At 71.9% G+C, this 57,671-nt stretch carries 49 protein-coding genes and 1 tRNA gene (1 of these 50 running past the window's edge); 34 read left to right on the forward strand and 16 right to left on the reverse strand.

Going from position 1 to position 57,671, the window contains the following annotated elements; translation table 11 throughout:
- Together ACZ7OY_RS36380 and ACZ7OY_RS36385 are read left to right on the forward strand one after the other, a co-directional pair.
- Positions 1-713, forward strand: a 713-nt coding sequence (locus ACZ7OY_RS36380; protein WP_472249847.1) for an acyl-CoA dehydrogenase family protein, incomplete at its 5' end; no start/stop codon positions are given.
- Positions 714-825: 112 nt separating this feature from the next.
- On the forward strand, positions 826-2,061 hold the full coding sequence (locus ACZ7OY_RS36385) for a 4-hydroxybenzoate 3-monooxygenase (RefSeq protein ID WP_472249848.1): 1,236 nt from the start codon (positions 826-828) through the stop codon (positions 2,059-2,061).
- Between the two features lie 89 nt (positions 2,062-2,150).
- Here ACZ7OY_RS36385 and ACZ7OY_RS36390 read toward each other — a convergent pair whose 3' ends face one another.
- Positions 2,151-3,230: a tyrosine-protein phosphatase gene (locus ACZ7OY_RS36390; protein ID WP_472249849.1), complete on the reverse strand. Its 1,080-nt coding sequence runs from the start codon at positions 3,228-3,230 to the stop codon at positions 2,151-2,153.
- 269 nt (positions 3,231-3,499) lie between these two features.
- Here ACZ7OY_RS36390 and ACZ7OY_RS36395 point away from each other — a divergent pair, with 269 nt between their 5' ends.
- Positions 3,500-4,780, forward strand: coding sequence for a PP2C family protein-serine/threonine phosphatase (locus ACZ7OY_RS36395; protein WP_472249850.1), 1,281 nt, complete (start codon positions 3,500-3,502; stop codon positions 4,778-4,780).
- Between the two features lie 59 nt (positions 4,781-4,839).
- Here the strand turns inward: ACZ7OY_RS36395 and ACZ7OY_RS36400 are convergent, their stop codons facing one another.
- On the reverse strand, positions 4,840-5,421 hold the full coding sequence (locus ACZ7OY_RS36400) for a hypothetical protein (RefSeq protein WP_472249851.1): 582 nt from the start codon (positions 5,419-5,421) through the stop codon (positions 4,840-4,842).
- 189 nt (positions 5,422-5,610) lie between these two features.
- On the opposite strand from ACZ7OY_RS36400, the gene ACZ7OY_RS36405 reads away from it, so the two are divergent.
- The 4 genes from ACZ7OY_RS36405 to ACZ7OY_RS36420 all read left to right on the forward strand — a co-directional run bounded on the left by ACZ7OY_RS36405 (position 5,611) and on the right by ACZ7OY_RS36420 (position 11,469).
- A complete protein-coding gene (locus ACZ7OY_RS36405; RefSeq protein WP_472249852.1) occupies positions 5,611-8,613 on the forward strand; it encodes a carbohydrate binding domain-containing protein in 3,003 nt (1,000 codons plus the stop codon).
- Between the two features lie 262 nt (positions 8,614-8,875).
- A complete protein-coding gene (locus tag ACZ7OY_RS36410) occupies positions 8,876-9,889 on the forward strand; it encodes an ArsR/SmtB family transcription factor (protein WP_472249853.1) in 1,014 nt (337 codons plus the stop codon).
- A 229-nt stretch (positions 9,890-10,118) separates the two neighbouring features.
- Positions 10,119-10,535, forward strand: a complete 417-nt coding sequence (locus ACZ7OY_RS36415; protein WP_472249854.1) for a hypothetical protein — start codon at positions 10,119-10,121, stop codon at positions 10,533-10,535.
- A gap of 73 nt (positions 10,536-10,608) precedes the next feature.
- On the forward strand, positions 10,609-11,469 hold the full coding sequence (locus ACZ7OY_RS36420; RefSeq protein WP_472249976.1) for a hypothetical protein: 861 nt from the start codon (positions 10,609-10,611) through the stop codon (positions 11,467-11,469).
- Between the two features lie 7 nt (positions 11,470-11,476).
- On the opposite strand, the gene ACZ7OY_RS36425 is transcribed toward ACZ7OY_RS36420, so the two are convergent.
- Positions 11,477-11,836 carry a cupin domain-containing protein gene (locus tag ACZ7OY_RS36425; protein ID WP_472249855.1) on the reverse strand — a complete coding sequence of 120 codons (360 nt, stop codon included), beginning with the start codon at positions 11,834-11,836 and terminating at the stop codon, positions 11,477-11,479.
- 213 nt (positions 11,837-12,049) lie between these two features.
- On the opposite strand from ACZ7OY_RS36425, the gene ACZ7OY_RS36430 reads away from it, so the two are divergent.
- The 6 genes from ACZ7OY_RS36430 (at position 12,050) to ACZ7OY_RS36455 (ending at position 18,459) form a co-directional block, all read left to right on the forward strand.
- Positions 12,050-13,396: an extracellular solute-binding protein gene (locus tag ACZ7OY_RS36430; RefSeq protein WP_472249856.1), complete on the forward strand. Its 1,347-nt coding sequence runs from the start codon at positions 12,050-12,052 to the stop codon at positions 13,394-13,396.
- The gene (locus ACZ7OY_RS36435; protein ID WP_472249857.1) at positions 13,396-14,352 is read left to right on the forward strand and encodes a carbohydrate ABC transporter permease; all 957 of its coding nucleotides are present in this window, start codon (positions 13,396-13,398) and stop codon (positions 14,350-14,352) included. The genes ACZ7OY_RS36430 and ACZ7OY_RS36435 overlap by 1 nt, the downstream gene beginning before the upstream one ends.
- Positions 14,349-15,212, forward strand: a complete 864-nt coding sequence (locus tag ACZ7OY_RS36440) for a carbohydrate ABC transporter permease (protein WP_472249858.1) — start codon at positions 14,349-14,351, stop codon at positions 15,210-15,212. The genes ACZ7OY_RS36435 and ACZ7OY_RS36440 overlap by 4 nt, the downstream gene beginning before the upstream one ends.
- 21 nt (positions 15,213-15,233) lie before the next feature.
- A complete protein-coding gene (locus ACZ7OY_RS36445) occupies positions 15,234-16,199 on the forward strand; it encodes an arabinan endo-1,5-alpha-L-arabinosidase (protein WP_472249859.1) in 966 nt (321 codons plus the stop codon).
- A 51-nt stretch (positions 16,200-16,250) separates the two neighbouring features.
- The gene (gene arfA, locus ACZ7OY_RS36450; RefSeq protein ID WP_472249977.1) at positions 16,251-17,765 is read left to right on the forward strand and encodes an arabinosylfuranosidase ArfA; all 1,515 of its coding nucleotides are present in this window, start codon (positions 16,251-16,253) and stop codon (positions 17,763-17,765) included.
- An 82-nt stretch (positions 17,766-17,847) separates the two neighbouring features.
- Complete coding sequence (locus ACZ7OY_RS36455; protein WP_472249860.1) at positions 17,848-18,459, forward strand: DinB family protein; 612 nt, start codon at positions 17,848-17,850, stop codon at positions 18,457-18,459.
- A gap of 21 nt (positions 18,460-18,480) precedes the next feature.
- Here the strand turns inward: ACZ7OY_RS36455 and ACZ7OY_RS36460 are convergent, their stop codons facing one another.
- Positions 18,481-19,917, reverse strand: a complete 1,437-nt coding sequence (locus ACZ7OY_RS36460; RefSeq protein ID WP_472249861.1) for a PucR family transcriptional regulator — start codon at positions 19,915-19,917, stop codon at positions 18,481-18,483.
- Positions 19,918-20,052: 135 nt separating this feature from the next.
- Between ACZ7OY_RS36460 and speB the strand changes: the two genes are divergently transcribed.
- The 13 genes from speB to ACZ7OY_RS36525 all read left to right on the forward strand — a co-directional run bounded on the left by speB (position 20,053) and on the right by ACZ7OY_RS36525 (position 35,596).
- Entirely contained in the window at positions 20,053-21,018 is a 966-nt protein-coding gene (gene speB / locus ACZ7OY_RS36465; RefSeq protein WP_472249862.1) for an agmatinase, read from the forward strand.
- The gene (locus ACZ7OY_RS36470) at positions 21,015-22,556 is read left to right on the forward strand and encodes a purine-cytosine permease family protein (RefSeq protein WP_384727626.1); all 1,542 of its coding nucleotides are present in this window, start codon (positions 21,015-21,017) and stop codon (positions 22,554-22,556) included. The genes speB and ACZ7OY_RS36470 overlap by 4 nt, the downstream gene beginning before the upstream one ends.
- Positions 22,557-22,828: 272 nt before the next feature.
- On the forward strand, positions 22,829-23,221 hold the full coding sequence (locus tag ACZ7OY_RS36475; protein WP_472249863.1) for a YybH family protein: 393 nt from the start codon (positions 22,829-22,831) through the stop codon (positions 23,219-23,221).
- 197 nt (positions 23,222-23,418) lie between these two features.
- Positions 23,419-24,867, forward strand: coding sequence for a gamma-aminobutyraldehyde dehydrogenase (locus ACZ7OY_RS36480; protein ID WP_472249864.1), 1,449 nt, complete (start codon positions 23,419-23,421; stop codon positions 24,865-24,867).
- Positions 24,868-25,246: 379 nt separating this feature from the next.
- Positions 25,247-27,160 (forward strand): glycoside hydrolase family 5 protein, encoded by a 1,914-nt coding sequence (locus tag ACZ7OY_RS36485; protein WP_472249865.1) that lies wholly within the window; start codon positions 25,247-25,249, stop codon positions 27,158-27,160.
- Positions 27,161-27,264: 104 nt separating this feature from the next.
- Positions 27,265-28,122, forward strand: coding sequence for a class I SAM-dependent methyltransferase (locus ACZ7OY_RS36490; protein ID WP_472249866.1), 858 nt, complete (start codon positions 27,265-27,267; stop codon positions 28,120-28,122).
- Positions 28,119-29,558 (forward strand): MFS transporter, encoded by a 1,440-nt coding sequence (locus ACZ7OY_RS36495; protein WP_472249867.1) that lies wholly within the window; start codon positions 28,119-28,121, stop codon positions 29,556-29,558. Before ACZ7OY_RS36490 ends, ACZ7OY_RS36495 begins: the two co-directional genes overlap by 4 nt.
- Before the next feature lie 27 nt (positions 29,559-29,585).
- Positions 29,586-32,432: a SpoIIE family protein phosphatase gene (locus ACZ7OY_RS36500; protein ID WP_472249868.1), complete on the forward strand. Its 2,847-nt coding sequence runs from the start codon at positions 29,586-29,588 to the stop codon at positions 32,430-32,432.
- Positions 32,433-32,680: 248 nt separating this feature from the next.
- Positions 32,681-33,412: a DUF4232 domain-containing protein gene (locus ACZ7OY_RS36505; protein ID WP_472249869.1), complete on the forward strand. Its 732-nt coding sequence runs from the start codon at positions 32,681-32,683 to the stop codon at positions 33,410-33,412.
- Positions 33,413-33,503: 91 nt separating this feature from the next.
- Entirely contained in the window at positions 33,504-34,133 is a 630-nt protein-coding gene (locus ACZ7OY_RS36510; protein WP_472249870.1) for a glyoxalase, read from the forward strand.
- A gap of 251 nt (positions 34,134-34,384) precedes the next feature.
- Positions 34,385-34,777, forward strand: a complete 393-nt coding sequence (gene gcvH / locus ACZ7OY_RS36515) for a glycine cleavage system protein GcvH (protein ID WP_472249871.1) — start codon at positions 34,385-34,387, stop codon at positions 34,775-34,777.
- 92 nt (positions 34,778-34,869) lie between these two features.
- Positions 34,870-34,946 (forward strand) — tRNA-Met (locus ACZ7OY_RS36520).
- A 155-nt stretch (positions 34,947-35,101) separates the two neighbouring features.
- Positions 35,102-35,596, forward strand: coding sequence for a GNAT family N-acetyltransferase (locus ACZ7OY_RS36525; protein ID WP_472249872.1), 495 nt, complete (start codon positions 35,102-35,104; stop codon positions 35,594-35,596).
- 72 nt (positions 35,597-35,668) lie between these two features.
- Here ACZ7OY_RS36525 and ACZ7OY_RS36530 read toward each other — a convergent pair whose 3' ends face one another.
- From ACZ7OY_RS36530 to ACZ7OY_RS36550, 5 genes are all read right to left on the reverse strand, one after another.
- Positions 35,669-36,466: an SAM-dependent methyltransferase gene (locus ACZ7OY_RS36530; protein WP_472249873.1), complete on the reverse strand. Its 798-nt coding sequence runs from the start codon at positions 36,464-36,466 to the stop codon at positions 35,669-35,671.
- A 140-nt stretch (positions 36,467-36,606) separates the two neighbouring features.
- The gene (locus tag ACZ7OY_RS36535; RefSeq protein ID WP_472249874.1) at positions 36,607-38,916 is read right to left on the reverse strand and encodes an FUSC family protein; all 2,310 of its coding nucleotides are present in this window, start codon (positions 38,914-38,916) and stop codon (positions 36,607-36,609) included.
- Positions 38,917-39,087: 171 nt separating this feature from the next.
- Positions 39,088-40,263 (reverse strand): RNA polymerase sigma factor, encoded by a 1,176-nt coding sequence (locus ACZ7OY_RS36540; RefSeq protein ID WP_472249875.1) that lies wholly within the window; start codon positions 40,261-40,263, stop codon positions 39,088-39,090.
- Entirely contained in the window at positions 40,256-40,678 is a 423-nt protein-coding gene (locus tag ACZ7OY_RS36545) for a YciI family protein (protein WP_472249876.1), read from the reverse strand. The genes ACZ7OY_RS36540 and ACZ7OY_RS36545 overlap by 8 nt, the downstream gene beginning before the upstream one ends.
- 169 nt (positions 40,679-40,847) lie before the next feature.
- On the reverse strand, positions 40,848-43,214 hold the full coding sequence (locus ACZ7OY_RS36550; RefSeq protein WP_472249877.1) for a GH92 family glycosyl hydrolase: 2,367 nt from the start codon (positions 43,212-43,214) through the stop codon (positions 40,848-40,850).
- A gap of 350 nt (positions 43,215-43,564) precedes the next feature.
- Here ACZ7OY_RS36550 and ACZ7OY_RS36555 point away from each other — a divergent pair, with 350 nt between their 5' ends.
- A complete protein-coding gene (locus ACZ7OY_RS36555; RefSeq protein WP_472249878.1) occupies positions 43,565-44,746 on the forward strand; it encodes a DNA gyrase subunit B in 1,182 nt (393 codons plus the stop codon).
- A 183-nt stretch (positions 44,747-44,929) separates the two neighbouring features.
- On the forward strand, positions 44,930-46,402 hold the full coding sequence (locus tag ACZ7OY_RS36560; protein ID WP_472249879.1) for an MFS transporter: 1,473 nt from the start codon (positions 44,930-44,932) through the stop codon (positions 46,400-46,402).
- A 79-nt stretch (positions 46,403-46,481) separates the two neighbouring features.
- Here the strand turns inward: ACZ7OY_RS36560 and ACZ7OY_RS36565 are convergent, their stop codons facing one another.
- The 3 genes from ACZ7OY_RS36565 to ACZ7OY_RS36575 all read right to left on the reverse strand — a co-directional run bounded on the left by ACZ7OY_RS36565 (position 46,482) and on the right by ACZ7OY_RS36575 (position 48,007).
- On the reverse strand, positions 46,482-46,742 hold the full coding sequence (locus ACZ7OY_RS36565; RefSeq protein WP_472249880.1) for a hypothetical protein: 261 nt from the start codon (positions 46,740-46,742) through the stop codon (positions 46,482-46,484).
- Positions 46,739-47,374, reverse strand: a complete 636-nt coding sequence (locus ACZ7OY_RS36570; protein ID WP_472249881.1) for a nucleotide-binding protein — start codon at positions 47,372-47,374, stop codon at positions 46,739-46,741. Before ACZ7OY_RS36570 ends, ACZ7OY_RS36565 begins: the two co-directional genes overlap by 4 nt.
- Before the next feature lie 177 nt (positions 47,375-47,551).
- Positions 47,552-48,007: a MarR family winged helix-turn-helix transcriptional regulator gene (locus ACZ7OY_RS36575; RefSeq protein WP_472249882.1), complete on the reverse strand. Its 456-nt coding sequence runs from the start codon at positions 48,005-48,007 to the stop codon at positions 47,552-47,554.
- Between the two features lie 106 nt (positions 48,008-48,113).
- Here ACZ7OY_RS36575 and ACZ7OY_RS36580 point away from each other — a divergent pair, with 106 nt between their 5' ends.
- Positions 48,114-49,085 carry a quinone oxidoreductase family protein gene (locus ACZ7OY_RS36580; RefSeq protein ID WP_472249883.1) on the forward strand — a complete coding sequence of 324 codons (972 nt, stop codon included), beginning with the start codon at positions 48,114-48,116 and terminating at the stop codon, positions 49,083-49,085.
- 211 nt (positions 49,086-49,296) lie between these two features.
- The gene (locus ACZ7OY_RS36585) at positions 49,297-49,908 is read left to right on the forward strand and encodes a hypothetical protein (RefSeq protein WP_472249884.1); all 612 of its coding nucleotides are present in this window, start codon (positions 49,297-49,299) and stop codon (positions 49,906-49,908) included.
- A gap of 70 nt (positions 49,909-49,978) precedes the next feature.
- Here ACZ7OY_RS36585 and ACZ7OY_RS36590 read toward each other — a convergent pair whose 3' ends face one another.
- On the reverse strand, positions 49,979-50,278 hold the full coding sequence (locus ACZ7OY_RS36590; RefSeq protein WP_472249885.1) for a hypothetical protein: 300 nt from the start codon (positions 50,276-50,278) through the stop codon (positions 49,979-49,981).
- A 227-nt stretch (positions 50,279-50,505) separates the two neighbouring features.
- Between ACZ7OY_RS36590 and ACZ7OY_RS36595 the strand changes: the two genes are divergently transcribed.
- Positions 50,506-51,447 (forward strand): DUF6924 domain-containing protein, encoded by a 942-nt coding sequence (locus ACZ7OY_RS36595; RefSeq protein WP_472249886.1) that lies wholly within the window; start codon positions 50,506-50,508, stop codon positions 51,445-51,447.
- A gap of 87 nt (positions 51,448-51,534) precedes the next feature.
- Here the strand turns inward: ACZ7OY_RS36595 and ACZ7OY_RS36600 are convergent, their stop codons facing one another.
- The gene (locus tag ACZ7OY_RS36600; RefSeq protein WP_472249887.1) at positions 51,535-52,323 is read right to left on the reverse strand and encodes a TetR/AcrR family transcriptional regulator; all 789 of its coding nucleotides are present in this window, start codon (positions 52,321-52,323) and stop codon (positions 51,535-51,537) included.
- 274 nt (positions 52,324-52,597) lie between these two features.
- Here ACZ7OY_RS36600 and ACZ7OY_RS36605 point away from each other — a divergent pair, with 274 nt between their 5' ends.
- Positions 52,598-54,310 (forward strand): MFS transporter, encoded by a 1,713-nt coding sequence (locus ACZ7OY_RS36605; RefSeq protein ID WP_472249888.1) that lies wholly within the window; start codon positions 52,598-52,600, stop codon positions 54,308-54,310.
- 193 nt (positions 54,311-54,503) lie between these two features.
- Positions 54,504-55,076 carry a MarR family winged helix-turn-helix transcriptional regulator gene (locus ACZ7OY_RS36610; RefSeq protein WP_384736400.1) on the forward strand — a complete coding sequence of 191 codons (573 nt, stop codon included), beginning with the start codon at positions 54,504-54,506 and terminating at the stop codon, positions 55,074-55,076.
- Between the two features lie 92 nt (positions 55,077-55,168).
- On the opposite strand, the gene ACZ7OY_RS36615 is transcribed toward ACZ7OY_RS36610, so the two are convergent.
- Positions 55,169-55,882, reverse strand: coding sequence for a gamma-glutamyl-gamma-aminobutyrate hydrolase family protein (locus ACZ7OY_RS36615; protein WP_472249889.1), 714 nt, complete (start codon positions 55,880-55,882; stop codon positions 55,169-55,171).
- The gene (locus ACZ7OY_RS36620; protein ID WP_472249890.1) at positions 55,879-57,369 is read right to left on the reverse strand and encodes an aldehyde dehydrogenase; all 1,491 of its coding nucleotides are present in this window, start codon (positions 57,367-57,369) and stop codon (positions 55,879-55,881) included. Before ACZ7OY_RS36620 ends, ACZ7OY_RS36615 begins: the two co-directional genes overlap by 4 nt.
- 129 nt (positions 57,370-57,498) lie before the next feature.
- Between ACZ7OY_RS36620 and ACZ7OY_RS36625 the strand changes: the two genes are divergently transcribed.
- Positions 57,499-57,671, forward strand: partial view of a type 1 glutamine amidotransferase gene (locus ACZ7OY_RS36625; RefSeq protein WP_472249891.1) — the 5' portion only. Its footprint extends 538 nt past the window's final position; only the first 173 of its 711 coding nucleotides appear in the window; its start codon is at positions 57,499-57,501; the stop codon falls past the right edge of the window.

Below are 57,671 nucleotides of genomic sequence, written 5' to 3' on the forward strand. Positions count from 1 at the left end.
GCGACGGCGACTCCTGGGTCCTCAACGGCGTCAAGCGCTGGATCACCAACGCGGGCGTCTCCGAGTACTACACGGTCATGGCGGTCACCGACCCGACGAAGCGCTCCAAGGGCATCAGCGCGTTCGTGGTGGAGAAGTCCGACGAGGGTGTCTCCTTCGGCGCGCCGGAGAAGAAGCTCGGCATCAAGGGCTCGCCGACCCGTGAGGTCTACCTCGACAACGTGCGCATCCCCGCGGACCGCATGATCGGCGAGGAGGGCACGGGCTTCGCCACCGCGATGAAGACGCTGGACCACACCCGTATCACCATCGCCGCGCAGGCCCTCGGTGTCGCCCAGGGCGCCCTGGACTACGCCAAGGGCTACGTCCGCGAGCGCAAGCAGTTCGGCAAGCCGATCGCGGACTTCCAGGGCATCCAGTTCATGCTCGCCGACATGGCGATGAAGATCGAGGCCGCCCGCCAGCTGACCTACGCGGCCGCCGCGAAGTCGGAGCGCGGCGACAAGGACCTCACCTTCCAGGGCGCGGCCGCCAAGTGCTTCGCCTCGGACGTGGCGATGGAGGTCACCACGGACGCCGTGCAGCTGCTGGGCGGTTATGGCTACACCCGTGACTACCCGGTCGAGCGCATGATGCGCGACGCCAAGATCACCCAGATCTACGAGGGCACCAACCAGGTCCAGCGCATCGTCATGGCACGCAACCTCCCGTAAGAACCCGGCCACTCCCGGTTCACCGTCGCCCTCCGCCCGTTCCCGCGGAGGGCGACGTTCGCCCTTTCCGGGCCGCGACGCACGGGCCTAGGCTGCCCTCGGAGGTGGTCAAGTGGCCGTGAAAGAGGGGGAGTTGACGGACCCGGCGATTCCGGCGGAGTCCACGACCGTGGTGGTGATCGGCGCCGGCCCGGCCGGTCTGACCGTCGCGAACCTGCTGCGGCGCTGCGGTGTCGACTGCGTCGTCCTGGAACGCCGGACGCGCGCGTATGTGACACAGCGTCAGCGTGCCGGCATCGTCGAGACCCGCGCCGTCAGGATGTTCGACGCATGGGGGCTGGCCGACCGGGTCCTCGGCGGGGTCCCGTCCGACGGCACCCTGGAGTTCCGGGTGGACGGGGAGCGCCACCTCGTCTCCGACGCCGACGGCTCCGACGGCCCACAGGCCCGTATCTGTCCGCAGCAGGTTCTGGTCCAGAAGCTCATGGCCGCCTACCTCGACGACGGCGGAGACCTGCGCTTCGAGGCCGCCGACGTCTCCCTGCACGACCTGACCGGCGACCGGCCCGTCGTCCGCTACCGCGATGCCGACGGCGAACTCCGCGCCGTCGCCTGCGCGTTCGTGGCAGGCTGCGACGGCGACCGCGGCGTCAGCCGCGCCAGCGTGCCCGACGGTGTCCTCGCCGCGCACGCCTTCGACCACGGCATCGGCTGGCTCACCGTCCTCGCCGACACCCCGCCCCCGCCCCGGCCCCTCCTCGCCGTCAGCCGGCACGGCTACGCCGCCCACTTCTCCCGCGGCCCGCACACCAGCCGCTACTACCTCCAGTGCCCGCCCGACGACGATCCAGGAGCCTGGCCCGACCCGCGCGTCTGGGATGCGCTGCGCACCCGGCTCGGCGACCCCGCCCTGCCGTCCGGCCCGATCACCGACCGGGAGATCTTCCGGCTGCGCAGCCTCGTCCACGAGCCCATGCAGTACGGCCGCCTCCACCTCGTCGGCGACGCGGCGCACATCGTGTCGCCGATGGGCGGCAAGGGCATGAACCTCGCCCTCTACGACGCGGACCTGTTCGCCCGGGCCGTCCGGGACTTCGTCCGCGACGGCGACGACAGCGCGCTGCGCACGTACTCCCGGCGCTGTCTGCGACGCGTCTGGAACGACCAGGAGTTCTCCCACTGGCTGACCCGGACGCTCCATGACGCGGGAGACGACACCGACGCGGGGTCCTTCCACCGCGGCCTCGCCCGGGCCCGGCTCGACCGGCTCTTCAGCTCCCGGGCCGCCGACGGCGCCTTCGCGGAACTCATGGCGGGCCTGGACCCGGAGGCTTCGACCGCCCTTTGACCGGCGCCGTTCCGGCGGGCCGGCCCCCTGCTGCCGGACCCGGCCCGCCCCGCTCGGGCCGGGTCCGGATCCGGGCAGGCCGTCCGGGATCAGCCGACGAGCAGCTGGGCCTTCAGCCGCCGCAGCTCGCCCGGGTCGATCCCCAGGGCCTTCTTCTCGTACGACGCGAAGGAGCCGTACTTGTCCTTCACCTCGGCGAAGCCGGAGTTGAGGTACTCGGCGCGTACGTCGAGCATCGGCTTGTAGACCGCGGCCTGGTCCGCGGGCATGGCGGCCAGGGTGGCGGCGTTGACCGCGGCCCGGTAGGTGTTGGAGGCCAGGTAGTCCGCCACCACCGTCTCCCGCGGTACGCCGAGAGCGGTGAGCAGGGTGGCGCTGGCCCACCCGGTACGGTCCTTGCCCGCCGTGCAGTGGTACAGCGAGCCGTCGGCGTCCGCGATGATCCCGGCGAAGACCTTGGAGTAGGCCGCCTTCGCGGTCGCGCCGCTGACCATGGCCTTCTCGCCGTCGACCATCATCTGCGCCGCGCCCTCGGCCGTGGTCGGCATCGCGAAGACGGCGGAGTCGTCGCCGATCACGTTGGCGACGACGTACCGTGCGCCGGACGGCACCCGGTCGGGCGCGCCGGTGCGCTCGGAGGTGGTGCGCAGGTCGTAGTCGACGGAGATGCCGAGCCGCTCGAGCTTGGCCAGGTCGGCGGTGGTGAGCCGGTCGAGCGCGTCCGAGCGGTAGACGACCCCCATCTTCACCCAGCTGCCGTCGGCGGTGCGGTAGCCGCCCGCGTCACGGAAGTTGGTCGTGCCGTCCAGCTTGATCAGCCGGTCGGCGAGGTGGAGGCCGCGCCCGTGGTCGGGGACGAGGTCGAACCACTGGCGGTCGGCGGCGGGCAGACCGGTCACGGTGACCGAGCCGGTGGAGCCGCCGGAGGCGACGGTGCGGCCGTTCGCGCGGACGGCCACGTGGCGGACGCCGGGCGCCTTCCAAGTGATCTTGTACGAGCCGTCGTTCTGCGCGGTCACCTCGGCCGTGGTGAACGGAATGTGCCGTGCGGAGTGCGCGCTCGCTCCGGCGTGGGTCGGCGCGGCGGCCGCCGCGCCCGCCGTCAGGCCGGGGAGCATCAGGGCGGCCGACAGGACGGAGGCTGCCTTGACACGTGTCATGTGAGTCATGGCTGGAATCGTTCGCCGGTTCGAAGAGTGTCTGTGCAACGCCGGGTGAACGCCGGTCGTCCAAGGGTGGGAATGATCATCCGAATCCGGCATTCCGGGTACGTCGACGCCGTACGGGCCGCCGGATGGGGGCCGCCGATGCCGCACGCCGTGCCGGCCGGACACCCGGGCGGCCACCGGCACCGGCCCCACCGGCTCCGTGAGCCCCGCGACCTGCGGCTCGCCGGTGCTGGCGGGCGAGGGCCGGGGAGGGCTCGTAGATTGGAGGGGTGGAGATCCCGGCAGCCGACGTCGCACAGGCGGCCACGGGGGAGGTCGACTACGCGGCGCTGTTCGCCGCCACGCCCAGTCCCTATCTGGTGCTCACCCCCGATCTGGTGATCGTCGGTGTGAACGAGGCCTACGGCAGGGCGACGGGGCGGACGCGTGACGAGCTCATCGGCCAGTATCTGTTCGACGCCTTCCCCGACAATCCGAACGAACCGGACGCGGACGGGGTGCGCAACCTGACGGCCTCCATGGAGCGCGTACTGGCCACCCAGGAGCCGGACGCGATGGCGGCGCAGCGCTACGACATCCCCGTGGTGAGCAGGCCCGGGCGGTTCGAGGAGCGGTGGTGGTCCCCGGTCAACACGCCTGTGCTCGGGCCGGACGGCCGCGTGGCGTGGATCATCCACCGGGTCGAGGACGTGACCGCCTTCGTGCAGGCCCGCGGACGGCGCGGCCGGTCGTCGGCCGGATCGTCGAGCGAGCGGGAGGAGGCGATGGAGGCCGAGCTCTACATCCGGGCCAAGGAGTTCCAGCGGCTCAACGAGGAACTGCGCCGGGCCCACGACCGTGAACGGCAGGTGGCGATCACCCTTCAGGAGGCGATGCTCCGTGCCCCGGACCTGGCCCGGCACCCGAACGTCACGGTGCGCTATCTGCCCGCGGTCGGTTCGCTGAACGTGTGCGGTGACTGGTACGACACCGTCGATCTGGCCAACGACCGGTTCGCCGTCGCGGTGGGTGACGTGGTGGGTCACGGTCTGGAGGCCGCGACTGTCATGGGCATGCTTCGCAGCGCGCTCTCCGCGGCCAGTCGCGCGGTCACCGGACCGGCGCAGGCCATGGAGGTGCTCGGCCTCTACGCCCGTTCCGTGGAGGGCGCGCTGGCCGCCACGGCGGTGACCGCGCTGATCGACACCCGCTCCCGCCTGATCATCTATTCCAGCGCCGGTCATCCGCCGCCGGTGCTGATGCACGGGGACGGCTCCAGCGAGCTGCTGGACCAGGCCACCGATCCACCGCTCGGCGCCCGGCCCGAACACGTACCGCGCCCCCAGGCCGGCACCGGCTACCATCCCGGCGACACGCTGGTCCTGTACACCGACGGCCTGATCGAGCGTCATGACGAGGACATCGACGTCGGTCTGAACCGGCTGACGGATGTCCTTCGCGACTGCTGTGTGGGGCTGGACCCCGAACCGCTCGCGGACACCCTCCTGGCGCACATGGGGGTCAGTCACGGCGCGCGCGACGACATCGCGCTGATCGTCGTACGTCTGTGACGCCCGCGCCCGGCCCCGGCGCCGTCCGTGTCCGTCGGGGCGGCCCGTCGTCCGTGGCCTCAGGGCCGGTCGTCGGCCGGATTCCGGCGCAGGCTCCGGCGGGCCGAGTCCGCCGCCCGCTGCGCGCGGGAGACGACCGTGTCCTCCTGGCCGGGCCGCCAGATCAGGTCCAGCAGGAACAGCGCCAGCACCAGCCATGACGCCACGGCTTGCCCCGTCTCCCCGGAGTGCGTGTCGTACAGGGCCAGCACCAGGGCCAGCGTGGCGAGGCCCGCGACCACCCACCGCCTGATCCGGTCCTGTTCGCGAACGTTGCGGAGGGCCTCGGCGTAGTCGATCACCGCGGGTGCCAGCCGGGGGTCGCCGAGGTCCGCGCCGCGCCGGGTGGCCCGTACGACGGCTGCCCGGTCGGCGGCGTCCAGCTGTGCGGCCCCGGGCCACGCCCTGCCCATCCGCCGGGCTGTCCGGATGCCGTGCAAGGGGCTCAGCAGCAGGAACACCACGACAGCGGCGATCCAGAAGCCCGACTCGACGACGGCGAAGGCGCCGAGGAACAGTCCGGTGGGGATGCCGGTGCCCAGCGCCCGGCGCGTCGGGCCTCCCTGCCACACCCAGCCCGGAGTCAGAACCACGAAGTTCATCGTGGCGAGCGTCGATTCCGGAAGCAAACACCGCACCGGCGAGTTGGCGCGGACGGGCGTATGCCCGGCGGGGGAAGGGGCGCGCGATCCATTTACAGGACTGTCATGCACCTGTAGTTTCCGCTGCAACAAATTTCAGGAACTTGCCGGTTCTTCTTGCATCAAGGGGAAACCATGAAACCCGCACTCATGAGTCCCGCAAGACGCAGACCGCCGCGCGGAGCGCGGCTGCCGAGCCGACTGCGCCGCCCGCTCGCCCTGATCGCGGCGGCGGCCGGTCTGTCGGGCCTGCTCACGGGGGTGCCGGACACAGGCCGGGTCGCGCTGGGAACCGCGGCGGACACGGCGAACACGGCCACCGTCTTCTACTACACGAAGACCAAGAACTGGTCCTCCACCTACCTCCACTACGCCCCGGACGGCGGTTCCTGGACCACCGTGCCCGGCGTGGTGATGGAGGCCGCGTGCACGGACTGGGTGAAGAAGACCGTCGACCTCGGTTCGGCCGCCGGCCTCCAGGCCACCTTCAACAACGGAAGCGGCACCTGGGACAACAACGGCGGCAACAACTACGCGCTGGGCACCGGCACCATCACCGTCAAGGACGGCGTGATCGCGCACAGCGACCCGTGCGCCGACACGGGCACGGGCAGCGGCAACCAGGCCACCGTCTACTACTCGACCGCCACCTCCGGCTGGACCACGGCCAACATCCACTACGCGCCCGCGGGCGGCTCCTGGACGGCCGTCCCCGGCGTCGGCATGGAGAGCGCCTGCACCGGCTGGTGGAAGAAGACCCTCGACATCGGCACGGCGACCTCGCTCAAGGCCGCTTTCAACAACGGCAACGGCGTCTGGGACAACAACAACAGCGCCGACTACACGATCCCGTCCGGCACCACGACGGTGAAGGACCGGACCGTCACCGCCGGCGCCACGGACCCCTGCGCGGCCCAGGCCCCCGACACCCAGGCGCCGACCACACCCACCGGGGTCACCGCGAGCGCCGTCAACACCTCGGTGGTGGTGAGCTGGAACCCGGCGAGCGACGACACCGCCGTGACGAAGTACCAGCTCACGCGTACGGGCGGCACGAAGGGCACCGTCGTCACCGATGTCGGCTCGACGGTGTACTCCGACACGGGCCTGGAGGAGAAGACCGCCTACACCTACACGGTGAAGGCCGTCGACGCGGCCGGGAACACCTCGCCCGCCTCCGCCGCGGCCACCGTCACGACCGGGGAGCAGGCGCCCGCGCCCGCGTCGGGGACGCCGCTGGGCACCGACCCGCGCAAGGACCCCATCTACTTCGTCCTCACCGCACGCTTCTACGACGGTGACAGCTCCAACAACCGCGGCGGCAGCCAGGACGTGAAGTCCGGCAACGCCGCCAACAACGACCCCATGTTCCGCGGCGACTTCAAGGGTCTGGTCGACAAGCTCGACTACATCAAGGCCCTCGGCTTCTCGGCCGTCTGGATCACTCCCGTGGTCCTGAACCGCTCGGACTACGACTACCACGGCTACCACGGCTACGACTTCTACAAGGTCGACCCGCGCCTGGAGTCCGCGGGCGCCTCCTACCAGGATCTCATCAACGCGGCCCACGCCAAGGGCATGAAGATCTACCAGGACGTCGTCTACAACCACAGTTCCCGCTGGGGCGCGAAGGGCCTGTTCACCCCGACCGTGTACGGCGTCCGGGACAGCCAGTGGAGCTGGTACTACGACGAGAAGAACGAGGGGTTCGAGTACGACGGCCTGACCGTCGAACCGAAGTCCGGGAAGTCGTACTACAACGGCGATCTGTGGTCGACCGCCGAACCGTCCGGCAACACCTGCCTCAACTGGGGCAAGCCCACCGGCGGCGAGAGCGCCGAGGGCTACACCCTCTACAACTGCCAGTGGCCCAGTCCCACTTCGGGCATGTTCCCCAAGGCGTACTACCACCAGTGCTGGATCGGCAACTGGGAGGGGGAGGACTCGCGTTCGTGCTGGCTGCACGAGGACCTGGCCGATTTCAACACCGAGAACGCCACCGTCCAGAACTACCTGATCGGCGCCTACGACAAGTACATCGACATGGGCGTGGACGGGTTCCGCATCGACACGGCCGTGCACATCCCGCGCGTCACCTGGAACCGCCGCTTCCTGCCCGCCATCTACGACCGGGTCACCCAGCGGTTCGGCACGGACGCCGCGAAGAACTTCTTCGTCTTCGGCGAGGTGGGCGCGTTCGTCAACGACAAGTGGAACCGCGGTTCGGTGAACCACTCCGCGCAGTTCTACACCTGGAAGGAACGCAAGGACTACAGCGCCGACGACGAGACGGCCGCCATCGAGCAGTACAACTACGAGGAGCAGCTCGGCACCGGCAACCAGCCCACCTCCACCAACGCCTTCCTGAGCGGCAACAGTTACCACACCCCGGACCGCAGCCAGTTCTCCGGGATGAACATCATCGACATGCGCATGCACATGAACTTCGGCGACGCGCAGAACGCCTACAACAACGGCAAGGACTCCGACGACTCCGTCAACGACGCCACGTACAACGTCGTCTACGTCGACAGCCACGACTACGGCCCGAACAAGTCGAGCACCCGCTACAGCGGCGGCACCGACGCCTGGGCCGAGAACATGTCCCTGATGTGGACCTTCCGCGGAATTCCCACGCTGTACTACGGATCGGAGATCGAGTTCCAGGCGGGCAAGCAGATCGACTGCGGGCCGACCTGCCCGCTGGCGACCACCGGACGCGCGTACTACGGCGATCACCTCGCGGGGAGCGTCACCGTCTCCGACTTCGGCAAGGTCGACGCCGCGAGCGGCGCAGTGGCCACCACCCTCTCCCAGCCCCTGGTCAAGCACCTCCAGCGGCTCAACCAGATCCGCCGGGCGGTCCCGGCCCTGCAGTCGGGCCAGTACTCGACGGACGGCATCAGCGGCTCGATGGCCTTCAAGCGCCGCTACACCAGCGGGTCGACCGACAGCTTCGCCCTCGTCACGGTCACCGGCGGCGCCACCTACACCGGCATCCCCGACGGCACCTACCGGGATGTCGTCACCGGCGACGTCAAGACCGTCACCGGCGGCTCCCTGACCGTGGCCGCACCCGGCAAGGGCAATCTGCGGGTGTACGTGCTCAACGGCCCCGGCAAGATCGGAAGCGACGGCCCCTATCTGAAGTGACACCGGCTCGACCGCGGTGGTGACCCCGGCTCCACCAGCGGCGGGTCACGTCCGTACGGCCCGGCGGCCGCCTCACCCCACGGCGAGGCGGCCGCCCTCGGTCACGGCACCGACAGGGCACGCGTCGCGCGCCCCGGCCGACAGCCGTGGGCCGCCCGTGACGCGGTGGAGCGGCCGAATCGCCGTGTTGTCCCTGGGGCGGCCGTCGCCCAGGCTGCTCCCGACCAGGACCACAGACGCTTCAGGGGAGGCTACGGAAGCCGTGCTGCGTGTCCACTTCACCCCCGAGGACCTCGCGCGGGTCCGGATGGCCGGCGCGCCCGACCCGCTCTGGGAGATCACGTGCAGTCTGCACCGGCTCCAGACATCGCGGGGCCGCTGGGCGTTCGCCGAGTGGTACCGCGAGGCCCGGGCCGTGCTCACCGGCACCCCGCTCGGTGGCGCGGTACGCCGGCTGCTCGTCCCCGTCCTGCCCCGAGCCCCCTACCTCCCGGACTTCCTGACGCCGCCCGAGGCCGACGACGGGCTGGAAGCGGGTTTCGCGGCGATCGTCGACACCCCGCCCGACCGGGTCGCCCAGGAGATCCGGATGCTGGACGACAGCAGCGGCGCCCCCGCCTGGGCCGCACGCCTGGTGGAACGCGGAGCCCGCGAGGAACTGGTCAAGCTCCTGCGCGCCTATCACCGGGCGGTCGTCGCACCGCACCACGACCGCATCTGGGCCTCGATCGAGGGCGAACGCGCCCTGTGCGCCCGTCAGACCCTCGACACCGGGATCGACGGTCTGCTCGCCGGACTGTCCCCGACCGTCCGCTGGCACGCGCCGGTCCTGGAGGTCGACTACGTCGTGGACCGCGACCTGTACCTCGACGGTCGAGGGCTGCGTCTGGTCCCCTCCTATTTCTGCTGGAACGGGCCCGTCTCCCTGGCGGACGACACGCTGCAACCGGTGCTGATCTATCCCCTGCACGGCACCCGGCACCCAGGCCCCCGCCGCCCCGCGGAAGGCTCCCTCGCCGCGTTGCTGGGCCGCACCCGCGCGACCGCGCTGCGCTCGCTCGTCCTCGGCGCGACCACGTCGGAACTGGCCCGCACCCTGGGCGTCTCGCCCGCCACCGCCACCCACCACACCACCGTGCTGCGTGACGCGGGCCTGATCATCAGCAACCGCCGCCACAACACCGTGCTGCACACCCTGACGCCGCTCGGCGCGGCGATGCTCCGCAGGGCGCCGGCCGCCGCACCCGACCGGTCGATGACCATCGTCGACTTCTAGTCACACGCCACGGTGGGTCACTCCTCTTCAATACGCCCCACGCATCACATGAGTAACACCATCCCCACCCGTATCACCGGAGCAACGGCCTCCGGCTCCTGACCCGGCTCTTTCGAGACCCGTCGAAGGTCGTGGTCCCGCTCCGTCCGGCTCTGCGAGCGTGTCCGGGGTGAGCACGGCCGGGTGCGGCGGTTCGTCCCACCCGTGACGATTCGAGGCTGGGGGAACCATGAAGAAGGCCATCGTCGCCGGCGCGTTCGCGCTGGTGTCCGCCGCGACCTGTCTGGTGGTCGCACCCTCCGCGTCCGCGACGGCGGACTCGTGCGTGACGAGCAAGATCCTCACCGGAGGACCGGAGAGTGTGGGAACCACGGTCAGGAAGTCGTCCACGAGCTCGTGCGGCGACCTGAACCTCACCTATACCGACGACGCGGGGGCGAGCGGACGCGACGGTTACGCCGGCCGCCTCTACCACACCTCCACCAGCAGCTGGGTCACCTGCGACGCGGGCTATGTCTGGGCCTACGACGGCAGCCACAGCGCCGACGACAAGACGTACTGGCTGTGCACCGGCGTCGCCGACAACGCGCTGTTCACCGTGGCGAGCGCCACGCACGGCGGCGACACCGTCCACATCACGCACTGACCCCGATTCCGGCGCCCGGGGTCCCGTCCCGACCGGGACCCCGGGCACCTCGTGAAGGAGAGGAGTGACGCGGATGCTCCGGGCCCGGTTCCTGGCGCGTACGGCGCTCGCCGCCACGGCCCTGCTCGTCACCGCGTGCGCGGGGGACCCCGGCGGCCCGACCGGTCCGGCCGCCGGGGCCGTGGCCCCCGCTCGCCTCGGCCGCGTCCTGCCGGACGACCCCGTACGCATGGTGTTTCCGGCCGTCGGAGCCGAGACCCGGTGGACCCAGGGGCTGGACGTGTTCGGCCGGCAGGTGGGACGGGTCGCCACCGCCCGCTGCGCCGAGCGGAAGGGGTTCGCGCCCCCGGACGACGTCCCGCCCGCGTTCATCCGGTTCTTCGAACTCCCTGACCTGGACTTCGTCGCCCGCCACGGCCTGAGCGCCAGCGCCGAGGTCCCCGCCCTCGCGCCCCCCTCGGGCACGGCCCGGACCGGCGGCGCGGCGGAGGTGAACGTCTGCCGCGCGGCGGGCACGAAGGCCGCCGACACCGTACGCGACCTCTACGTCGATCTCCAGCAGCAGTGGTTCGGCGAGCTGATGTCCCTGCGTGACGACCCGGCCGTCCTCAAGGCCCGGCGCGGGCTGCCGGACTGTCTGGCGGAGCAGGGTGTACCGGCCGGGGACGAGCGGACCTTCATGTCCATGGCCGACGCCCGCCAGCAGCGTGCGGCCCCCGCCGACCTCCCGGCCACGGCGCGTGCGCTGGGCAGCGCGTACGCCACCTGCATGCGCCCCGTCGAGGCCGTCCGCGAACCCGCGCGCCTGCGCCTGCGGACCCGGTTCCTCGCCGCGCACGCCGCCGAGACCGGCAGCCTCCGTGCGACCCTCTTCCCCGCGCTGCGCCGTGCCGAGCGGGACTACGGCGTCCCCCTGGTGTTCCCCGAACCCTGACGGGACGTCAGGAGGCGTAGCCGGGTACGGACGGCCATCGCACGGTCAGGACCACCGACTCCTCCTCCGCGAACCACGAGTGGTCGACCCCATGGCCCCACACGACGTAGTCACCCTGCTGTTCCAGGACGACGACGCGACCGGGGAGCCGCACGTGGAAGCGGCCGCTGACGAGGACCAGGACGGCCGTGCGTTCCTCGCCCGTCACCCACTGCGCACGCTCTTCGCCACGGGGGTGGACACCCCACTTGATCTCCACCGCCGCACAATGGCGCGGGTCGCCCGGATCCTTGAAGTGCCCCAGGATCCATCCCCGGTCCAGTGCCGCGTCCTTGCCCGCATTGCCCACGTACACGCTGTCGTCCACGGCCCGGACGCTAGCAGTCGCCTCCGGGCAGGAGCGGTCGGAGCTGCGCGTCCGTGACGGTCTCCGTCAGGTGATTCGTGTGCAAACCATTGACGCGGAAGCGCTTCGATTCTACGGTCCCGTTCGAAGTTGCGAGCGCTATACGAAATATCGAACATCACTGAACGATCGAACGACGTTTCCTTCGCATTTCTCGAACAGTTAGGGCAGGGAATGGGACGACCTGACCTGAATCGCAGGCAACTCCTGGGCGGCCTCGGGGGGTTGTTCGTCGCGGGCAGCTTCGGTTTCGCCGCACTCGGGACCGGCGCCGACGCGCTCGCCGCCGGCTCGCAGACCCGCGTGCGGTACTGGAACCTCTTCAGCGGCGGCGACGGCTACAACATGATCGCGATGCTGGACGCCTTCCGTAAGGCCACACCGGACATCGCGGTCAAGGACTCCACACTCCAGTGGGGCAACCCCTACTACACCAAACTCGCCATGGCGGCCGCCGGCAGCCGCGCCCCCGACCTCAGCGTGATGCACCTGGGACGCGTCGCCGGCTTCGCCCCGGGCCGCCTGCTGGACCCCTGGGACATGGACCTGCTCGCCAAGTACGGCCTGAGCGAAGGGGACTTCAACCCCGCGCTGTGGAAACGCGCCGTCATCGACGGCACGTTGTACGCGCTGCCGCTCGACATCCACGTCCAGCTCTGCTTCTACCGCAAGGACGTCCTGAAGAAGGCGGGACTGCTCGGCGACGACGGACGCATCGTGCCGGTCACCTCCACCCAGGAGTGGTTCGACGTCCTGAAGGCCGCCAAGAAGGCCACCAAGGGCGGGCTCCAGACCCTCGGCCTGCACGCCAACGACCAGAATTTCTCCTGGTGGTTCTTCGTCGCCTTCTACCAGCAGCTCGGCGGCACCTATTTCGACGACGCCCGCACCCACGTCACCTTCGACGAGGACAAGGCCACCCAGGTCCTGGAGTTCCTGCGGCAGCACGTCACCGACGGCTATGCCCAGGCGGGCGCCGCCGACGCCGAACAGTTCATCAACGGCGCGCCGTTCACCTGGGAGGGCAACTGGTCCGTGCCCGTCTACACCGGCGCGAAGATCGACTACGGGGCGACCCCGCTGCCGCCGGTCTTCGGCACGCCCGCCACCCACGCCGAGTCGCACTCCTTCGTCCTGCCCCACCAGAGCGGCCGCTCCGGCGCCACCAACGAGGCCGCCCACCGGCTGGCCGCGTACATCGTCAAGAACGCCCTCGTCTGGGCCGAGGGCGGCCACATCCCCGCCCACCGGCCGACGCTGTCCTCCGCCGCGTACCGGAAACTCACCCCGCAGAACGAGTACGTCTCCGCCATGGACCACCAGGCCACCGAGCCGAAGGTGTGGTTCGCGGGCTCCACCGGCACCCTCGCCTCCCGGATCGGACCGGTCGTCGCCGCGTCCAACCTCGGCTCCGCCAAGCCCGACGCGACCGCCCGCCGGATGAAGGGCGTCCTCGAGGAGCTCCTGGTCATGAAGAACCCCATGGACGGCAGGACCGCGGCGCAGGGAGGTGCCTCCTGATGAGCACGACAAGCCCCGAGACCGTCCTCGCACCCGCCCGGACGCGCGACGTCGCCACCGCCGGCCGCACCGACAGCCTGCGCGAGCGCATGGGACGGCGACTCCAGCACGGCGGCTGGTTCATCGCCCCGTTCCTCGCCCTGTTCGTGCTGTTCGTGATCTGGCCCGTACTGCGCGGTGTCTACCTCAGCTTCACCGACGCCAACATCTCCGGCGTCGGCGCGAACTTCGTCGGCCTCGACAACTACCGCGAGGCGCTGGACGATCCGCTGGTCTGGGACTCCCTGGGCCACAGCGCGTACTTCACGCTCCTGGTCGTGCCCTGCATCACCGTCCTCGCCTTCCTGATGGCGATGCTCGCCCACCACATCGAACGCGCCAAATGGCTGTGGCGGCTCTGCTTCTTCGCCCCGTTCCTGCTGCCGTCGACGGTCGCCGCCAACCTCTGGCAGTGGCTGTTCAACCCCGGCACCGGCATGGTCGACCACGTCCTCGGCATCGAGACACCCTGGCTCACCGACAAGGCCTACGCGATGCCGGCCGTCGTGATCTGCACCCTCTGGTGGACGGTCGGCTTCAGCTTCCTGCTCTACCTCGCCGCCCTCCAGGCCATCCCCGACCACCTCTACGAGGCGGCCAAGCTGGACGGCGCGAACGCCTGGCACCGCATGCTGCACATCACCCTGCCCATGCTGCGCAACATCACCGGACTCGTCGTGGCGTTGCAGATCCTCGCCTCGCTCCAGGTCTTCGACCAGGCGGTCGTCATGTACGACTTCCAGCCGGGACCGGAGGAATCGACCCGCACCTTCGTGCAGTACACCCTCGAAGAGGGCTTCACCAGCTACCGCGTGGGCTACGCCTCCGCGATCTCCATCATCTTCTTCGTGATCATCGCGTCCGTCGCCTTCGCGCGGATGTGGCTGCTGCGCAAGCGTGAGGAGGGCGCGCGATGACCACCGCGCAGATCCCGGTCAAGTCCCGTACCGCCAAGCCCTGGACACCGAGCCAGATCGTCCTCACCCTGCTCGGCGTCGTCGTCTCCCTGGTGTGGATGGCGCCTTTGGCGTGGGCCCTGTTCACCTCCCTGAAGTCGGAGACCGAGGCCGTGGAGGTGCCCCCGCACTGGCTGCCGAAGGCCTGGACCGCCCAGGCCTGGAAGGCCATCTTCGACACCGGCAACATCACCGACTGGTTCGTCAACTCGCTCGTCGTCTCGGTCTGTGTCACCGCCGTGGTGCTGGTGGTCGGCGCACTCGCCGGATACGGCTTCGCCCGCACCGAGTTCCGCGGCAAGGGCGCCCTGCTGGCCCTCGTCATGACCGGGCTCATGGTCTCGCCCGCCGTCCTCGGCGTGCCGCTGTTCACCACCGTCCAGCAGATGGGCATGGTCGACACCTACTGGGGCATGATCCTGCCGCAGTGCGCGCCCGCCGCCATGGTCTACATCCTGTACAAGTTCTTCCAGGGCATCCCGCGCGAACTGGAGGAGGCCGCCTTCATCGACGGCGCCGGACGCTGGCGGGTCTTCTTCACCATCGTGCTCCCGCTGTCCCGCCCCTCCCTCGCGGCGGTCGGCATCTTCACCTTCATCGCCTCCTGGAACAACTTCCTGTGGCCGTACATGGTGACCAACAACCCCGACCTGATGACCATGCCGAACGGCATCGCGACCGTCATGAACTCCTACGGCATCCAGTGGGCCCAGCTCATGGCCGGCGGTCTGATGGCGGGCCTGCCGCTGATCGTCGTCTTCGTCTTCTTCCAGCGCCAGATCGTGGCGGGTGTCGCGCACACCGGCCTCGCCGGACAGTAACTCCCTTAAGGAGCTACCTAGTTGAAGCGCCTCAGACTCGCGGCGGGGTTCGCCGCCGTCCTCCTCGCCCTGCTGCCCGCGACCGCGCGGGCCGCCGACTACCCCGCCCCGCAGCCGGTCACCGGCCAGCAGATCATCCACGACCCCACCGTCATCCGCCTGAAGTCCGGCGGCTACGTGGCCTATTCGACCGGCGGGATCATCGGCGCCCGGCTGTCGAAGGACCGCAGACAGTGGGACGACGCGGGCAACGCCTTCGCCGAGCCGCCGAGTTGGTGGTACGAGTACAACGCCACCGGCGACCCCTGGGCACCCGACATCTCCTACCGGGCCGGCCGGTACTGGCTGTACTACGCCGTCTCCTCCTGGGGCACCAACCACTCCGCGATCGGCGTGGCCACCTCCCGCTCAGGCCTGCCCGGCACCTGGACCGACCACGGCAAGGTCTTCACCTCCGAGACGACCGACGCCTGGAACGCCATCGACCCGGCGGTCGTCCGGGCCGACGGCAGAATCTGGATGGCCTTCGGCTCGTACTGGACCGGTATCCGCATGGTCGAACTCGACCCGGCCACCGGCCGGGCCGTGCCCGGAGCCACCGTCCACCACCTGGCGACCCGCCCCGACGCCCCGTACGCCGTCGAAGGCCCCTCCGTCGTGCGCCACGGCCGCTACTACTACCTCCTCGCCTCCTACGACGCCTGCTGCTCCGGCGTGAACTCCACCTACAAGATCCGGGTCGGCAGATCCACGAAGGTCACCGGCCCCTACACCGACAGCACGGGCACCCCGATGCTCGCGGGCGGCGGCGATCTGTTGCTGGCCGGACACGGACGCTATGTCGGCACCGGAGGCGAGTCGGTGTTCCGGGACAGGGGCCGGGACATCCTCGCGTACCACTACTACGACGCGGCGGACTCCGGCATCCCGAAGCTGGGCCTGAACACGCTCCAGTGGACCGGCGACGGCTGGCCGATCGTCCGTTAGCGCCTGTCGTCAGCAGCAAGTGATCCAGAACCGTCCATGCGAAAGGCGACCATGCACACCGCCCGTTTCACCCTCGACCCCGCCTTCACGATCGGCGAGGTCGACCCCCGTGTCTTCGGCTCGTTCGTCGAACACCTCGGCCGCTGCGTCTACACCGGCGTCTTCGAGCCCGGCCACCCCGCGGCCGACGAGGCCGGGATCCGCACCGACGTCCTGGACCTCGTCCGCGAGCTCGGCGTCACCGCCGTTCGCTATCCCGGCGGCAACTTCGTCTCCGGCTACAAGTGGGAGGACTCCGTCGGCCCGGCCGAGGACCGCCCGCGCCGCCTCGACCTGGCCTGGCATTCCACCGAGACCAACCGCTTCGGGCTCGCCGAGTTCATCGCCTTCCTCCGGAAGATCGGCCCGCAGGCCGAGCCCATGATGGCCGTCAACCTCGGCACCCGCGGTGTCGCCGAGGCTCTCGAACTCCAGGAGTACGCCAACCACCCCGGCGGCACCGCGCTGTCCGACCTGCGGGCCGCGCACGGCGACAAGGACCCGTTCGGCATCCGGCTGTGGTGCCTGGGCAACGAGATGGACGGCCCCTGGCAGACCGGCCACAAGACCGCCCGCGAGTACGGCCGGATCGCCGCCGAGACCGCCCGCGCGATGCGCCAGCTCGACCCCGGCGTCGAACTCGTCGCCTGCGGCTCCTCCGGCCAGTCGATGCCGACCTTCGCCGAGTGGGAGGCGACGGTCCTCGAGGAGACGTACGACGTCGTCGACCACGTCTCCCTGCACGCTTATTACGAGCCGCTCGACGGTGACATCGACTCCTTTCTCGCCTCCGCCGTCGACATGGAGTCCTTCATCGAGAACGTGGTGGCGACCTGCGACCACGTCGGCGCCCGGCTCAAGTCGAAGAAGAGGATCAACCTCTCCTTCGACGAGTGGAACGTCTGGTACCTCTCGCGCTGGCAGGAGCAGGCGGCCACCTTCGCCCAGGACGACTGGCCCGAGGCACCGCGCCTGCTGGAGGACAACTACAGCGTCACCGACGCCGTGGTCCTCGGCTCCCTGCTCATCGCCCTGCTGCGGCACGCCGACCGGGTCACCGTCGCCTGTCTCGCGCAGCTGGTCAACGTCATCGCGCCGATCATGACGGAGCCGGGCGGCGCGGCCTGGCGCCAGACGACGTTCTTCCCGTTCGCGCAGGCCTCCCGGTACGGCCGCGGGCGGGTCCTCGACGTGCGCGTCGACTCACCGACGTACGAGACGAAGAGGTACGGCGAGGCCGACCTGCTGCACGCCACCGCCGTGCGCGCCGACGACGGCACCGTCACCGTCCTCGCGGTCAACCGCAGCCGCACCGAGCCGCTGCCGCTCGAAGTCGCCCTCGGCGGGATGGAGTTGACCGAGGTCCTGGAGCACAGCGCGCTCGCGGACGCCGACCCCGACGCCCGCAACACCCTCGACGACCCCGACCGGGTCGTCCCGCACCCGGTGGAGGGGACGGCGCTGACGGACGGCACCCTCACCGCCGTACTGGAGCCGCTGTCCTGGAACGTGATCAGGCTGGGCTGATCCGTCCGGTTCCGGGCCGGTCCGCAGGGGCCGGCCCGGGAAAGCCCGTGGACGCGGATCGACCGGACGGCAGACTGACCCCATGACCGCTACCGAGCCCAAGGCCGATCTGCACCGCTACCTCCAGTCCGCCCGTGACGCCCTGCTGTGGAAGCTCGAGGGACTGGGCGAGTACGACATCCGCCGTCCCCTGACACCCACCGGCACCAACCTGCTGGGCCTGGTGAAACACGTGGCCAGTGTGGAACTGGGCTACCTCGGCGACACCTTCGCACGGCGGTCCGGCGAGCCGGCACCCTGGCTCGACGAGGACGTCGAGACCAACGCCGACATGTGGGCCACCGCCGACGAGACGCGCGAGCAGATCGTGGGGTTCTACCGCCGCGCCTGGGCACACGCGGACGCGACGATCGACGCCCTGGCCCTGGACACGATCGGCAAGGTGCCCTGGTGGCCCGCCGAGAAGGCCGAGATCACGCTGCACCACGCCGTGGTGCGTGTGATCGCCGACACGCAGCGGCACGCCGGGCACGCCGACATCCTCAGGGAACTCATGGACGGCGCCGTCGGGATGAACGAGACGAACGACAGCATGGCGTCGCACGACCCCGCCTGGTGGGACGACTACCGCGCCCGGCTGGAGCGCGCGGCCCGTGAGGCCGAGGACAGGGCGCAGGCGGACCGGGGCGCGTGAACCGCGCCCTTCGTGACGCGGTCAGTCCAGCATTCCCAGCTCCACCGCCGACCGGATCGCCATCCAGACCTCGGTGAACGCCCCGGTGGCCGTGAGGTCGCGGCCGGTGAGCGCGCTGAAGCGGCGCAGCCGGTAGGCGAGGGTGTTGGGGTGGATGTGCAGGGCCGCCGCCGCGTCGTCGGTGCGCCGGTCGCGTTCCATCCAGGTGCGCACCGACAGCAGCAGATGCGCGTCGTGGGCGGCGTCGTAGCGCAGCACCTCGCCCAGCACCTGCTCCACGAGGGCGTCCAGCGCCGCCGGGTCGTCGGGCAGCCAGCGGCCGGCCGGGTCGTTGCCGTACCGGACCAGCGGACGGCCCGAGGCCGCGGCCTGGGAGGCCGCCCACCGGGCCTCGCGCTGGGCGATGCGCAGCGACGCGCCGCAGGGCAGCGGCCGGCTGGTCCCGGCGGCGACGCCGGGTACCGCCGCGACCGTGTCGGCCAGCCGGGGCGCACCCAGCAGATAGCGGTCATCGCCACGATTGAGCAGCAGGAACGGCTCGTCGTCGAGGGCGCGCAGCAGCGCCTGCTCGGTCACGCCCCGCACCACGGTCAGCTCGGTCGTCCCCTCGATGGAGTGGCGCAGCAGCCGGCGCTCGGCGGCCTCCTGCTCCAGGGTGCCCTGGAGCATCTCGGACAGGATCTCGGTGCCCTCGCGGCGCAGCGTCTCGCGCTCGGTGCGGATGACGGCGAGCTGGAGCGCGGCGACGGTCGCGACGTGCTGGACCACGGCCAGGCCGGCCGGGCGCGCGCCGTCCCGTTCCAGCGCGATCAGGAAGCCGGCCGTGCCGCCCGGCGAGGGCACCGGCAGGACGAACCCGCCGGGGATGGTCGGCGGGGCGTCCGCGGACTGGGGGACCAGCGACGGATCGGGGACGGGCACCCCCGTCAGCAGGGGCCGGCCCTGGGTGGTGCACAGCCGGATGTCGTAGCCGGACAGATGCTCCAGACGGCGGAAGAGGGTCGCGGTGTCCAGGTTCTCCGCCGCCAGCCAGCGAAGCGCCCCGAACACCTGGAGCTGCGCACCGAGCCGGTGCCGGGAGTCCTCCTGCACGGCGGCCGCCACCTCCTGCGCCACCACGATGAACGGCACGGCGAGCGGTACCTCCAGGACCGGCATCCCCCGCTCCTCCGCGGTGTCGAAGAACGCCTGCCGCAGCGGTGGCATGTGCAGCTGCACGGACACCGCCAGCGCGGCCACCCCGGCGTCGTCCAGCCGCTCCAGATAGGCCCGCTGTCCCGCGGCCGATCGCGGCAGGGCGCGTCCCGTGGTCATGATGATCTCGGCGCCCAGCAGCCACGGAGTGGGATCCTCCAGCTCACTGGCGTGGGCCCAGGAAACCGACCGGTCGAGCCCGGCGCGGCCCGCGAGCAGCCGGAGCTGGAGCGCCGGATAGGACAGCACCTCCCGGACACTCACCCCGCGTCTTTTGTTCCCTTCCACAAAAACAGCCTAACTGTTTGTGCCTCACACGATTGTCGGGTGGCGTTTCCCGCGCTGACACTTCGGATGTGCCGGATGGTCCCGGTGCGTGTGAGAAGGAAAGGCAAGGCGATGACCGAACCCCGAGGGTCCCTCGAACCCCGCGGACCCGTCGACTCATCCCGGGTACCGCGTTTCGCGGGTCCCGCGACGTTCGCACGGTTGCCGCGCCTGGACGAGGTCACCCGTGCCGACGTCGCGGTGGTCGGCGTGCCGTTCGACGCGGGCGTCTCCTACCGTCCCGGCGCCCGTTTCGGCGCCACGGCGGTGCGTGAGGCCAGCCGGCTGCTGCGCCCCTACAACCCGGCGCTGGACGTCTCCCCGTTCGCGACCCAGCAGGTCGTCGACGCCGGCGACATCGCCTGCAACCCCTTCAACATCAACGAGGCCATCGAGACCATCCAGGAGGCCGCGACCGGTCTCCAGGCCGACGGCACCCGCCTGGTCACCATCGGCGGCGACCACACCATCGCGCTGCCGCTGCTGCGCACCGTGGCCGCCAAGCACGGCCCGGTCGCGCTGCTCCACTTCGACGCGCACCTGGACACCTGGGACACTTACTTCGGTGCCGAGTACACGCATGGAACCCCGTTCCGGCGGGCCGTCGAGGAGGGCATCCTCGACACCGAGGCGCTCTCCCACGTCGGCACCCGCGGCCCGCTCTACGGCAAGCAGGACCTGACGGACGACGAGAAGATGGGCTTCGGCATCGTCACCTCAGCGGACATCTACCGGCGCGGCGCCGACGAGGTCGCCGACCAGCTCCGTCAGCGCATCGGGAACCGGCCGCTGTACATCTCGATCGACATCGACTGCCTCGACCCGGCGCACGCCCCCGGCACCGGCACCCCCGAGGCCGGCGGCATGACCTCCCGCGAGCTGCTGGAGATCCTGCGCGGTCTCGCCGGCTGCAACCTGGTCGGCGCCGACGTCGTCGAGGTCGCCCCGGCCTACGACCACGCCGAGATCACCGCGGTGGCGGCCTCGCACGTCGCCTATGACCTGGTCAGCCTGCTCGCCCTGAAGGAAGCCCCATGAGCAACACCGCTCCCGCCCTCACCGAGGTCGAGCAGTTCGGCATCGACCGCATCCCCGACGCCGACCGCACCGCCAAGCCCCTGGACCTGTTCCGGCTCGCCTTCGGCGGCGCGAACACCTTCGCCACCTGTGTGCTCGGCGCCTTCCCGATCCTGTTCGGGCTGTCGTTCAAGCAGGGCCTGCTGGCCACCGTGCTCGGCCTGGTGGTGGGCGCGCTGATCCTCGCGCCGCTGTCCGTGTTCGGCCCGCGCAACGGCCTGAACAACGCCGTGTCGTCCTCCGCGCACCTGGGCGTGCACGGCCGGGTCGTCGGCTCCTTCCTGTCGCTGCTCACCGCGATCGCGTTCTTCTCGATCTCGGTGTGGTCCTCCGGTGACGCCCTGGTCGGCGGCGCGCACCGGATGGTGGGGCTGCCGCAGAACGACGGCATGTTCGCCCTGGCGTACGGCGTCTTCGCGGTGCTGGTGCTCGTGGTGTGCATCTACGGCTTCCGCTTCATGCTCTTCGTGAACAAGATCGCGGTCATCGCGGCCTCGGCGCTGTTCGTCCTCGGCTTCTTCGCCTTCGCCGGCGACTTCGACTTCGGTTACCAGGGCGCGTTCGCGTCGGTGTCGACGCCGGGCTTCTGGCCCGCGTTCATCGGGTCGGCGCTGATCGTGCTGTCCAACCCGGTCTCCTTCGGCGCCTTCCTCGGCGACTGGTCCCGCTACATCCCGGCCGAGACCCCGCGCAAGCGCGTGATGACGGCGGCGTTCGCCTCGCAGATCGCGACCATCCTGCCGTTCTTCTTCGGTCTGGCCACCGCCTCGATCATCGCGGCCAAGGCGGCTCCGTACATGGACCCCGCCGCCCCGAACTACGTCGGCGGCCTGCTGGAGATCGCCCCCTCCTGGTACTTCCTGCCCGTCTGCCTGCTGGCGCTGATCGGCGGCATGGCCACCGGCACCACCGCGCTCTACGGCACCGGCCTGGACTTCTCCAGCGTGTTCACCCGGTTCAACCGGGTGCAGGCGACGGTGTTCATCGGTGTCCTGTCGATCGGCTTCATCTTCGTCGGCCGCTTCGCGGCGAACCTGGCGCAGTCCATCTCCACCTTCGCCACGCTGATCATCACCTGCACCGCGCCGTGGATGGTCATCATGATGCTGGGCTGGCTGACCCGCCGTGGCTGGTACGACGCGGACTCCCTCCAGGTGTTCAACCGCCGCCAGCGCGGTGGCCGCTACTGGTTCGCCCACGGCTGGAACTGGCGCGGCATGGGCGCCTGGCTGGGCTCGGCGATCCTCGCCCTGATGTTCGTGAACCTGCCGGGCCAGTTCGTCGGCCCGCTGGGCAACCTGGCCGGCGGCGTCGACATCTCGCTGCCGGTGGGCCTGGGCCTGGCCGCCGTCGTCTACCTGGGACTGCTGTTCGCCTTCCCCGAGCCGCGCGGCGTCTACGGTCCCGAGGGACCGCGCCTGGTGGGCGCGTCGGACACCCCGGTGCCGCCGATCACCGGTCAGAACGTGCCGTCCGAGCCCGTGGAAGAACTGATCTGAACCGGTGCCGGCCGCGCCGCCGGCACCGCCTTCAGCACCCGCCCGGGAACCGCCGGAGCGGCCCCGCCCGGCCGCTCCGGCGCACCGCCCGGGCCCGTACCACCACCCTGGGGCAGGCCCCGCCCCCAGGCCCCTGAGGCCGGCTTCGCCCCCAGGCCCCTGAGGCCGGCTTCGCCCCCAGGTCCCCTGAGGCGGGCCTCCGCCATCCAGGTCCCCTGAGGCGGGCCCCCGCCACCCGGGTCTCGTACCACCTGCCGCAAGGAGCACCACCCATGACCGACGAGGTACTCGAAGCCGCCGACGCACTGGTGGCCGCCTTCGCCGAAGGCCGGCTGGACGACTACTTCGGCGCGTTCGCGCCCGACGCCACCTTCGTGTTCCACACCACACCCCAGCGGCTCTCCTCCACCGCCGACTACCGCGCCCTGTGGGACCGCTGGGTCGCCGAGGACGACTTCCGGGTGCTGTCCTGCGTCTCGACCGGCCGTCTGGTCCAGCTGCTCGGCGAGGACACCGCCGTCTTCAGCCACGACGTCGCGACCGTCGTGCGCAGCACGGCCGGCGAGGAGAGCCTCGTCGAGCGCGAGACGATCGTCTTCCACCGTGCGCCGTCCGGCCGCTGGCTGGCCGTGCACGAGCACCTCTCGCCCGCGCCCGGCGCGTGAGCAGGTCCGGGCCCGGCGCGTGAGCGTGCCCGGGTCCGGCAGCTGGGCATCCCGGCCGGCGCGTGAGCGACCCGGCCGACCACGCCGGAGGTGCCGGCGGCACCCCGCGAACCACTACGAACCACGACACACTCCCGCACTCCAGGACGCGCTGCCGAGGCGCCGCGCCGGTGGGCGGGCCGACGAGGAAACAGGTCATGAGCGAGCTTCTTGCGCTGCGCAACCACATCGACGGCCACTACGTGGACGCGGCCGACGGCCGCCGTCTGGACGTGGTCGACCCGGTCGCCGGCGAGGTGTACGCGCACGCGCCGCTGTCGGGGGCCGCCGACGTGGACGCGGCGATGGCCGCCGCGGCCGCCGCCTTCCCGCAGTGGCGCGACGCCACCCCCGCCACCCGGCAGCGGCTGCTGCTGCGCGTCGCGGACGCGATGGAGGCCCGCGCCGACGACCTCGCCGACGCCGAGTGCCGCGACACCGGCAAGCCGCGGGCGCTGACCCTCTCCGAGGAGATCGCCCCGGTCGTCGACACCATCCGCTTCTTCGCCGGTGCCGCCCGGATGCTGGAGGGCCGCTCGGCGGGCGAGTACATGGAGGGCATGACCTCGATCATCCGACGCGAGCCGATCGGTGTGATCGCCCAGGTCGCGCCCTGGAACTACCCGCTCATGATGGCCGTGTGGAAGTTCGCCCCGGCGATCGCCGCGGGCAACACCGTGGTCCTCAAGCCCTCCGACACCACCCCCGCATCCACCGTCCTGCTCGCCGGCATCGTCGGCGAGGTCCTCAAGGACATGGACCTGCCCGCGGGCATCCTCAACGTCGTGTGCGGCGACCGCGAGACCGGACGCCTGATGGTGGAGCACCCGACCCCGGCGATGGCCGCCATCACCGGCTCGGTCCGCGCCGGCATGGAGGTCGCCGCCTCGGCGGCCCGTGACGTCAAGCGCGTCCACTTGGAGCTCGGCGGCAAGGCCCCCGCGCTGGTCTTCGCCGACGCCGACATCGCCGCGGCCGCCGAGGGCATCGCCGCCGGCGGTTACTTCAACGCCGGCCAGGACTGCACCGCCGCCACCCGCGTCCTGGTCCACGAGTCGGTCCACGACGAGTTCGTCGCCGCGCTGGCCGAGGCGGCGTCGCAGACCCGTACCGGCGGCGGCGTCGACGACGAGGACATGTTCTTCGGCCCGCTCAACAACGCCGACCAGCTGGCGCGGGTGGCCGGCTTCATCGACCGGCTGCCCGAGCACGCCACCGTGGAGAGCGGCGGTCACCGGGTGGGGGAGCGCGGCTACTTCTACGCCCCGACCGTGGTCTCCGGACTGCGCCAGGACGACGAGATCGTCCAGAACGAGGTGTTCGGGCCGGTGATCACCGTCCAGTCCTTCACCGACGAGGAGCAGGCGGTCGCCTACGCCAACGGCGTCGAGTACGCCCTGGCCTCCTCGGTGTGGACCCGCGACCACGCCCGTGCGATGCGGATGTCCAAGGCCCTGGACTTCGGCTGCGTGTGGATCAACAGCCACATGGCCCTCGTCGCCGAGATGCCCCACGGCGGCTACAAGAAGTCCGGCTACGGCAAGGACCTCTCCGCCTACGGCTTCGAGGACTACACCCGTATCAAGCACGTGATGACGGCCCTGTGACCCACGGCTGACCCACGGCACCGGAGGCCGCCTCCGGGACGGCCCCACGCAGAACGCCCGACCGGGATCCCCCGGCCGGGCGTTCCGCGTCTGGGCCCGGTGTCGTCCGGCGCCGTCCGGTACGCCGGCTCCCGGAGGGCACGGTGCGCGGTGCGCGGCGTTCGAGCGCAGCGCCACGGCCGACCGACGATGTCACCGGCAGGGGCCAAGTGTGGCTGAAGCAACGGCAGTTGCTCCGTAGACTGGAGGCACTGTCCGCCGACGGAGGTGTCCGGCCGTTGCGCGGGAGACCGCCTGCGAGCGCCGTGAACAGCGTCGTCCGCAGGCAGCGCCACCCCCACCCCTCACCCGCGCACCGACGCTCGTCCACGGAGGACCTGTGCCCACCAGGCTTGTTCAGTACCTGACAGGAGTGGCCTCGGCCGTACTCCTGCTGGCCGCGACACCCGGGGTGGTCGCCGCCGTCCCGGCGCCCCCGGCCCCCGCCGCCCGCACCGCCGCCGTCGCGCAGGCCGAGGCCTGGCAGCCGCCCCTGTCGACCAGTGGCCGCTACATCGTCGACGCGGCGGGCAACCGCTTCCGGCTGAAGTCGGCCAACTGGGACGGCGCGCAGGGCTCGTGGACCGGCAGCGGCAGCATCTCCGACCCCGCCAACCACCACGCCGGGCAGAACTCCTACGGCATCCCCCTCGGCCTGGACCGCGTTCCCCTGGCCACGCTGCTCGCGGACTTCCACGCCCTCGGCATCAACAGCATCCGGCTGCCGTTCTCCAACGAGATGATCCACGCGACGGCGACCGTGCCGGACGCCGCGGTCGCGGCCAACCCGCAGCTGCGCGGGCGTACCCCGCTCCAGGTCTTCGACTCCGTGGTGGCCGCCCTCACCCAGGAGGGCTTCGCGGTCATCCTCAACAACCACACCAACACCTCCCGTTGGTGCTGCGGCGTCGACGGCAACGAACGGTGGAACAGCAGCCAGAGCACTCAACAGTGGGCCGACGACTGGGTGTTCATGGCCCGCCGCTACGCCGCCGACCCGCGTGTGGTGGGCGCCGACCTCTACAACGAGGTGCGCCGCGACGTCCTGGACGACCCCAACTGGGGCCTCGGCGACAACCACGACTGGTACGCCGCCGCCCAGCTCGCCGCGGACCGCATCCTCACCGAGGCCAACCCCAACCTGCTCATCGTCGTCGAGGGCATCAACTGGACGGGTCTGCCCGTGGACGGGCTGCCGCACGGCCGCCCCATGCTCACCCCCGCGCGCACGCTCTCGCACACCCTCGTCGCCGCCCACAAGCTGGTCTACTCCGCCCACTTCTACGGCTACACCGGTCCCAGCCACAGCGGTGCCACCGGGATCGGCGAGACCCACGACGCCCGCTACCAGGACCTCAGCCGCGACGCGCTCCACCAGGCCCTCTACGACGAGGCGTTCTTCGTCGAGGACGGCGGCCGCCACTACACCGCACCCCTGTGGATCAGCGAGTTCGGCATCGGCGCCGGGGAGTCGAACTCCGTGGCCCGCACCTGGTTCGGCAACCTCACCGACTACTTCGCCGACCACGACACGGACTTCGCCTACTGGCCCCTGGTCGGCTGGGAGGGCCACGACGACTGGGCGCTGCTGCGCTACGACACCGACGGCCACCGCTACGGTCTCCTCGACCCGAACGACTGGCGCGCCGCCGGCTGGAACCACGTCATGACCGCGCCGACCCGCACCGGCTCCGTCGCCCCGGTGCCCTCCTGGCACATGCTCGCCACCGACCACGGCGACCACGTCGAGTCGCTGCGGGTGCGTGCCGGCGGGGACTGGGACTCGGGCGCGTCCAAGGCCGTCTGCCCCGACGGTCTGCGGCTGGCGGGCCTCGGCCACACGGCGGGCCGCGGACTGTGCACCGACGTCACCGCCGGTGACCTGCGGGCCGCGGGCAACACCCAGACGGTCGTCACCGACGAACGCAATGTGCCCTCGGGCGGGGACTGGGCCTCCGGCTACACCAAGTTCCAGTGCCCCTCCGGCCAGTTCCTGATCGGCTTCAGCCGCCGCGGCGGCCGGATGTCGGCGGCACTGTGCGTCCCCGCCCGCACCTCGCTCGGCGGCGCCGGGCGGACGGTGTGGTTCGACCGGTCCGACAACCGGCCCGCCGACGCGCAGGGCGGCGACTTCGCCTACGGCGACTACAAGGGCCAGTGCGCCGACGACGAGTACGCCGCCGGGATCGCCTTCACCACCCGGATCGGCAGCAGCGGGGGCCCCGCCGCACTGCTCTGCCGCAAGCTGGTCTGACGGGCGGGCGGCGCGGCCCCTGCCCCGGCTCCCGCTGCCGGGCCGGGCGCCGCGCCGGACGTCCGCGAGATGTGCGGGCGTCGTTCTGCCCCGACAATGGGCGGGTGGCAGGTGAAACGGACTCCCGCACGTCCCGCACTCCTCAGGAAGCCGTGCCCCCCGGGGCCTACGGAGAGCGGCTGTTCCGCCCGCAGGACGAGGGCGAGTCGGCGCGCACCGACCTCGGAGCGCTCGTCTACGACCCGATGACGACCGCGCGACTGCGGCAGCTGGGCGCTGGTCCGGGCTGGCGCTGTCTGGAGGTGGGCGCCGGAACCGGCACGGTGGCCGCCTGGCTGCTGCGCGAAGCGGGCGTCGCCGAGGTCGTGGCCGTCGACCGGCACACCACGTTCCTGCCCGGCGAGCGGGTCGACGGACTCACGACGGTCCAGGCCGACGTGACCTCCGACCGTTTCGGTCCGGACCTCTTCGCTCCCGGTCTCTTCGACCTCGTGCACGCCAGGTTCGTCCTGATGCACCTGCCGTCACCCGCCGAGACGGTCGAGAGACTCGCCGGGCTGCTCGCGCCGGGCGGTGTCCTCGTCCTGAGCGACGCGGTGGACCCCACCACCGACGACGCCGCGGACAATCCGTACACCCGGGCCATGCGGGCCATGTGGCAAGGGCTTCGGGAGACGATCGGCACCGACATCTCCTGGGTGCCGCGCTGCCCCGAGCTGATGGTCGCGGCGGGCCTGGAGTCCGTGGCGGCCGAGATCCACGTACCGCCCCTGGTGCCGGGCAGCCCGATCAGCCGTTTCTGGGCCCGGACCTGGGACCGCGCCCGTACCGCGATGACGGCGACGGGCCTGGTGGACGACGCCGCGATCGACGAGGCCGAGCGCCGGCTGGACTCCCCGGAATACGTCGGCCTGTCGCCCGGGATGCTGACGGCCTGGGGCCGCAGGCCCGCTCGGCCTTGACCGCGGGCGAGGGGGCGTACGCGACGGGCGGGACGGCGGAGCGACGGTCCTCGGCGCCGCTGCTGGCGGTGTGCGCCGGGTATTTCATGGTCATCCTGGACGTGACGATCATCAACGTCGCCGTGCCCGTGGTGGGCCGGGACCTGTCCGCCTCGCTCACCGGCATCCAGTGGATCACCGACGGCTACACGGTCGTCTTCGCGGGCCTGCTGATGACCGGGGGAGCGCTGGGCGACCGGCTGGGCAACCGGCGGATCTTCTGCTGGGGCGTCCTGGTGTTCACGGCGTCCTCGGCGGCGTGCGCGTTCGCGCCGGGCACCGCGTTCCTGGTCGGGGCGCGGCTGGCGGAGGGGCTCGGGGCGGCCCTGATCGTGCCCGGGTCGCTGGCCCTGCTCCAGCAGGCCTACCCGCAGCCCGCCGCGCGGTCGCGGGCCTTCGGGCTGTGGGGCTCCATGGCGGGGATCGCCGCCTCCGCCGGGCCGCTGCTGGGCGGACTGCTGGTCACCACGGTGGGCTGGCGCTCGGTCTTCCTGATCAACCTGCCCGTGGGCGCGGCCTGCCTGCTGCTGACCCTGCGGTACGTGACGCCCTCGCCCCGGCACGGCACACGTGCCCTGGACTGGCCGGCGCAGTGCGCGGTGGTGGCCGCGGTGGCCCTGCTGACCGGCGCGCTGAACGAGGCCGGGCGGCGTGGCTGGTCGGATCCCGCCGTGCTCGCCGGGCTGGGCCTGGCCGTGCTGGCGGCGCTGGCGTTCGTGCTGCGTGAGCGTCTGGCCCGCGCCCCGGCCCTGCCGCCGAGCCTGATGCGCTCCCGTGAGATGCGCGGGACCCCCGTCGTCGGCCTGCTGTTCAACTTCGCCTTCTACGGCATGGTGTTCACCGCCAGCCTGTACTTCCAGCACCAGCGCGGCTTCAGCGCGTTGGTGACGGGGCTGGCGTTGTTCCCGGCGGTGGTCATGACCACGTTCGCCTCGGTGCTGTCGGCCCGGCTGGCCCGTCGCACCGGCGACCGTCCGCTGGTGGTCTCGGGGATGCTGCTGGGCGCCCTGGGCCTCGCGGGCTGGGCGGCAGCCGGAGCCGAGCCCGACTACGCGGTACTGGTCGTGCCGATGATGGCGGCGGGGTTCGGTACGTCCTTCGCCCTGACCGGTGCGACCGCCACCGTGATGGGTGCGGCACCCCCGGCGTACTCGGGAGCCGCCTCCGCGCTGTTCAACACCACCCGCCAGATCGGCAGCGCCACCGGCGTGGCACTGGGAGGCAGCCTGCTGGCCACCGGGGCCGGCTACGCGGCGGGGCTGCGCACCAGCATGGCCGTCGGCGCCCTCGCCTACCTGACCGCCGCGGCACTCGCCTGGTTCTGCGTGCCCGCGAAGCCGCAGGAGGCAGGGCGCGGCCGACCGGGTGCAGCGCGCGGAGCGCGGCCCGGGGAGTGACACCGTAAATCGGGGTAAAAAGGGTGCATGGTGCGATTGTCTCGCCGGTCGAGACCTTCGTCCGATGCCGACGATGCCGACGATGCCGAGGCCGAGCGGGCGGACGAGGCCCAGGACGGCCAGTGGCACGGCCGAACCGGCCTGAGGTCGCTGCTGAACGTGCACAGTGTGGTCGGGCAGATGTTCGTCATCCAAGTGGTGATGGTTCTGCTGCTCGCCCTCGTGGGCGGCGTCCTGCTGGCCTTGACGGTCCGGCGTCAGACCACCCGCGCGGCGACCGCCGGCTCCGTCGCCGTCGCGGCGGGCATCGCCCAGGCCCCGGGCATCAAGGCGGCCCTGAAGTCGCCCGATCCGTCACTCGTGCTGCAACCGCAGACCGAGGCGATCAGGATGGCCACGCATCTCGACTTCGTCGTGATCGTCGGAAAGAACGGAGTCCGCTACACCAGTGTGGATCCGAGCCTGATCGGCCGGCGCATCCCCTACCCCGAGGACCTGGCCGCGCTGAGCTCCGGGCGCACCGTCACCGGGCGCAGCGAGGTCGGGCGCACCACTGCGATCCGTACCTTCGAGCCCATCAAGGACGACGGTTCCGTGATCGGCGGGGTCGCCGTCGGCGTCAGGGTGGCGAGCATCAGCGCCGACGCCATGAGACAGCTGCCCGCCCTGCTCGGCATCACGGCCGCCGCCGTGGTCGTCAGCACCGTCGGCGCGCTCGTGGTCGGCCGACGGCTGCTGCGCCAGACCCACGGCCTCGGACCGGCCGAGATCACCCGCCTGTACATCCACCACGACGCGGTCCTGCGGGCCGCCCGCGAAGGCGTGGTCATCGTGGACGCCGACCGCAGGCTGCTGCTGGTCAACGAGGAGGCCCGGCGCCTGCTCGAACTGTCGCCGCAGGCCCAGGGCCGACGGGCCGACGAACTCGGCCTCGCGCCGCCGATCGCCGAACTGCTGGCCTCAGGACGTGAGGCCACCGACGAGGTGCTGCTGGCCGGCGGCAGGGTCCTGGCCGTCAACCAGCGGCCCCTGGAACGGTACGGAGGCGGCTGCGGCAGCGTCGCGACCCTGCGGGACTCGACCGAGCTGAGAGTGCTCTCCGGCCGGGCGGAGCAGGCACGCGAGCGCCTGAAGCTGCTGTACGACGCCGGTATCGGCATCGGCACCACCCTGGACGTGACCCGGACGGCCGAGGAACTGGCCGAGGCCGCCGTCCCGCAGTTCACCGACTACGTGACCGTCGACCTCGCCGAGCCGGTGCTGCGCGGCGAGGAGCCGACCGGCACGGAGCAGTCGCTGCGCCGCGTGGCCGCCGCCGGGATCCGCGCGGACACGCCGTTCGCGCCTGTCGGTGAGAACGTCGCGTTCGTGCCCTCGGGGTCCCCCCTGGCCGACCCGGCCCAGGGGCACGGGGTGATCGATCACGACCTGCGCACCGTCCCCGGACACGTGCCCGGGTACGTCCCCGGGTTCGGGCCCCGGGACCCCGGCCGTGCCCGGCGCGTCGTCGACCACGGCATCCACTCGCTCATCACGGTCCCGCTGCGCGCCCGCGGTGTGGTGCTGGGCGTGGCCGGCTTCTGGCGCTCGGAGAAACCCGAGCCCTTCGAGGACGACGACCTGGCCCTGGCCGAGGAGATGGCCACCCGGGCCGCGGTCGCCATCGACAACGCCCGCCGCTACACCCGCGAGCACGCCATGGCAGTGACACTGCAACGCAGCCTGCTGCCCGCGTCGCTGCCGACACTCAGCGGCCTGGAGGTCGCCCACCGCTATCTGCCCGCCGAGTCGGGACACGTGGGCGGCGACTGGTTCGACGTCATCCCCCTGCCCGGCGCACGCGTGGCCCTCGTGGTCGGGGACGTCGTCGGCCACGGTCTGCACGCCGCGGCCACCATGGGCCGACTGCGGACCGCGGTGCACAACTTCTCCGCCCTCGACCTCGTCCCCGGCGAGCTCATGGCCCATCTCGACGAACTCGTCACCCGGAACGACACCGACGAGGCGGACGACGACAGCGGCCGCAGCCTCACCGGCGCCACCTGCCTCTACGCCGTCTACGACCCCGTCTCGGGCCACGCCACCATGGCCCGGGCGGGGCATCCCGGGCCGCTCGTGGTCCGGCCCGACGGCACGGTCCACGCCCCCGAGGTGCCCGTCTCCCCGCCGCTGGGCCTGGGCGGCGCGGAGCCCTTCGAGTCGGCCGAGCTGCGACTGGCGGAGGGCAGCGGACTGGTGCTGTTCACCGACGGGCTGGTCGAGGAGCGCGGCCGGGACATCGACGTGGGTCTCGCACTGCTGCGGGACACGTTGGCCGGTCACCCGCAGCGGGGCCCGGAGGAGACCTGCCGGGCCGTCTTCGACGCCGTGCTGCCCACCCGCCCCCGCGACGACGTCGCCCTGCTGGTGGCCCGCACCAGGCTGCTCGACCCGGCCCGGATCGCCCAGTGGGAGATTCCTCCGGATCCGGCGGCGGTGGCCCCGGTCCGCGCCGCGTGCGGCCGTCGGCTGCGGGACTGGGGGCTCGACGGCATCGGCTTCGCCACCGAACTGATCCTCTCCGAGCTGGCCACCAACGCCGTCCGCTACGGCGCCCCGCCGATCACCGTCCGCCTGCTGTACGACCGGACCCTGATCTGCGAGGTCTCCGACGGCAGCCACACCTCCCCGCATCTGCGCCGGGCCGCCGCCACCGACGAGGGCGGCCGCGGCCTGTACCTCGTGGCACGGTTCGCACAGCGCTGGGGCACCCGCTACACCCCGCAGGGCAAGGTGATCTGGACCGAGCAGGCCCTGCACGAGGACACCACCGCGGAGCCGGTGGAGGACATGACGGACGCCCTGCTGGACCAGTGGGGCGACGACGCCCTGTGACCGGGCCCGGCCTCACCTGCGGCCCGACGCTTCGACCGGAACGCAGGTCGGCGCGCACAGCGGCAGCAGTACGACGAAGGGCGGGGACTTCGGGGACGTACAAACGCAAACGTCCGTTCGGGGTGGCCCGGCGACAGTGGTCAATCCGGCAAGATTCTGTCACCCGGCTGTGAAGAAACCCCGGGAGGCTGGTGCTCAGCACAGCAGCACAACACAGCACACGCTTCTCAATTCGGGGGAAGAGCACCATGAGCACTGTTCACAGAGCCGCCGTCGTCCTGGCCTCGGTCTCCGCGTTCGCGCTGACCGCCTGCGGTCCCGCCGACGGCGGTGCGGCGGGCGGATCCGCGAAGCCGCCGACCACGAGTGCGTCCGAGTCCGCGACGCCGTCCGGTCCGTCGAAGCCCACCGCCCCGTCGAAGCCGTCCGCGGCACCGGCGGGGTCCACGACCGGCGGTTCGACCGGCGGTTCGTCCGGTGGCGCCTCCGGCGGGTCCTCCGGTGGCGCTGCCGGTGGCTCGTCCGCGGGTTCGTCCGGCAGTGGCGGCGGTTCCTCGGCCGACTTCGACGTCTTTCCGTGCAGCACGTACGACGTCACGTTCACCGCGAGCCTGGCGGAGCCCACGACCAGCAGCTATCTCCTCAAGATCACGAACAGGGGCACCAAGGCGTGCCGGGCGCTGGGCCATCCGATCGTGACCTTCGGCGACCTGGACGGTGCGGCCACGGAGCGGGGTGCCGCCCCCGGCATCGAGGACGCCCTCCGGCTGGAACCTGGGGAGTCGGCCTACGCCGGGCTCATGGGCGGCGCCGACGACGGCAAGGGACGGACCGTGGGTTCGATCGCGATGACCATGAACACCGAGTCCGACCTGGAGCAGAAGGCGCTCAAGGCCACCACCCCCGGCCTGTACGTCTCGCCGCACACCAACTCCGTGACCCCATGGGTGAACAACGCGGAGGACGCGCTCAGCCTCTAGGCCGCTTCCAGGCCGCGCGAACGGGACGGGCGGCCGGATCGGTCAGGATCGAAGAAGCGCCGGTCACCCGGCTCCTTCTAACGTCGCAGACATGGCATCCATCGAATCCGTCACCCTCGACGTGGCCGACCCCACGGCCGCCCACCGCTTCTACACCGCCGCCTTCGGCCTGGACGCACAGATCCGGCTACGGGCGTCGGAGGCGCCCAGCACCGGCTTCCGCGGGTTCACCCTGTCACTCACGGTGTCCCAGCCGGGCACGGTCGACAGTCTCGTCGGCACCGCGGTGGAAGCCGGGGCGACCGTGCTGAAGCCGGCCACGAAGTCCATGTGGGGCTACGGCGGCGTGGTGCGGGCGCCGGACGGGACGATCTGGAAGGTCGCCACCTCGGCGAAGAAGGACACCGGCCCCGCCACCCGGCAGATCGACACCGTCGTACTCCTGCTGGGCGTCGCTGACGTGGTCGCGAGCAAGCGGTTCTACGTCGGCCGAGGTCTTGCCGCGGCCAAGAGCTTCGCCCGTGTGTACGTCGAGTTCGACACGGGGGCGAGCCCCGTCAGGCTGGGACTGTACCGGCGCCGCGCGCTCGCCAAGGACGCCGGTGTCCCGCCGGAGGGCACCGGTTCGCACCGGCTCCTGATCGGCGGCGACGCCGGACCCTTCACCGACCCGGACGGGTTCGCCTGGGAGTCCGCGGCGGCACTGGCGGCCACGCCCTGACGCGGTACCGCCGCCTCGCCGCCGCGTCGGCGCCGGAGCGCTGCCGGGTCGCCCTCCAGGCCCGGGGAGACCGCCGCCGGGGTGCCGTGGCGACACGCATGTCGCGTACCGGGCGTTCTCGGTCACGGAATGTAATGTCCGATGCGCGGGGCCCGGGTCCCGCCACGAAGGCGCAGGTGCGCGGCCGCTGTCCCGTCGCTCTGCGCCATCCCGTTCCGGGGTTTCGGACACCATCGACGGAGGACGTCACGATGACCGTTCCGGCAGATCTGAAGTACAGCAGGGATCACGAGTGGGTGCGCGTCGTGAGTCCGAAGGAGGTGCGCATCGGCATCACGGACCACGCGCAGCGCCAGCTCGGTGACGTCGTCTTCGTGGAACAGCCGAAGAAGGGCGACCGGTTCCAGGGTTCCGAGCCGTTCGGCACGGTGGAGTCCGTCAAGGCCGTCTCCGAGATCTACATGCCCGTCGACGGCACCGTCGTGGCCGTCAACGAAGGGCTGGTGGACGAACCGGAGCTGATCAATACCGACCCCTACGACGAGGGATGGATCCTCCAGGTCGCGCCGTCCCGGATGAAGGACCTCGACCAGCTCCTCAGCGCCGCCCAGTACGAGAAGTACATCGCCGGCGAGGAGGGCTAGCCGACGGATGCCCTGGCCGGGCGCGGGCACGCCCTGTGACCGGCCCGGTGTGTCCGGTGCGCCGTGAAAACCGTGTAGAGTGGAACTACCGACGCGGGGTGGAGCAGCTCGGTAGCTCGCTGGGCTCATAACCCAGAGGTCGCAGGTTCAAATCCTGTCCCCGCTACCAAAGGAAGGGCCCGGCAGCTGCCGGGCCCTTTCGCATGTGTCCCGGGCGTCGGGTCCGGTGGATCTTCGGACCGCGCGCACTGACATACTCCGGTCATGGACGGTGGGGGAGTGGCCGCGGCGACGCGGTCGACTGCGGAGGCGGCTGCACGGGATATGCCCGTGCCCGGCGCGGGCTGGGAGCTGCGGCCCGCGGCCGAGACGGACATCGAGGTCATCGCGGAGCTGCGGGCCGAGGTCATGCGCCCGGACCTGGAGCGTCTGGGACGCTACGACGAGCACCGGGTACGACAGCGGCTCCGGGACTCCTTCTCCACGCGGTACACGTCGGTCGTCATGGCCGACCGTGAGCTCGCCGGCTGTATCACGGTCCGGCCCCGGGGGGGCGGGCTGTGGCTGGAGCACTTCTACCTTGCTCCGGGTCACCAGGGCCGGGGGCTCGGATCCGCCGTCCTGCGCACGGTGCTGGAGCGGACCGACGCCCAGGGGACGGCGGTGGGCCTGAACGTCTTGCAGGGCAGCCCCGCCCGCCGTCTCTACGAGCGCCACGGATTCGTCGTCGAGTCCCAGGACCCGGTCGACGTCTTCATGGTCCGCCCGCCGCTGACGTCGTCGCGCAGCGCGTCGTCGGACCCCGCCGACGACGCCTGACCTGCGGCCGGAGGGCGTGCCGCCGGGCCGGGCGGACGGTGCGACCCCGCACCGGCGCCCTGCCCCGAGCGGTCAGCCGGTCTTGCGGGCCACTCCGCCGTAGAAGCCGATCTCGTCGGAGCGGGCCGGGGGCGGGGTGTCCGGGCGCCAGAACGGAACCTGGGCCAGGCCGGGTTCCAGCAGCTCGAAGCCGTCGAAGAACCGCTCGACCTCGGTACGGGTGCGCAGGTTCAGGGTGGCGGTCGCCTTGTTGTAGACGGCCTGGGCCTCGCTGCGATCGGCGAAGTCGCCCGTGGCGTGCGAGAGGACCAGGAAGCTGCCGACCGGCAGCGCGTCCCGCAGCGTGGCGACGATCTGCCCGGGCTGCTCGGCGTCGGTGAGGAAGTGGACGACGGCGACCAGGAGCAGGGCGACGGGTTCGTCGAGGGCGATGATCCGGCGGACGTCGGGATGGTCCACCACGGCCTGCGGATCGCGCAGGTCGGCCAGGACGATGCTGGTCGTGCCGGAGCGGCTGAGCAGGGCGTCGCCGTGCGCCTTCACGATCGGGTCGTTGTCGACGTAGGCGACGCGCACGTCCGGCGCCACCTCCTGCGCGATCTCGTGCACGTTCGGCGAGGTGGGCAGCCCGGTGCCGATGTCCAGGATCTGCCGGACGCCGCTGCCGACGACGTGGCGGACGGCGCGCCGCAGGAAGGCGCGGTTGGCCCGCAGACCGATGCGCACCTCGGGTGCCGCCGCGGCGAGCCGCTCGCCCGCCTCGGCGTCGACCTCGTAGTTGTCCTTGCCGCCCAGCAGGTAGTCGTAGATCCGCGCAGGGTGTGGCCTGCTGGTGTCCATCTCCTCGGCACGGAAGCCGTCCTGCCTCACGCTGCGCTCCTCTCGGCGACCGCCACGGCTGCCCTCCCGTGATCGTCGGACGACAGCTTCCCACATCAACTTCATTGCGGACGACCGCAGTTCACGGCGGTACGGGGAAGGGCGGATCGGCCCGCAGCGGCTGTCCCGGTTCAGGACGGGTTGCCCGTCCCCGCCGCGGCGGCGGCCAGGCTCGGCTGGAGGCGCCGGGCGGCATCGAGATGGTCGGCGGTCCAGATCAGCCGTACGGCCGGGGCGGTGGCCTGACCTGTCTCGTCGGTGAGGTCGCGGCGCAGGGCCTCGACCAGCTGTCCCTCGGTCAGCGGGCTGCGGGGCAGGGGCTGCGGGGGAGCGACGGCCCGGCCCAGGGCGACGGCCAGGTCCCGGTACCAGCCGGCCACCCGGTCGGCGACGCTCTGGACGACCATGCGTGCCGCGGGGCGGTCGGGGTCGACGTCCTGGCCGTCGGCACACTGCCACAGCTCCATCACGGCGTCCGCGGCCAGGCGGAGTCCCACGATCCCGGTGACCAGGGTGGTCATGTCGGCCAGCGGCACCGGCTTCGCACCGCGTTCCGCGAGATAGCTGCGGAAGGCGTCGTCGAGCCGCCGTGCGGCGGCGGCCGCCGCCCGGCCCTCCTCGGCGGCGGTGTCCGCCTGCGGCGCGGGTCCGGGGGTGCAGCGGCCCACGGCGTACGCCACCGTCCCGGCCAGGTACCGGGCGGTGTCGGTGTACGCCTCGGCGAGGGCCCGCTCGACCGCGGCCGAGGCGCCGCGCGGCCAGAGGAACAGCGCCACGAGCACGCTCACGGCACAGCCGATGGCGATGTCCTGGACCCGCAGCAGCGCGATGTGCCAGTCGGGGTCCTGGCCGACGTTGAACAGGACGACGAGAGCGACGGTGAAGGCCGCCTGGCCGGCGGCGAAGGAGACGACGGCGGGGGCGACCCCGGCGAGGAGCACGGCGAACGGCAGCACGAACCACAGCGCGCTGCCGTGATGTCCGACGACGTGCAGCAGTGCGGCGCCGACGACCGAGCCCGCGACGGTGCCGCCCAGGACGCGGACGGCGTTCTGTCCCGTGCACAGGGCGTTCGAGCGCAGCACCGACAGGGTGCCCAGCAGTACCCAGAACGAGTGCTGGACGTCGGTCAGGTTCGCCAGGGCGACGGCGATGCCGAGGCCGAGCGCGCCGCGGAGACTGTTGTGCAGCCAGACCGACTGGGGCCGCAGATGCGCGGCGGCCCGCTCGCGCGCCGAGGCCAGCGGTTCGGTCACGGCTCCGGGATCACGGCCGAGCAGGCGTTCGTGCCAGCTGCGGCGTTCGGCGCCGGCCGCCAGATCCACGTTGCCCGCGATCTGGAGGGTGGCGAACCCCAGTTCCTGCGCGCGGAACGACGGGTCGAGCACTTCGAGCACGGGATGCGCACGGGAGAGCGTGCCGATTCCGTCCCGGTGCACGGGCAGTCGTACGGTGGCTCGCTCCTCCATGTGGTCCATGGCCCGGCGCAGCTCGTCCGACGTGCGGCGCAGCGCCTCCCGCGAGCCGCGCGGCGCATCGAGCAGTTCGGCCGCCTCGTCCAGCACCCGGGCGGCGGCCCGCCGTACGGTGTGCGCGTCGGCGTCGCACGCCGGGGGGCCGTCGGGGTGGCTGTCGGGAGCGGGCGCGCTGTCGGCCAGGATGCTGCTCAGCCAGGTCAGTTCGTCGACCAGACGTACGAGTGCCCGCGAGCCGGTGGACAGTCCGGTGGGCCGGTAGGGCGTGGCGACGAAGACCTTGCGCAGCTCGGCCGCGGCGGCGCCGGCCCGGTCGGCCGTCGCCCGGCACTGCTTGACCTCCGGCTTGCCGGGTCCGCCGGCCAGCCAGGACGCGTCGGTACTCAGCTGTCGCGCGGCGGCGCGGCAGACCCGGGCCGCGGGCGCACTCAGCGGGTCGGCGGCCGGCCGCGGCCACAGCAGGGAGATCGCGAGCATGGCGGCAGCCGCGGCCAGCCCCGCCCCGGCGAGCCGCGCGGGCAGCTGCGACAGCGACGCCGGCGAGGACACGGGGAGGACCAGTGCGAGCAGCAGCGCGGTCGACGCGCCCGCGAGGACGGAGCTGACGACGCCCGCGAAGAGCACCAGGAATCCGACGACGACCATGACGGTGACCGCGAGCCAGAGCTCGCGCGAGGCGATCGTGCCCAGGCAGATGAGGGCGGTCCAGGCGACGGCGAGCCCCAGGTGGGCCTGCAACCGCTGGGCCATGGGCCCGGTGAACTCCACGAACAGCAGCATCGAGAACGCCCCGAACGACGCGTAGGTCGCCATCGGCGCCGAGCCGATCACCTGGCTGCACAGGGCGAACAGCGTGGGCATCACGAGCGCGGCCCGCGCCGCCCTGCGCGTCGCCGCCAGCCCGGGATCACGCTCTCGCAGCCAGGAGACGGGGCGCAGGCGCCGCATCGGAGCAAGTGCCGGCACGCGGTCGCACCTCCTGTCCCTCCCGACGCGGGGGGAATCCGCCGTATCACGTCAATTGTCACCACCGGGGAGCGGGCCGCGCGGCGATGTACGGCTGGGCCGGCGACGTGGGAGCGGGCACCTCTCCCTCCGCCCCCGCCTCCGCGGGCCCCGGCATCCGCACCGGGCAGCTCAGCGGGCCGGTCCCTCGCGGGCGTCGAGGCGGGCGTCGACGCGGGTGTTGAGGCGCGCGGCCTGGCGGGTGAGGTGGTCGCGCTCGGCGAGGCTGGACGCCTTGTGCGCCGCCTCGGCGTACAGCCGTGCCGCCGTCTCCAGGTCACCGTCCCGCTCGTGGAGGTACGCGGCCACCGCGGTGTGGCGGGGCAGGGAGTCGTCGAGGGCGGCGAGCGCCGCCAGCCCGGCACGCGGCCCGTCGGCCTCGCCGACGGCGACCGCGCGGTTGAGCCGGACCACCGGGTTGTCGGTCAGGCGTACGAGCTCGTCGTACCACTCGACGATCTGCACCCAGTCGGTCTCCTCGGCCTCGGGCGCGTCGGCGTGCAGTGCCGCGATGGCGGCCTGGGCCTGGAACTCGCCCAGCCGGTCGCGGGCGAGGGCCGCCTGGAGGATCTGGACGCCCTCGGCGATCGACTCGGTGTCCCACCGGGCCCGGTCCTGCTCGGCGAGCGGCACCAGGCCCCCGTCGGGCGCGATCCGGGAGGCGCGCCGCGCGTGGTGGAGCAGCATCAGGGCGAGCAGCCCCGCCACCTCGGGGTGGTCGATCGAGGCCGCGAGCTGCCGGGTGAGCCGGATGGCCTCGGCGGCGAGGTCGACATCGCCGGAGTAGCCCTCGTTGAAGACCAGGTAGAGGACGCGCAGCACGGTGGCGACATCGCCGGGCCGGTCGAGACGGACACCGGAGACGGTGCGCTTGGCCCGGCTGATCCGCTGGGCCATGGTCGCCTCGGGCACCAGGTAGGCCTGGGCGATCTGCCGGGTGGTGAGCCCGCCGACGGCCCGCAGGGTGAGCGCGACGGCGGAGGAGGGGGTGAGGGAGGGGTGGGCGCAGAGGAAGTAGAGGTGGAGGGTGTCGTCCGCCGAGGGCGTGGGTCCGGGCGGCGGCTCCTCGTCGAGGCGGTCCTCGCGCCGGCGGCGGGCGGTGTCCGCCCGGGCCGCGTCGAGGAACTTGCGCCAGGCCACGGTGACCAGCCAGCCCTTCGGGTCCCGCGGCGGGTCGGCGGGCCAGCCGCGGACGGCTTCGACGAGCGCCTCCTGCACGGCGTCCTCGGCCGCCGCGAAGTCGGCTCCGCGGCGGACGAGGACGGTGAGCACGTTCGGGGTGAGGCTCCTGAGCAGGGCCTCATCCATGGGCGAGGCACTCCGGGACGGTGGGCGGCGCGGCCAGGAACGGGCGCACTTCGAGCCACTCGTGGATCGGCTTCCCGCCCGCTCCGGGGGCGGCCGACAGCTCCCCGGCCAGTTCGACCGCGCGCTCGTGGCTGTCGACATCGATGATCATCCAGTCGGCGATGAGGTCCTTGGTCTCGGCGAACGGGCCGTCGGTGACCGGCGGGCGCCCCTCGCCGTCGTACCGGACCCACTGCCCCTCCGGGGCGAGCGCCTGTCCGTCGACGAACTCCCCGGACTGCTCCAGCCGGGCCGCGAAGTCGTTCATGTACTGGATGTGGGCCGAGATCTCCTCCGGCGTCCACTTGTCCATGGGGACGTCGTTGACCGGGGTCGGGGCGCCGCGGTAGTGCTTCAGCAGCAGGTACTTCGCCATCGTGGTTCTCCTAGGTGCCGGTACGACCCATTGTGGTCGCCTTCACCCCGGGGACGGAGCGGGCCACGGGATCTCGACATCGCCGTCCAAGATTTTTTGCGGCCGGTGCGGCCGGTCCGCGGCCGGTCCCGGGAGAGCCGTCGGGCGCGGCCCCGGGACCGGCCGGATGTCAGCGGAGCGCGGGCGGCCCGGACCCGTCCGCCGTCCCCCAGCCGGAGGGCTCGGTGCCGACACCGAACGCGAGCGACCTCGTGTCCCGCAGGTCCGCCGTCGTCAGATACGTACGGTCGTAGAGGGTGCCGTCGATGCGGGCCGACTGGATGTAGCGGCGGCCGTCCGAGGTGCCCGGAGCCGTCACGGTGAGCGCGCCGCGCGGGTAGTAGCGGCGGTCGAGGGTGAGGTCGACCCGTTCGAAGACGGGCGTGGACAGGCCCCAGGTGTCGTAGCCGGGCTGCACCGGGAAGACCCCGATCGACGACAGCACCATCCAGGCGGACATGGTTCCCAGGTCGTCGTTGCCGGTCATCCCGGTCGGGGCGTCCGTGAACAGGGTCAGGGCCGCGTGCACCACGTCGGTGGTCTTCCACGGCTGGCCGGTCGAGAGATAGGTGTACGGGGCGATGAGGTCGGGTTCGTTCTGCGGGTTGTACTTGTCCGCGTTGTAGTAGTCGTACGGGCCGTTCACCCAGACCTCGCGGGCGGTCCTCGCGGGGTCCTGCACCAGCCGGTCGTAGGCGAAGAAGGAGTCCAGGCGGTCGTTGGCGGCCTGCTTGCCGCCGATCAGGCCGACCATGCCCGGCAGGTCCTGCGGCACGAGCCACTGGTACTGCCAGGACGTGCCCTCGTGGAAGCCCTCGCTCCTGGCCGGGTCGGCCGGGCCGGTGAACGTCCCGGAGGCGTCCCGCGCGCGGAAGAAGCCGGTCGAGGCGTCGAAGATCCTGCGGTAGTTCTGGGCCCGTGCCGCGTAGCGCGCCGCGTCCGCGTCGTGACCGAGACCGCGGGCCATCTCTCCGAGCATGGCGTCCGACAGGGCGTACTCCAGGGTCGCGGACGCGCCGTGGTCGTAGTCGGAGTCACCGGGTTTCGCGTGCGGCCGGTTGCTGACGTACGGGGCGAACCCCTCGGCGATGTACTCCCGGTTGGCCTCGCGGCCCACGGCCGGCGAGTCGGCGGCCGGCACTCCGTCCGCGTTCTTCTTCAGGGCCCGGTAGGCCTGTTCCTCGTAGCCCTTGAGCAGGCCCTGCTGGTAGGCGTTGGTCAGGAACGGGGTCACCGGGTCGCCGGTCATGATGTTCGTCTCGACCGTGCCGTAACCCCACTTGGGCAGCCAGCCGCTCTCCTCGTCGATCTTGATGACGGAGATCGCCATGTCCCGGGCCTCACGCGGCGCGAGCAGCGCGAGCAGCTGGGACTGGGTGCGATAGGTGTCCCACAACGACCAGTTCTGGTAGTACGTGAAGCCGCGCGTCCGGTGGATCCGCTGGTCCCAGCCGGTGTAGCGGCCGTCTGCGTCGCTGCCGATGTTGGGCGCGAGGAACGACCGGTACAGGGACGAGTAGAAGGTGCGCCGGAGGGTGTCGCTGCCGCCCTGCGCGCGCACGTCGTCGAGCCGGTCCTCCCATGACCGTTGTGCGGCGTCGCGGACCTGCCGGAAGGAACGGCCGCCCTCGGCGCGGAGGTTGACGGCGGCGCCGTGGGCGTCGACGTACGACAGCGCGGTCGTCGCTTCGACGGTCCGGTCCCCGGTCGTGTCGAAGCGTACGTAGGCGCCGTCCCGTCCGGTGTCCGACCCGGCGGTGACCGTGGAGCCGTCCCAGGTGCCGTGCGCGGTGAACGGCCGGTCGAAACGGGTGATCGTGTACACGGTGTAGGGCCGGGTGTCCTGGCAGAAGCCGCTGCCGGTGATGGCGGTGCGCACGGTCCGGTTGTCCAGGACCTCGACCCGGGTGGAGGCCGTCCGGTGCAGTGACTGCCCCGCGTCGAGCAGGACGTCGGCCTTGTCGGTGGCGGGGAAGGTGTAGCGCTGCACCCCGGTGCGTGCCGTCGCCGTCAGTTCGGCGGTGATGCCGGACTTCAGCGAGACCTTGTAGTAGCCCGGGCTCGCCTGCTCGGTGTCATGACTGAACTCCGCCTCGTACTTGGCGTTGTCCGTCTCGGTGATGTCGCCCGTGGTCGGCAGCACGGGCAGGTCGCCGCCCAGACCGCAGCCGACGCCGGAGAGATGGACCAGGGAGAAGCCGCGGATGTGGTTCTGGGAGTGGTCGTAGCCGGTGTTGTGCCCGGTGTCGGGGGAGAACTGCACCATCCCGAAGGGCACGGCCGCGCCCGGGTAGGTGTTGCCTTCGTTCTCGGTACCGATGAACGGGTTGACGAGATCGGTGAGTCGGCCTCCGTCGGCCTGGGCCGGGTGCGCGGCGGCCTGTGGCGCCCGTGCGGCCGGTGCCGCCTGGGCCGTGGGTGCGGCGAGGGCGGCGCCGAGCAGCGCGACCGCTGTGACCACCGTCCCTGCACCGCGTGTTCGCTGGATCCATCGCATGGGCGTCAGCGCCTCTCGAGCCACTGGACAACGTTGTCAGAGTCGAGCGCGCTCATTCTTGGCGTTATGTGTGTACTCGTCAAGAGCCTTTGTGTGCGGATGAGTTCGCGAGTGGTCTCCCGCCGCGCACGGAGAATCGGTGCCCCGGAGGCCGTCCGCGAAGCGGGCGTGCGCGGCCTGCGCGGGCCCTTGTCCGGGTTCCGGCAGTGCGGTGCGACCCGGTGGAGGCGAGGTCTCGGGCAGACGCTCCAGCGACCGTCGGCACCCTCGGCAAAACGGCCCTGACCTGGTGCTTTACCGGAATCCGGCTAGGGTGAAGACCTCAACCGGACGCGGTGGGAGGGGACTTCGTGAGCGAGGACGACCTCGGGTACGACGCCAGCCACATCGAGGTGCTGGAAGGTCCGGAGGCCATCCGCAGGCGCCCCGGGATGTACGTGGGCTCGACCGGCGAACGCGGCCTGTACCACATGGTGTTCGAGATCGCCGGCCGCGCGGTGAACGAGGTCCTCGCGGGCCGTGCCGAATCCGTCGACGTCGCCTTCACGGCCGACGGCGGCGTGCGGGTACGCGACGACGGGCCCGGTGTCCCCTTCGAGACCGACGGCGACAGCGGGGCTCCCGGCCTCGAAGCCCTGCTGACTCACGTGCACGCCGGGGCGCGTCACGATGTCCGACACGTCGTGGAGACAGACCTCTTCGGCGTGGGCCCCTGCGTGGTCAACGCCCTGTCGAGCCGTCTGACTGCCGAGGTGCGGAGCGGCGGGATCCGGTGGGTCCAGGAGTACGCGCGCGGCGTCGCCGTCACCCCGCCCACCGAGGCGGGTCCGGCGACCGGCAGCGGGACCACCATCGCCTTCCGGCCCGACACCGTCATCTTCGGTACGTCCGTGTGCTCGTTCGCCGCGCTGGCCGAGCGGTTCAGGGAGCTGGCTTTCCTGAACCGCGGTCTGTGCGTGTCGCTGACCGACGAGCGCCTCCCGGCCGGCGCCCGGTCGGTGCGGTTCCGGTCGCCCGGCGGGGCACGGGACTTCGTCGCCTTTCTCGACGCCGCCGCGTTCGACTCCGCAGGCGATACGCCCGTCCACCCGGACGTCATCGGTTTCGAGCGCGAGGATCCACGGATGGCGGGGACCGTGGAGGTGGCCCTGCGGTGGCACGGCTCGCCCGAGGAGCGGCTGGTGAGCTTCGCCAACAGCCGGCCCACACCCGTTGGCGGCACCCATGTGGCGGGCTTCCGTGACGGGGTGACGGCCGCGATCGACGCCTACCTGCGCGGGCGACGGCTGCCGCAGGCCGCCGGCATCGAGCTGAGCCCCGACCGGATCCGCGCGGGCCTGACGGCGGTCGTGTCGGTCAAGCTGGACCGCCCCGAGCTCCGTGGGCCCACGAACGGGGAGCTGGGCGGCACGGCGGTTCGCGACTGCGTCGCGCGGGCCGTCCGGGAACATCTCCTCACCTGGCTGGAGGAGCACCCGGAGCAGGCCGCAGCCCTCGTCGGCCGGGTGGTCGGGGGCGCCCGCCAGGGCTGAGCGAGACCGGGCCGTCCGCAGCGCCGGCGTACGTCCGGACGCACGCCGGCGCTGCGGACGGTCTGCTGGGCCGATCGCGTGTGTTCGGGCCGCGGTCGGCTCGTCACCTCCGCCGAGTCGTTCGGATGTGCGCACGATGGGCTCCGATCGCCCTTCGACGCGGCCCCCGGCCTGGTGAGGACCATGACCACCGAGACCACGCGGACGACACATCTCCCCGACCAGGTCCGGCCGTTGGGCGAAGCGCTCGACGGTGCGGCCGTGTCACGCCTGCACATCCTGTTCTGGCTGCTCGCCGGGCTGGGCATCCTGCTCGACGGCTTCGACTTCTTCGTCATCGGGGTCGCCAACCCGCTGATCTCCCACGACTTCCGGGTCAGCGCGGCACAGAAGGGTCTGATCTCGGCGGCGGCCATCGTGGGGTCGGTCTTCGGCGCCGCGCTGCTGGGGCCGCTGGGGGACCGGATCGGCCGGCGCCGGATCTTCCGGGTCGACCTGTGGATGTTCGTCGTCTTCTCCTTGTTGTGCGCCTGCGCCTGGGACGTGTGGTCACTGATGGCGTTCCGGTTCGCGCTCGGCGTCGCGGTGGGCCTGGACTACCCGATCGCCGCGAGCTATCTGGCGGAGATCCTGCCCGTCAAGGCCCGGGGCCGGTGGCTGGTGGCCGCCTTCAGCCTTCAGGCGGCGGGCATCCTGATGGGTGCGGTCGCCGGAGTGGTGATCCTCGAGGCGTGGCCGCACACCGGATCGTGGCGGATCCTGTTGGGATTCGGGGCGCTGCCCGCCCTGGTCATCATCTGGCTGCGGCGCAGGGTGCCGGAGAGCCCGCGCTGGCTGGCGCAGAACGGGCGGGAGCGGGAGGCGTGCGAGGTCGGCCGCGCCCTGGTCGGCTCCCCGGTGCGGGTGTCCGACGCCGACCGGGTCCGGCACGAGGCGACACCGGAAGGGCTGAAGGCGTTCATCCAGCCGCGGCTGTTCTCCCCTCGCTGGCGCAGGCGCACGATCTTCGCCGCGGTGCCGTGGTTCCTGATGGACATCGCGACGTACGGGGTGGGGATCTTCACCCCGACCCTGCTGGCGTCGCTGTCGCTGGCGGGGGCGAACAGCAGCTTCATCGCCGACGACATCGCCTCGACCAAGGGGACCGCCTTCCTGGACGTCTTCCTGGCCGTCGGGTTCGTGCTGGCGATCGTGCTGGTGGACCGGGTCGGCCGGGTGCCGCTCCAGCTCACCGGGTTCGCGGTGATGGCCTGTGCGCTGTGCCTGCTGGCCGTGGCCGGCCAGCTGCCGGGCGGGGCGGACGCCCACCTCGTGCTGGTCGCCGTCGGGTTCGGGCTGTTCAACCTGTTCATGAACCTCGGGCCGAACTCCACCACGTTCGCCCTGCCCGCCGAGGTCTTCCCCTCCGAGATGCGCACCGCGGGCCACGGCTTCGCGGCCGGGTGCGGGAAGCTGGGCGCCGCCCTGGGGACGTTCCTCTTCCCGGTCCTGCTGTCCGGCATCGGGGAGAGCGCGTTGCTGTACGGGGTGGCCGGCATCTGCGCGCTGGGCTTCCTGGTCACCTATGTCTTCCGGGTCGAGACCCGCGGCCGTTCCCTGGACGAGCTGTCCGGCGCCCAGGTGGCCGCGGTCGCGCCCCGGGTGACCCCGCCGTGATCCCGCGCCGGGCGCGGCCGTGGACGCCCGGGCCGTGTCCTCGGCAGGAGCCTTCCGTGCCGGGGGACTTGTCCGGGTCTCAGGACTGCTGGTCCGCGGTGGCCGCCGGTGTCGCCCGGGTGAACGCCGAGAGCAGGTCCAGGGCGGTCGCACGGGTGTGGGACAGCAGGCTGACCGCCGGTGCCGTCCAGCGGTCCAGGCTGCGCGCGGCGTCCGGTTCGAGCTCGATGGTGATGCGGACGAACCGGGTGCTGAGCGTGGTGGACCTGGCGGGGGAGGAGCCCGGTTCGGCGGGGTCGCGGTGCAGGGCCGCGCGGTAGGTGTTCTTGCGCTGGGTCATGCGTTTTCCTGACGCTTGATGAGTTCTTCGGCGAGGTCCATGTAGGCCGTGTCCTGGGCGTGGACCCGGCCGCCGAACGACTGGGAGTACAGGTCCAGCCGGGCGATCTGGGTGTCGAGCACGTCGAAGCCCCGTTCGGCGAGCACCTCCCGGGCGTCGGCGTCGGGGCCGGTGCGCGTGGCGTCGGGGCGGTTCGTGCGGTTGAGCAGCACGGCGGTGCGGGCGGGTCGCGTACGAAGGGACTGCACGTCGCCCATCTCGGTCCCGATGGGTGCCATCCGGTCGAGTTCGATGGGGGCCGGGGTGACGGGCACGATCCACTCGTCGGCGTGGCGCATGATGCTGCGCGCGATGCGGGCGTGGTCCTCCAGCTGGGGGGCGTCGTGCACCACGGCCTGGCGCAGGCCGAGGAAGTCGTCGATACGGCGGTGCACATCGCCCACCGGCAGGGCGATCACGGGGAACGGGAAGCCGCCGGCGAGTTCGCTCCACCGCAGCGCGGAACCGGCCGGGTCGCCGTCGACCAGGAGCGGCGGCCGGCCCAGTTCGTACAGGGCATGGGCCAGCCAGACCGCGCTGGTCGTCTTCCCGACTCCGGGCTTCAGATTGATGAAGGCACAGCTCAGCAGCACAGGCGCCACCGTAGGGAGCCGACGCCGCGGGTGCCGTCCGGCACGCACACGCGGCGCCCGGGTTCACCCGCGGGGTTGCACGCGGCCCGTGCGTTGACGGCGGCCGGGCGACGCGCCGCGGAGCGACCGGTCCGGCGGCGCCTTCGCGGCGCCGCCGGACCGCTGCCGAAGGACGGGTCAGCGGGCGCGGGCCGCCGGGGTCTGTTCGACCAGGACGTCCGTCGTACGGTCCAGCAGTGCGCACAGGGAGGCGTGCTCGGCGGGCGTGAACGCGGCGGTGAGCGCCCGCTCCAGCACGATCACCTCGGCGTACGCGAGATCCAGTACCGCCCGGCCGTCCTCGGTCGGCGTGGCGATCTGCACCTTGGCGTGCACCGGGGACGGGTCGCGGCGGATGAGCCCCTTTCCTTCCATGTTGGCCAGGACGGTCGCCATCGTCTGCTGGGTGACCCCGCAGGAACGTGCCGTCTGAGCCGCGGACAGGCCGCCCTCGCGGGAGAGCGTCAGCAGCACGGTGTACTGCGTCATGGTCAGCCCGTGTCCGCGCAGCACGGCTTCGTGATGTGCCATCAGTGCCTGCTCCGCCCGCCTGATCCGGGTGCAGAGGTACTCCTCGACGGGGATGTCCGCCACGTTCCCGCTCCTATTCACAGAGATCTGTGTTGACTCAGGTATCTGTGACACCTAGGGTCGCTCCTGCGAGACACAGGATACTGAGTCAGCTCAGGAGGCTGTATTCATGAAGGCGATCGTGCTGGACAGCGGCGGCGACTACCGGACCGCGGACCTCGACGAGCCCGCTCCCGGGCCCGGTGAGGTCGTGATCCGGGCGGCGTACGCCGGTGTCCAATGGGGCGACACCATGGTCGGGGACGGCCGCCTGCCCGTGCCGCGCCCGTTCGTCCCCGGTTTCGAGGTGTCCGGGCACGTCGTGGCCGTCGGCGCGGGCGTGGACGCGGCCCGGGTCGGCGAGCCCGTCGCCGCGCTGACCACGGGCGGCGCCTGCGCCGAGCTGGTCGCCGCGCCCGCCGTCCTCGCGTTACCCCTCGGCGGCGTCCCCCTGCGGACGGCGGCAGGCTTCGGCTGGAGCACCCCGACGGCCTACGACCTCGTCCACAGCGTCGCCCGCGTGCGGGCGGGCGAGAGCGTGCTGATCCATGGGGCCGCCGGAGGAGTCGGTACGGTCGCCGCCCAGCTGGCCGGGCTGGCCGGCGCCGGCCGCATCGTCGGGGTGGTCGGCAGCCCGCACCGGGCCCGGTACGCGGCCCGGTTCGGCTTCGACCGGATCCTGCTGCGCGCCGAACTGCCCGACGCGGCCGCAGAAGAACGGTTCGACGTGGTCCTCGACCCGGTGGGGGGCCGGACCCGGCGGGACGGCCTGCGGATGCTCGCCCCGCACGGACGGCTCGTCGCCTACGGCACCGTCGGCGGCGGCGAGTCCGCCCTCGCCGACACCGACGACCTGCTCATGAGCGGCACGTCCCTGCTGACCTACAACAGCCACCTGCTCGGCCGGACCCACCCGCAGCGCCTCGCCGACTCCGCCCGGCAGGCACTCGGACTCCTGGCCGACGGGCGGATCCGCATCGACATCACCGCCGAGTACGCCCTCGACGAAGCCGGCACCGCCGTTCAGCGGCTGCGCGAGGGCACCACCGTCGGAAAGAGCGTCCTGCGCATCGCCGACAGCCACGGAGACCGCCCCCGCTGAGCTGTGCGTCGTCCGCGCACGCCCTGAGCGCCGGGCGATGCTTCCGTGCGCCGTCGGGCATGGCCGGATCCCTGCCCTCCACCGGGCGGGCCGGGCGCGTACTGGGTATGCCTCCAGCGCCGGTGAGAGCGCGAGCTTGGGGGACACTGTGGCACGCCTGTCGTGGACGTCCGGGCCCTCCTTACCACCACGCCCCCGCAAGCGGCACGCGGTGAGCCGCGCGCGGGACCACGACGTCACCGGGCCCAGGTTCCGCGACGTTTTGCCCGCCCTCGCCGCGACGGCGGCGGCCGTGTGCGCGGTGACCGCCGCGCTCGCGCTGGGTTACCGCGCCGCCGGGATCGTCGTCCCCGTCGCCGGTATCGGTCTCATGGTCTGCGCCGTCGCGATCGGCGTCCGGCGCAGGCGTCCGGGCAGCCGCCGTCGCCACGGCCACTACACCGCCGAGGAACTCCTCGCCCTCGACGTCCAGGGCCTGGCCCTGGCCGTGGCCCGGATGCTGCGACGGGACGGCTGGCGGGTACGGCTGCTGCCCGCACCGGACCGGCCGCGCCTGTGCGCCCGCAACGCGGTCGGCCACCGGCTCCATGTGGCCTTCCGGCCGGTCGCCGAGCCCCTGCCGGACGAGGACCGGCCGCACCGCCACGCACACCGGGACGGCGCGGCACCGCACCTTCGACTCGTCGTGCACCGGGGCGCGTTCCAGGAGCGCGACATCCGATGGGCCCACCGCCAGGAGAACACCTTCCTCCTCGACGGCGAGGCCCTCCGGCGCTGGGCGCAGGGCGCCCGCCTCGACGACCTGCTCGCCCGCACGGCGTGACGGCCAGGTCCCGGGACCCGGCCGTCGGATCGAGTCGCAGGAGAGCCGCGACGCCGTATCAGCCCGGGCTCTAGGCGGCGCCGTTGACGCCGGGGGCGACGAAGCGCCGGTGCAGCGGGCTGAGGCCCGTCTCGGGTGCGCCGGTGATGCCCGCCTTCTGGACCGCGGGTGCCAGGCGTTCGGCGAAGAAGGTCTCGAACGCCTCCTCCGATTCCCATACGTCGGTCACATGGAGTCCCTCGGCGTCGAACCAGGCCACATGCAGCTGGCCGCCGACCGCCGGGATCTCCTCCCAGTCCACCGTGTCGCGTACCGTGTCGTACTGCTCCGGCGTGACTCCCGCCCAGTGCAGCGCCATCACCACAGCCATGTCCGGCCCCCTTGTCGTACGTCGTGATGTCCGCGGATCCCCGGCAGACCGACCGCCACGCGCCGTCGCGATCGCCAGCGCGACGGCCCGTGGTGTCTCGTACTGCTGCCGGTCGGGAGGATCGTTCCACCTCGCGGGGCCGGCCGGACAGGGCGCGCGGATGCGCGCCGACGGCCACGGCAGGCCCCGCGCGCTCGTCCCAGGCGTCAGTCCTTCGAAGGAGAGTCATGTCGTTTCCCGGTCTTCCCCAGCCCGCGCCCGGCGAAGTGCTGCTGGTGTGCACCTGTTACGAGGACGGCAAGGCCCGATGGGGAGATCTGCTCGACGAGATCGAGGGCCGCCTCGAGGGCGACGCGTTCGTCCTGGCGGACGGCCGGGTGCGGCTGCGCCTGGTCGAGGACCGTGGATGGGACTACCTGCACGGCGGGAACGTACCGGCGCTCCTTTCGGGCGGCGGCCCTGTGCCGCCGGTCGTCGTCCTGGCGGACATCCCGGTGGCGTACGGCGGGAGCGGGCCGTTGCTGGTGGACACGGTGGCGATACCGGGGCGGGGCGTCCGGGTCGCGTCGGTCCGGCTCGGGGAGATCCTGGACGCACTGCTGGGCGGCGCGCTCACGTTCGACGACCTGGTGCGCGCCACGGACCGGTACGGCGAGTACCTGGGGAACGGGGGCAGGCCCGTCTTCCCCGCGCCGACGCCGCAGCAGATCAGGTCCTTCCCGGTGCTGCCCGCCACCGACGTGGCGCTGCTGGTGCGCACCGACTTCGGTGACGAGCCGGGCTGGCGCGCCCTGCTCGACGAGCTGGGCGGGGCCGACGAGGACGGTTTCCTCGGCGCGGACCCGGATGCCGACGAGATCGACGAGGACGCCTTCCCGTTGCAGGTGCTGACCGTCGACGACCGGGCCTTCGAGGGGCTGTCCCCGGGCCAGGTCCCCGCGCTGGTCCCGGCCGGGAAGCACACCGCCCTGGTCGCGCTCGCGGACGCCCGGACCTTCGCCGGGCACGGCAGGCCGCTGACGGTTGTCGACCTGTACGACACCCCGGGGCACATCGCCGTCGTCCCGAGCCGCGAGCTCGGATCCATGGCGTGCAACCTGGAGATCGCCAACCTGGACTTCTTCGACTTCGTCGCCGTGGAGGGCGAACGGGCCTGGTGGGAGGGCTGATCCGCGGCTCCGTGGACCGCGGTGGAGCCGCGGGGAGGACGGCGTCCCGTGCTCCCCGTGTTCGAACCCGGCCCGGCCCGGCCCGGCTCAGGCTTCGGGGCCGGGCCGGTGCTGCGGGTCGGGGAGGTAGCTCGCCAGGCCGCGCAGGATGATCTCCAGACCGATGTCGAACCGCTCGTCGGAGGAGTCCGTCACCATCATCCCGGCCAGGGCGCGCAGATGGGGGAAGTCCGCTTCGGGCAGGGACGCGAAGTAGGTCTGCATCTCGTCGGCCATCTCGCGCCAGTCGGGCCGGGCCAGGGAGGAACCGCTGCCGTGCCGGGCGGCCCGGTCCTGCCACATGCCCTCCTCCAGGGCGAACCCGTCGATGTAGGTGGAGATGAGGTCACCGGCCTCCGCGGCGATGCGGTCGGGCAGCCCGGCGGTACGGAAGATGGCGAGCAACCCCTCGACGTGCGGGAGCAGTTCGGCGGTGAACGGGACATGGGCCATGGAGATCCTGGCCATGTCCCGGTGGGTCAGCAGCCGCTGCCGTCCCGCGCGGGCGTAGGCCCGTACCTGCTCCTGCCACCGCTCGGGGTCGGGCTTGGGCATCTCGAAGCCGTCGAAGAGCCGGGTGTACATCAGTTCCAGGAGGTCCTCCTTGGAGCTGACGTGCGCGTAGAGGGCGGAGACCGTGACGCCCAGCTCGGCCGCCACCTGGCGCATCGACAGCCCGTCCAGCCCCTGGCGGTCCAGCACGGTGAAGGCGGCCTCGACGACGCGTTCGCGTGACAGCGGTGTGCGTGCCGGGGTGGCACGGGCGCGTGCGGGGCGCTCGCGCTCCCAGGGGGACGGCGGCGGGGGTTCGGGGGTGTCGGCGGCCACATCGGTCATAAGCACAGTCTAGGCACCGGGAGAACAGTGTTCTCCCGGGTGAGTGACGTTCACTCGGGCTGAACGCGATATATCTTGTCTCGGTGCACGGGTTGCGCTATATCTTAATGAACGCTGTTCTCTCGGTGAGCGCTGTTCTGTTAAGGTGAACAGCGTTCTCCGTGCCGGTCGCCCGTCTCCGGGCCGACCGGTGGACCGGGCAGTCGTATCCATTCATCCGTCCCACCGCGCCCGCGGGTCGTCACCGCGGCGCGGCCTCTCGCGAGGAGTACCGATGTCCACCACCGGTGTCGCGTCCACCGAGACGCCCACCGACTCGCCAGCGCCCTACCGGTGGCGCTGGGCTGCGCTCTTCGTGATCCTCGCGGCCGAGGTGATGGATCTCCTCGACGCCGTGGTCACGAACATCGCCGGCCCCTCCATGCGGGCCGATCTCGGCGGCGGAGCCTCCACGTTGCAGTGGCTCGCCGCCGCCTACACCCTCTCGATGGCCGTCGGGCTCGTGACCGGCGGACGGCTCGGGGACATCCACGGACGCCGCCGGATGTTCCTGGTGGGCGCCGCCGGATTCACCGTGGGCTCACTGCTGTGCGCGGTGTCCGTGTCGCCCGAGATGCTGATCGGCGCCCGGGTCGTGCAGGGGCTGTTCGGCGCGGTGATGCTGCCCCAGGGCCTCGGCATGATCAAGGAGATGTTCCCGCCGAAGGAGTCGCAGAAGGCTTTCGGCATGTTCGGCCCGGTCATGGGACTGTCCGCGGTGTGCGGACCGATCCTGGCGGGCTGGCTCGTGGACGCCGACTACTTCGGCACCGGCTGGCGGATGATCTTCCTGATCAACCTGCCGCTGGGTGCCGCGGCCATCCTCGGTGCCCTGCGCTACCTGCCCAAGGGTCGGTCCGGCAGCAAGCCCCGCCTCGACATCCCCGGCATGTTCCTGGTCTCGCTGGCCGCACTGCTCATCATCTTCCCGCTGGTCCAGGGCCGTGAGTACGACTGGCCGGTGTGGACGTTCCTGATGATGGGCGCCTCCGCGGTCGCCTTCGTCGCCTTCGCCCTGTACGAGTCCCGGCGCAGCAGGGCCGGCCTGGACCCGCTGGTCGTCCCCAGCCTCTTCCGCAAGCGGGGCTTCAGCGGCGGCATGACCCTCGGACTGGTCTTCTTCTCGACCATGCAGGGCTTCATGCTGGTCTTCAACCTCTACACCCAGATCGGCCTCGGCTACTCCCCGCTCAAGGCCGGACTGGTGATGGTGCCCTGGTCGGGCGGCATGATCGTCGGCTTCGGCATCGCCCAGGGCGTCGCCCGGTTCGGCCGGGCCGTCCTTCAGGCGGGCACGCTGGTCATGGCGCTCGGCGTGTTCGGCGTGTGGCTGACCCTCGACCAGGTGGGCAGCGGTGTCGGGCCCTGGCAGCTCCTGCCGTCCCTGCTGGTCACCGGTATCGGGATGGGCCTGCTCATGGCGCCGTTCTTCGACATCGTGCTCGCCAGCGTCGAGCAGCACGAGACCGGTTCGGCCTCCGGCACGATGACGGCGGTCCAGCAGCTCGGCGGCGCCTTCGGCGTGGCCCTCCTCGGGACCGTCTTCTTCGGCCTGCTGGGCGGCGGGATCGCCGACGGCGTCGACCACGAGTCCGCCGGCCTGCGACGGCAGCTGACCGCCGCTCAGGTGGCGCCCGCCGCCCAGGACCGCGTCGTCGCGGACCTGCGTACCTGCGCCTCGGACCGTGCCGTCGCCAAGGACCCGGAGGCGACGCCCGCGTCCTGCGCGCGTCTGGAGAAGGACACACGGTCCGCCGTGACCTCGCCCGAGGCCGGCGCCCGGATACCCGCAGTGCTCCAGGCCACCGCGTCGTCGGCCTTCGAGAGCGGGTTCGGCTCCGTGATGAAGTCGGTGCTGTGGATCGTCGACGGGATGCTCGCCCTGACCTTCCTGCTGGCGTTCCTCCTGCCGCGTCAGGCCCGCCCCGAGGGGGGCGCCGGGCACTGAGCCCCGGCCTGCGCACCGGCGGCGTCGGACCGAACGGCCGGGCATCCCCGTACCGGGGGGTGCCCGGCCGTCCCGTTCCCGGCGCCACCCGCGGTTCGCGATCCCGCAAGGGGCGTTCGATGCGCCCTGCGTACAATTTGGACTCGAACGACGTTCGCGACGCGACGTCCTCCTCCCACGAAGGAGCGTGCCCGTGCCGGGACAGCGATCCATCAGCGAGGCCGAGAAGCTGGCCCAGGCCAAGCTCGGCGGCATTCGCGTCCACCGTGAACAGATGGCCGTCGTCGCGAACATCTACCGCGCGGCCTCCGCGGTGCGCCAGCACCTGGAGAACTCGGTGCTGCGCGGCCAGGATCTGACCTGGACGGCGTTCGTGGTGCTCTGGGTGGTCTGGATCTGGGGCGAGTCGGAGACCCGGCACGTGGCCGAGGAGGCGGGAATCTCCAAGGGGACCCTGACCGGGGTGGTGCGCACCCTGGAGGGCCGCGGGCTGGTCAGCCGGACGGGGCACCCCTCCGACGGAAGACTCGTGCTGCTCAGCCTCACGGACGACGGGGAGGCGCTGATGCAGCGGCTGTTCCCGCAGTTCAACGAGGAAGAGGCGTTCGTGACCTCGCGGCTCGACGCCGACGAGTGCCGGAGCGTCGCGGACGGCCTGCGCCAGGTGGTGCTTCAGGTCGAGGAGTCGGGCGAGGAGCGACGCCTCGCCCTTCTCGACGGCGCCGAGCCGGCCCCGCGCCGCAGCGGACGCCGTCCGAAGGCCTGAACGGCAGGCGCGGCGGAGGCAGTCCGAAGGCCTGAAGGGCAGGCGCGGCGGACGCGGTCCGAAGGCCTGAACGGCAGGCGGGCGGCGGGGCGTCAGGCACGCCCCGCGCGGGCGGCGCCCACGAGAGCCTCGAAGAGGCCCTGCTGTGCGGGGTCTTCGTGCGCGGTGTCCTCGGGGTGCCACTGGACGGCGGTGAACCACCCGGCGGAGCCGGGGAGTTCGAGTCCCTCCACGGTGCCGTCCGCGGCCCGTGCCGTGACGGCGAGCCCGTCGCCCAGGCGGTCCACCTGCTGGTGGTGGTAGCAGGAGGCCTCGGCCTTGTCGGCGCCCACGGCCTGTTCGAGCAGGGTGCCGCGCTGCACGGCCACCGGGTGCACCAGGTGCCGGTGCTCCTTCTCCGGTCCGCCCATGTCCTGTTCCAGGGTGCCGCCCAGGGCGACATTGACGACCTGGAGTCCCCGGCAGATCGCCAGCAGCGGCAGGCCCGACTCCAGCGTGCGGCGGGCGACCTCCAGGTCGAAAGCGTCCTGGACGTCGTCGACGTCGTACACCGCGTCATGGGTGTCGGTGGCGCCGTAGCGGTGCGGGGCGAGGTCGCCGCCGCCGGGCAGCAGGACCCCGTCGAAGCGGCCGAGGCGGGCCGCGACGTCCGTGGCGGCGGGGTGGACGCTCACCGGCTCGCCGCCGGCCCGCCACACGGCCTCCACCAGGGCGCGGGCGTTGACCTCGGCGGCGTAGCGCAGCGCGGAGGTGGTGGCGGAGAAGCGGGCGGGGATCGCGATCAGCGGTCGTACGGGTGCGGTCACAGCTGGATCCAGGTGGTCTTGAGTTCGGTGTACTTCTCCAGGGCGTGCACGGACTTGTCGCGGCCGTTGCCGGACTGCTTCATGCCGCCGAAGGGAACGCCGAGGTCGCCCTCCTCGTAGCAGTTGACCCAGACGGTGCCGGCCTTCAGGGCGCGCGAGACCCGGTGCGCGGTGGACAGGTCGGAGGTCCACAGGCCCGCCGCGAGCCCGTACTCGGTGGCGTTGGCCAGGGCCACCGCCTCGTCGAGGTCGTCGAAGGTCAGCACCGACAGGACGGGCCCGAAGATCTCCTCGCGGGACAGCCGCATGCCGGGCTCCACCCGGTCGAAGACGGTGGGCCGCAGAAAGCTGCCGCCGGTCTCGGTCAGCGTGCGTTCGCCTCCGGCGCGCAGCCGGGCGCCCTCGGCGAGTCCCGTGCCGACGTGGTCGAGGACCCGGCCGAGGTGGCCCGCGCTCACCAGGGCGCCCATCTCGGTGGCGGGGTCGAGGGGGTCGCCGACGCGCAGTGCGTCCGCTCGCGCCACGATGGCGTCGGTGACCTGGTCGGCGACGGAGGAGTGGACCAGCAGCCGGGAGGGGGCGGTGCACATCTCGCCCTGGTTGAAGAAGATGCCCCAGGCGGCGGTGGCGGCCGCCTTCGCCAGATCGGGGGCGTCGGGCAGGATGATGTTGGGCGACTTGCCGCCCAGTTCGAGCCAGACCCGCTTGAGGTTGGAGTCCGCGGCGTAGTGCAGGAAGTGGCGGCCGACGGCCGTCGAGCCGGTGAAGGCGAGCACGTCGACGTCGGGGTGCAGACCGAGGGCGCGGCCGGCCACCGGCCCGTTGCCGGCCACGACGTTGAGCGCGCCCGGGGGCAGTCCGGCCTCGGTCGCGATCCGGCCCAGCAGCAGCGCGGACAGCGGGGTGTTCTCGGAGGGCTTGAGGACGACCGTGCAGCCCGCGGCGAGCGCCGGGGCGACCTTCCAGCCGGCCAGCGTCAGCGGGAAGTTCCAGGGCACGACCGCGCCGACCACGCCGGTCGCCTCCCGGGTGACGAGGGCGAGGGCGTCCTGCGGGGTGTGCGGGGACTCGTCGGTGAGCTTGTCGGCGAGCTGGCCGTACCAGCGGAAGGTGGCGATGACCGCGCGCAGTTCGATGGCGTGGGCCTCGGTGACCGGCTTGCCCATCTCCAGGCTCACGGTGAGCGCCAGTTCCTCGCGCCGCTCCTCGAGCAGGTCGGCGATCCGCAGCAGCACCCGGCCGCGTTCGGCGGGGGCCAGCCGCGGCCACGGCCCGGTGTCGAAGGCGCGCCGGGCGGCCGCGACGGCCGCGTCCACCTCCGCGGTGCCGCCGTCGGCGACCTCGGCCAGGATCCGGCCGTCCCGCGGGGAGACGACCGTGAAGGTCGCTCCGCTTCCGGGCTCGTCGGCGCCGTCGATGTGATGGGCGCCCGAGACCTTCCAGGACTCGGCACGGCGCAGCCACTCCTCGTGGGTGATGTCCGGCATTCGGGAGACCTCCACAATCTGGTTTGGATTCAAACGATACGATCGCCGGACGAGCCGCCGCAAGAGCGTGGCGGCAGCTCACGGGATCGGGCCGGCCGCGACGCCGGACCGGGTGAAGGGGTGTTCAGCGTGCGCGCACTCGTCGTTCTGCACGACCATGTGACGGAGCCGGGACTGGTCGGGGCCCGCCTCGCCGAGCGGGGTTACGAGCTCACCACGGTGACCGTCGTACCCGAGGACCGGCATCACTCGCCCGACGTGCGGTTCGACTTCCCCGGGGCGGAGGGCTGGGACCTGATCGT

It is taken from the genome of Streptomyces sp. NPDC107559, assembly GCF_055657365.1.

Coding starts and splice junctions, on each gene's coding strand:
- ACZ7OY_RS36390 (WP_472249849.1), bottom strand. CDS start 3,230: ATGACTCACATGACACGTGTCAAGGCAGCCTCCGTCCTGTCGGCCGCC.
- ACZ7OY_RS36400 (WP_472249851.1), bottom strand. CDS start 5,421: ATGAACTTCGTGGTTCTGACTCCGGGCTGGGTGTGGCAGGGAGGCCCG.
- ACZ7OY_RS36405 (WP_472249852.1), top strand. CDS start 5,611: ATGAGTCCCGCAAGACGCAGACCGCCGCGCGGAGCGCGGCTGCCGAGC.
- ACZ7OY_RS36415 (WP_472249854.1), top strand. CDS start 10,119: ATGAAGAAGGCCATCGTCGCCGGCGCGTTCGCGCTGGTGTCCGCCGCG.
- ACZ7OY_RS36420 (WP_472249976.1), top strand. CDS start 10,609: ATGCTCCGGGCCCGGTTCCTGGCGCGTACGGCGCTCGCCGCCACGGCC.
- ACZ7OY_RS36430 (WP_472249856.1), top strand. CDS start 12,050: ATGGGACGACCTGACCTGAATCGCAGGCAACTCCTGGGCGGCCTCGGG.
- ACZ7OY_RS36435 (WP_472249857.1), top strand. CDS start 13,396: ATGAGCACGACAAGCCCCGAGACCGTCCTCGCACCCGCCCGGACGCGC.
- ACZ7OY_RS36440 (WP_472249858.1), top strand. CDS start 14,349: ATGACCACCGCGCAGATCCCGGTCAAGTCCCGTACCGCCAAGCCCTGG.
- arfA (WP_472249977.1), top strand. CDS start 16,251: ATGCACACCGCCCGTTTCACCCTCGACCCCGCCTTCACGATCGGCGAG.
- ACZ7OY_RS36455 (WP_472249860.1), top strand. CDS start 17,848: ATGACCGCTACCGAGCCCAAGGCCGATCTGCACCGCTACCTCCAGTCC.
- speB (WP_472249862.1), top strand. CDS start 20,053: ATGACCGAACCCCGAGGGTCCCTCGAACCCCGCGGACCCGTCGACTCA.
- ACZ7OY_RS36470 (WP_384727626.1), top strand. CDS start 21,015: ATGAGCAACACCGCTCCCGCCCTCACCGAGGTCGAGCAGTTCGGCATC.
- ACZ7OY_RS36475 (WP_472249863.1), top strand. CDS start 22,829: ATGACCGACGAGGTACTCGAAGCCGCCGACGCACTGGTGGCCGCCTTC.
- ACZ7OY_RS36480 (WP_472249864.1), top strand. CDS start 23,419: ATGAGCGAGCTTCTTGCGCTGCGCAACCACATCGACGGCCACTACGTG.
- ACZ7OY_RS36500 (WP_472249868.1), top strand. CDS start 29,586: ATGGTGCGATTGTCTCGCCGGTCGAGACCTTCGTCCGATGCCGACGAT.
- ACZ7OY_RS36505 (WP_472249869.1), top strand. CDS start 32,681: ATGAGCACTGTTCACAGAGCCGCCGTCGTCCTGGCCTCGGTCTCCGCG.
- ACZ7OY_RS36510 (WP_472249870.1), top strand. CDS start 33,504: ATGGCATCCATCGAATCCGTCACCCTCGACGTGGCCGACCCCACGGCC.
- gcvH (WP_472249871.1), top strand. CDS start 34,385: ATGACCGTTCCGGCAGATCTGAAGTACAGCAGGGATCACGAGTGGGTG.
- ACZ7OY_RS36525 (WP_472249872.1), top strand. CDS start 35,102: ATGCCCGTGCCCGGCGCGGGCTGGGAGCTGCGGCCCGCGGCCGAGACG.
- ACZ7OY_RS36540 (WP_472249875.1), bottom strand. CDS start 40,263: ATGGATGAGGCCCTGCTCAGGAGCCTCACCCCGAACGTGCTCACCGTC.
- ACZ7OY_RS36545 (WP_472249876.1), bottom strand. CDS start 40,678: ATGGCGAAGTACCTGCTGCTGAAGCACTACCGCGGCGCCCCGACCCCG.
- ACZ7OY_RS36550 (WP_472249877.1), bottom strand. CDS start 43,214: ATGCGATGGATCCAGCGAACACGCGGTGCAGGGACGGTGGTCACAGCG.
- ACZ7OY_RS36560 (WP_472249879.1), top strand. CDS start 44,930: ATGACCACCGAGACCACGCGGACGACACATCTCCCCGACCAGGTCCGG.
- ACZ7OY_RS36565 (WP_472249880.1), bottom strand. CDS start 46,742: ATGACCCAGCGCAAGAACACCTACCGCGCGGCCCTGCACCGCGACCCC.
- ACZ7OY_RS36580 (WP_472249883.1), top strand. CDS start 48,114: ATGAAGGCGATCGTGCTGGACAGCGGCGGCGACTACCGGACCGCGGAC.
- ACZ7OY_RS36590 (WP_472249885.1), bottom strand. CDS start 50,278: ATGGCTGTGGTGATGGCGCTGCACTGGGCGGGAGTCACGCCGGAGCAG.
- ACZ7OY_RS36595 (WP_472249886.1), top strand. CDS start 50,506: ATGTCGTTTCCCGGTCTTCCCCAGCCCGCGCCCGGCGAAGTGCTGCTG.
- ACZ7OY_RS36600 (WP_472249887.1), bottom strand. CDS start 52,323: ATGACCGATGTGGCCGCCGACACCCCCGAACCCCCGCCGCCGTCCCCC.
- ACZ7OY_RS36605 (WP_472249888.1), top strand. CDS start 52,598: ATGTCCACCACCGGTGTCGCGTCCACCGAGACGCCCACCGACTCGCCA.
- ACZ7OY_RS36620 (WP_472249890.1), bottom strand. CDS start 57,369: ATGCCGGACATCACCCACGAGGAGTGGCTGCGCCGTGCCGAGTCCTGG.